Raw genomic sequence first — 53,425 nt, 5'->3', positions numbered from 1 at the left:
ACGCCCTTCTCTAGGGTGTTCTTGACATGCAATTCATTGTTAATTATATTGTAATTAAGGCATGGAGTTTTACCATGACCTCCATGCCTATAAAATAATTATCATAGAAAGCTATTTACAGAAAAACTTTCACACTCTCTCTTACTGCACTATTTTTATCTGATGATTACCTGCTCTACTCTAATACTCTCATCTTTTTTAAAGTGAGAGTAAAGAGCAGCTACATCTCTGGATAATAATTTCCCCTAAAGAATAACGACTTCTAAGGAGTAAAACTCCTTAGAAGTCTGCTAATAAGATCTAGAGTGAGTAAAAATTCTCTCTAAGGCTTAGAAATCTGTCTATGTAAAATATATTTCATTAATCTATAGAGGATGATTCATCTTTGCAAGGAGTGCTAGTTTTTTCATCTTCTTTTTCTTTTTTCATAAGGCCTTTTATAGTATCAATAATTTGTGGAATTGAATCAATTACTCTATCATAAGATCCATTTTGTTCAAGTGGAAGGAGTCTTACAGAATCACATTTAATTACTAAAAAGGCTACTGGTTTAACAGATACGCCAGCACCAGAACCTCCTCCAAATGGATACTTAGGATTATCACTGTTTAGGCAAGTATTAAATTCACTTCCGCCAGAAGCAAAACCAAATGAAACCTTAGAAATTGGAATTATTAAAGAACCATCTTTCGTTTCAACTGGATCCCCTACTATTGTGTTAACGTCTATCATATTTGTAATGTTTTCCATGGTACTTTTCATTAAATTTTCAATTGGATGATTTTCCATATATTATACCTCCTTTAGGATACACTAGTAACTTTTGATACACAGTTTTTAGAATCCTTTTTTGCCTTATGTATACTTTTAAACATAATTATAAACATATATATAGTTTTAACTAAATTTATATAAATTATACTGGTCATTTCTATATAAATTATTTTTTTATTGAATTCAGGCTGAAGATTCAGGTTCATTTCTTTTACTTTAAAGCAAGAATAAATAGAATATTGGATATAAGAATATAAATGGTTTATTAATCCATAAAGTATACCAGTAACGGCAGCATCATCTACGCCATAGGTTAATTGTATATTTATTTTTATGCTGGGTTTTAATATACTATTTTTTAAATTTATCCACATATATTTTAATTGTTTAAAAGTAAATTTTCTGTTTTTTAAACTTTTCTTTGTAAATTCTTCCCCTTTATCAATAATAATCCGTTGCTTTTTTGTTAAATCTTTAGGATTAAATTTAAAAGTTTTCCATAATATTTTAACAACAAGTTTGTCTAGATCATACATAAAATAAATTTTTATAGGAAAGGGAATTATAGAAATAAGAAGTAAAAACAATAAAATAATTATCCATATACTCATAATTTATCCTCCATATGATATTAAAGTATTATATCCATTGAGGATAATAATATGCAAAATTATATGGAAATAATTTTATGAGTAATAAGTATGTTAAAGTGAAAAAATAATTAAGTAGAAAGAGGTGATGGACTTGAAAAGATGGTCTAAAGTAATTTGTTTTATTATTACACTTACCTTAGTTATGTGTAATATACCAGGTGACTTTAACTGTGTGAATGCTAGTAATGAAAATGTAAGCAGAAGCATTGCGGAAAATTTTAATCCTAATAATATTCCTAAAAAACTAGTAGTAAATGCTAGGGCTTACATAGCTTTAGATGCTAATTCTAGAATTGTATTAGCAGAGAAAAATTCTGAGGTTATTATGCCAATGGCTAGTACTACTAAAATAATAACAGCTTTAGTTGCATTAAAATATGACACATTAGATAAAGAAGTGGAAATTTCATCTAGAGCAGCATCTATACGTGGATCTACTGTAGGGTATAGAAAAGGAGAAAAGGTAACCATAAAGGAATTGTTATATGGGCTTATGTTAAGATCTGGAAACGATGCATCTATAGCCATTGCAGAAGGAATAAGTGGTACTGTAGAGGAATTTGTCAAATTGATGAATGAATATGCTGCGGGACTAGGACTTATTGACTCCCATTTTCATACACCTCATGGATTAGATAATCCAGATCATTATTCTACTGCATACGATTTAGCAGTACTTACAGCTGAAAGCAGAAAGCATCCATTGTTTCATAAAATAGTTAGTTCTAAGGATGTAGATGGCAAGACATTAGGATTTACAAGAAGTTATCATAATATTAATAAAATATTATGGCAAATACCTGAGGCTAATGGTGTTAAAACTGGATATACAGGAGGAGCAGGGAAGTGCCTTGTAACATCTGTAAATATGTATGGTAATGATATAATTATAGTTGTGCTAAATTCTCCAGAAAGATGGAAGGAAACCATAAAAATAAATGAGTATGTAAAGAAAAATTATGTATATAAAAAGTTTTATTCTAAAGGAGAAATAGTAGGAGAAGCACCTTTAGGAAAAGATAGCATAAAGCTGGCTTGCATTAATGATATAACTTTACCTATAAAGCAGGAAAATAACTATGAAGTGGTTGTTGAAGCACCTAAAAAAATAGATAAGGATATACAAAAGGGAGATATTATAGGCAATATATATATATTTGAAGGAGATAAACTAATTTATAATAATAATTTAGTATCAAATAATAATTATAAGCTAGGGCTATTTAGAAAAAAAATAAATTTATTTGATAGTATTAGAAAAAACAATTAATATGTAACTAAGCAGAAGATATCTTCTGCATTTTTTTTAAAAATTATTATGAATTTGTATGATATACTGACTAAAAGAAGGTAAATTTAATATAATTACTATAAATATTAGCTTGTTTTATTAATTATTGGTTTAAATTGTATAAAAATAGTAGTATAATGTATGAGACAGAATTTTAGTTTTATACAAAAGGTGATAGAAATGTTAAAGATAACTGTTATTGAATTATTATTAAGAGCAATTCCCGAATGGGTATTATTAATAATTATGGCTTATGTCATATCTGATAAAAAATTTGATAAATGTAAGATAGTTTTTTCTTCATTTATTATGGCACCTATTAACTATTTTGTAAGGATGTTACCAGTTCATTTTGGTGTTCATATAATAATTGGTTTATTGATATATTTACTTTTATGCACATTTGTTAATGAAATTGATATTATGAAGTCTATATCATCAGTTTTAATATCAACTATACTCCTTCTTATATGTGAAGGAATAAATATAGGAATATTGCAATATTTATTTGGAATTAATGCTGAAAAAGCATTCATAGATCCTATTATGAAAACATTATATGGGATTCCATCCCTAACCATATTTGGGATATTCATTTTTATTATTTATGCTAAAAATAATAAAAAAAGAAAGGAAATAGATAGTGTACTTAATTAATAAAATTTGTAATACTTTGGCTAAGAAAGTTTCAAATGAATTAAATTTAAATAAAGATAATGAGGAAATAATTGCATATGGAGCATTTAACTTAATTCAAATTATATGGTCAATTTTTTTAGTGATTTTATTAGGATGCTTTTTTAATATTCTGCCAGAAGCTTTTATTGTATCAGCGACAGTAAGTTTGTTGAGAAAGTATTCAGGAGGTGTACATGCCTCTTCTCCAAATAGATGTGCTGTTATAGGAGCAGTGATTTCAGTATTACTTGCTCTTTTAGGAAAAAATATGCTATTATCTTTTAGCGCAAGGCAGATATTTGCTATAGAGGGAATTTTAATAATAATAGCTTATATTATTATATATAAGCTAGCTCCAGTAGATAGTCCAGCTAAAAGGATAAAAAATGCGGAAAAAAGAATAAAATTTAAAAAAAAATCTTTGCTATGTAATAGTATATTACTTTTTTTAGTAGTAGTTATGAATTATTTCTACTATGTATATGGTCAAGCTAAATATTTAACTTATGGTTGCAATATAATTTTAGGGGTTTTATGGCAAGTTATTACTCTAACACATGTTGGTTTTATAATATTAGACAAGTTAGATAATATAATATCCTTTAAGGGAGGTGGCAATAATGAAAAAGACATTATTGAATAAAGCTATGGCATTATTTGCTGGATTATTTACTTTTTTTGCATTAGCAACTTCAGCTTCTGCATGTGTATGGTGTTATTATCAACCTGAAGAACCAAAAGCATTAAGAGAAGAATAATATAAGGTCGGTTTATCCGACCTTATATTAATAATTTTATCCAATAGCTATCATCGGTATATTATTTCCATATGTGGAAGACAACGGCCGTTATGCTTCAGGATAAATTTTTCTAAGTTTCAGCTAAAGTATTGTATTATTTTAAACGAACTATATATGAAGCCAAGAATTACTTAATCGGATGTGATAAGATGAATAGCTTTGAAGAACATAGAAAGAAGAAAATTAGTGAGATAATAGCTATAAATAAATTGATTATAATTTTACTTTGTGGAATTATAATATTTACTAATACAAGTTGTCCAATTAATAATAATCCCAATAGTGTTAATTTACTATATATATTATGTTTAGCTTTTATTTTTTTATTAATATATTGGATATGGATAATGTTTTGCTTAAGAGAATATAATACAGAAAAAATTAAATGGATACAGTACATAGAAAATTATATTTTTGTGGCAGTTACTTTTGGAATAATAATAGCAACAGGGGCAAATAAAAGTAATTATAAATTTATTTTCTTATTTATAATTATTAATTCTACAATACAATTTGGTATGAAATATGGTATAACCTTAGCCTGTATATGTTCAGCTATTTTATTGTGCATAGATTTAGTTTATGCACGTAGTTTAATTATAAATAAATATTTTGAGAATGATTTGATATTAGTGGGACTTTTTTTATTAACTGCTTGGCCTTTAGGATACTATAGAAAGATAGAAAATGAATATATAAAAGATTTAGCATATTTGGTTAATGTAGATGGATTAACAGAGTTATATAATCATAGATTTTTTTATGATAACTTAAAAATGAATAAAGAAAAATGTGAAAATGAAAATAAGCCTTTATCTCTTATAATAATGGATATTGATTACTTTAAAAGTTATAATGATTTAAATGGACATCAAATGGGAGATGAAGTTTTAAAGATAATAGGTAGAATATTAAAAGAAAGCTTATCAGATGATGAAATTGCCTGCAGATATGGTGGTGAAGAACTTACAATTATACTGCCAAATAAAGATGAAGAATATGCCTTGAATTTAGCTGAAAATATAAGAAAAAGAATAGAAATGTATAAGTTTAAGGGAGAAGAGAGTCAACCTAATAAAAAGATAACTGTATCTATAGGAGTATCAACATTTCCGGATAAAGCTAAAAATGAAAATGAGTTAGTTAGTAGTGCAGATGATGCTCTATATAGGGCAAAATTTTTTAATAAGAACAGGGTAGAATGTTATTATTCTGTTTTAGAAGAATTGAAAAGAGATATAGAAGAAGAACATATTGATTTAATAACATCAATAAAAACGTTAATTAGTGTAATAAATGCTAAGGATAGATATACTTATGCTCATGTAGAAAGAGTGGTTATATATTCAAAACTTTTGGGTAATAAATTAAATTTATCTGAAGTAGATAAAAAAATATTAATGTATGGGGCTTATATGCATGATATAGGTAAAATAAATATATCTAAGGAAATTTTAAATAAAAGAATGCCTTTAAGTGTTGATGAATGGAATATATTGAAAATGCATCCTAAAAACGGTGCTGAAATGATTGAATCTGTGGAATCTTTAAAAAGCATAATTCCGATTATTTTATATCATCATGAAAGATATGATGGAAAAGGATATCCTGAAGGATTGAAAGGTGAAGAAATACCTTATCTTTCAAGAGTACTTACTGTAGTGGATAGTTTTGATGCAATGACATCTAATAGACCTTATAATAAAAGAAAAAGCTGTGCGGAAGGTATTATAGAGTTGAAAAGATGCAGTAGTACTCAATTTGATCCCAAGATAGCACAGGCATTTATAGAAGTAATTGAAGAAAACTACGGAAAATTTGATAATTTAGCAGTATCTAATAATATATAAGGTGTAGTTGTGATAGACTAGCCTTTTATTTTGTTAATATTATGTATATAATTGTCTACTATGGTTAAAGTTTGATATAATATAAATAGCTAAATATATATAGGAAAAATCATAAAGATAGGGAGAGATAGATTATGGAAAAGAATAATGAAGAAATTTCAATGAAAGAAATCATGGGAGAAATAGAGAAATCAATGAAAAGAATTTATGAGGGTGATATAGTAAAAGGAACAGTAATTTCAATATCACAAGATGAAGTATTAGTAAACATAGGTTATATGACTGATGGTGTTATAAATAAAAGTGAATTAAGTGATAATGAAGAAATAAATCCAGGAGATGAAATATATGTTTATATACTTAAGGTTAATGATGGGGAAGGGAATGTAGCTCTTTCAAAAAAGATGGCAGATGAAATAAAATTCTGGGATAAGTTACAGGAAGATTTTAATGCAGGAACTAAATTTATAGTAAAAATTAATGAAATTGTTAAAGGTGGGGCTGTAGCTTATATAAATGGAATAAGAGCGTTCATACCTGCTTCACATATATCTTATTCATATGTAAAGGATTTAAATACATTTTTGAATAAAGAAGTTAATGTAAAGATAATAGAATTTGATAAAAATAAAGAAAGAGTTGTATTATCAGCTAAGGAAGTAGAAAAAGAAGAGGTAGAAAGAAATAAAGAAAAGATTTGGAAGACTCTTCAAAAGGGAGAGAAGAGAATTGGAACAGTAACAAGGCTTGTTAAATTTGGTGCTTTTGTGGATTTAGGAGGATTAGAGGGATTAATACATTTAAATGATTTATCATGGAAAAGAGTTAATAATCCATCAGAAGTGGTAAGTATAGGAGATAAGGTTTCAGTATATGTATTAGATTTTGATAAGGACAAAAATAGAATATCACTAGGATTAAAAGATGTGGCAGAAGATCCTTGGAAATTAGCAGTTGCAAAGTATAAGACTGGAGAAGTAGTAGAAGGTAAAATAGTAAAATTGTTGGATTTTGGAGCATTTGTAGAACTAGAAGATGGAATAGAAGGTCTTGTTCATATTACAGAAATTAGCGAAGATAGAATATTAAAGCCATCAGATGTATTAAATGTTGGGGATAAGGTAAGAGTTAAAGTACTAGAAATCAATGAAGATGCTAAAAGAATGTCTTTAAGTATAAAAGGAGTTAATGATTCTTTATCAGAGGAAATTTCGAAATACAATGATAATGATGAAGGGGTAACTTTAGGTGATTTATTAAAGGATAAATTTAAAGATTTCAATTTTGAAAAGTAAATAATATCTAATAATAAAAAAACAAATAAATTTCATCATTTACTTAGGTAAACTGTCCCCAGTAAGGTAATGTAGCCTCTTTTCTGCGTCCATCTTAAAAGGTACAGTTTACCCTTTAAATTTTTTTATTAGTTTTTTATAGTGGCAAGTAAGAAAAAGCTTACTTATCTGTACTATATGCTTCTCTATGAGCACTGTAAAAAATCATATTAGGAACATAGCAAATATGGTAGTAACAATAAGACCAATAGCTACAGGTTTTAAATTTCTTCTAGCTAATTCAAAAGGATCTACCTTGCATATTGCTGCTACAGGTATTAAAGCCCAAGGAATTAAAGTTCCACCTCCAATCCAGATAGCAGCCAACTGACCTAAAGCTGTTAAAGTAGCTGTACCTCTTTGTAATGCTATACCAAATATTTTTGCTACAGAACCAGCGAGAGATATACCTGAAAATCCAGATCCATCTAAACCAGTGATAATACCTACAGCAGTAAGTGTAGTAGCGCTTATAGGAGCATTTATAGGTACCGCATTTGCAAGTGCTAATCCTAAATCATTTACAAGACCTGTAGAACCTTTAGGAAGTACTTCACCAAATACTTTGATAAAACCAGAATCACCTAGATAGAAAAACGCTGCAATAGGAATAACAGGACCAAACACTTTAAAACCAAATATAAAGCCCTCAACTATATATGAAATTATTAAAGAAGAGGCTTCTTTCTTTTTTATATATATTGTTATGAAAACAAGTATTACTAAAGCAGTACCACCTATCAGTGCAGTAGCATCTCCACCTTGAAGATTAAGTTTAGACATAAGGTATATATCTAAAATAAACATTATAGTTATTACTAAGGCAAAAATCTTTTTTACCTTATCAGAAAGCAAATCTTTAAACTCATGGATGTTTTCATCTTCTAATTTTAAGTCTTTATTTTCTAAAGAAAGTTTTCCTGCTTTCATATCTTTTTTTATCATAATAAAAGCAATTAATGTAGTAACTATGCCCATGACAGCTACCAAAGGTATAGAAGCAGAAACTACTTCTCCTACAGCAATTCCTGCACCATCGGCAGTAAGTTTTGGGGCTCCTTGTATAATAAAGTCTCCAGATAAAGCAATACCATGACCAAATAAATTCATTGCCACAGCAGCACCTATGGCAGGTAACCCTGCTTTAACAGCAGCAGGTACTAACATGGCTCCAATTAGTGCAACAGCAGGGGATGGCCAAAAGAAAAGTGATATTATCATCATAAATATACCAATTATCCAATAGGCTAAAGCAGGTGTTTTCATTAATTTTGTAAATGGCTTAACAATAGCTTCATTTATACCCGTTTTATTTAAAATAACGCCCATAGCAGTAATTACAGATATAATTAGAATAGTACCAAGCAACTCATTTATGGCTAATATAAAGCTATTAAATATTCCTGCAATAGCAGTAGGTATAGAGCCTGTAGCAGTAAACCCTAAAATGAAGATGCCCAGTATACAAAGAACTGTTATATCTTTTTTTAGGATCATAAATATAAATATTATAAGTATTAAAAGTAGATAAATGTAATGAAGAGAGCCTAATTGAATCGCCATAAATAACCCCCTATAATAAAACTATTAATACTAAAAAATATGATAGAAATGATGAAAATGTTACAGCGTTTGTTATTTTAGAAATATTTTATATAACTCTAGACAAATAAAGAATTATCATATTTTCCGTAATATGGTAAAATGATGTTAGAGGATAGAAAATTTACTATAACATAATTTTAAAAAGGGGGAAATATTTGTGGAAAAAATTATATATACGTTAATCATAGCAAGTATTGGTGGAGTTTTAGGAATCAAACTTAAAATACCTGCAGGGGCACTAGTAGGTTCAATGATAGCTGTAGCTATTTATAATATATATGGAGGCAAAGGAGCAATGCCTTCAAATTTTAAACTAGGAGCTCAAATTGTGGTAGGTGGTATGATAGGATTGAACTTTACTAAAGAAAGTATTTATGCATTAAAAGATATTATTTTCCCAGCTGTTATTTTAGTAATAGGTCTTACATTATTAAGTATACTTTTAGGGTTTGCTATTTATAAGCTTACAGGATTAGATTTAGTTACTGCTCTATTTAGCAGTGCGCCTGGAGGAATAACAGATATGACATTAATATCTGAGGCTTATGGAGCTGATATATCTAAAGTAGCACTATTACATTTAATGAGACTTTTGTCGGTAATAACTATACTTCCTTTTTTAATTAAAATTTTTACAAAAATCATTACAAAATAATCAAGAATAAATTATATTCCTCAGGGAAAAATAAATATGAATTTTAGTATATTAAAGAAGTATTTGTTAGGGAGGATGTATTATGAAAAGTAGAGATGAGGTACGTAGTGAAAATAGAAAAGATTTTATCAAAAAAGGTGTAAAGTCTCAAGGACAATTTTCTAAAAATTCAATAGTTCAAACTATTGAAGATGGAGCAATTAATGATAGTATAAAGGAATCAAAAGAAAACCAACATGAGTTTTGATATTGAGGCATCAGCATGTGTTTAAATATAAGACACATGCTTTTATATTTAAAATTTTATTAAAATGGTAACTTAAGTTACAGAATTTTCAAGTAAAATACAGTATATTAAAATTAATAAAAATATCAATAGGTTAAAAAGTTATAATTTTAGAGTAGGGAGGAAAAATTTATGGATAAACATTTTATAAAAAATATTGATTTTGCAGTACCTTTAAGTATGGAAGGATTAGTAGATTATCAAGAAGGAAAGGTAATAAGTAGGACTTTAGCTCAAGGAAGAAATTTAAGTTTAACTTTATTTTCTTTTGACAAAGGTGAAGAGATAAGTTCTCATTCTTCAGGAGGAGATGCCTTAGTTTATATATTAGATGGGGAAGCGGAAATAACAATAGCAGAAAATAAGTTCAATGTAAAAAAGGGAGAAACAATTGCTATGCCAGCAGGAATTCCTCATGCATTATTGGCTAGTGAAAGGTTTAAAATGCTTTTGGTTGTTGTATTTAATGCTTAGAGTGGTAGATTGTTTTTAGAAAATTATAATAAGTAAAAAAGCATGCATTTATTTTAATTAAACGCATGCTTTTTTTTATTTAAGCTTTCACAGTAGAGTTTTCATTTACATTAGATGATTTTTCTTGTATTGTGTCTACAATCATTGCTACAGCTTGGTCTCCTGAAACGTTACAAGCTGTTCCAAAGCTATCTTGAGCTATATATAGTGCAATCATTAAAGCAAGCATAGGTTTACCAAAACCTAAAATTGACTCTAATACTCCTAGTGAAGCCATAACTGCACCACCTGGAACACCAGGTGCAGCAACTATTGAAAGCCCTAACATAGCTATAAAACCAGTAAAGTTACCTAAAGTTATTGGCATGCTATTTAGCATCATAACTGCCATAGCACAAGTAGTTAAAGTAATGGTACTACCTGACATATGGGTAGTTGCGCAAAGAGGAATAACAAACTCTCTTATACCTTTTGAAGTGCCCATATTTTCTGCACATTTTAAATTAACAGGAATAGTTGCAGCTGAGGATTGAGTTCCTAAAGCAGTTAAATATCCTGGTATTTGTAACTTTAGAGATTTAAATAAGTTTCTTTTGCCTATAGAGCAGCCAATTGCAAACTGGAATAATAGTATAAGTAAATGACAACAAATAATTATTATAAATACTTTCCAGAATACTGAAAATACAGTAGAAACTTGTCCAGTATATGTCATGTTTCCAAATATACCAACTATGTGAATAGGAAGTAAAGGGATGATAATATTTTCAATTACTTTAGTTATAATTGCTTGGAAGTCTTCAGCTATCTTTCTAAGAGGTTCACTATCAATAGCAGCAATTCCTAAACCTAATAAAAAGGCTAATATAAGAGCTGTCATAACGCCCATAACAGGAGGCATGTCAACCTTAAAGAAAGGCTCCAAATCTTTAGCAGCGGAAGCTATGTTTTTAGCAGTATCAGCAGTAATTATGGATGGTAGTAATGTTTTTCCAACACCATATGCAAAAAATCCAGAAATTAATGTAAAACCATATGCTATACCTACAGTTATACCTAAAAGTTTACCAGCACCAGTACCAAGTTCTGCAATACCTGCTGTTACAAAGCCTAATATAAGAAGTGGAATAACGAAACCTAAAAAATTGCCAAAAATAGAACTGAATGTTACGAAAATTCTTATAAATCCAGTTGGACATGTTTTGCCAATTAATAAACCGATTAGGATACCGATTACAATTTTTGGGATCAATCCCAACTTAAATTTTTTACTACCCATAAATATTCCTCCCAGAATAATTTTAATTACTTAAAATATGAGTTTAGATTAATCGATTAATCAGTTGAAAGTTATAAATAATTTGTATGAATAATTTCATACAAATTTCTATTTAAATGAAGTATATCACACAGAATTTTAATTTTCAACTATAATTAAACTTAAATATAAAATTTTTACTTTTTTGTAATATGGAGTATTTAAGAGAGAGACAATTGTACGCAATATGGGTAATTTTGTAAAGAATTACATTTGGTTGTTAAAAATATGATGACAAAGTTTAAATTTGATATATAATAATGATATATGAAATTTATAATCGTATTCAAATGAAGGATAGTGTGCATAATAATATGCTTTAATTTAGTATAAGAGGAGGAGAAAGTATGAAGGAATTTGGTGTGTTTGACATAGTAGGTCCTATAATGATAGGGCCATCAAGTTCTCACACAGCTGGAGCTGCACGTTTGGCAAAGGTTGCTAGCATAATTGCAGGAGGAAAAATAAGAAAAGTAGAATTTTTACTTCATGGTTCTTTTGCTAAGACTTATAAAGGTCATGGAACAGATAAAGCATTAGTAGCTGGTATTCTTAAAATGGATCCTTGGGATGAGAACTTAAAAAACTCCTTTGAAATAGCAGCCCAAAGCGGTATAGATTTAGTATTTACGGAGATGGATTTAGGAGATGTACATCCTAATACAGTAAAGTTTATAATTACAAAAGAAGACGGACATGTATCACAAGTTTCTGGTTCATCTATAGGTGGAGGCAATATAGTTATTTTTGATATAGAGGGACAAACAGTTGAATTTACAGGAGAATATCCAACATTACTTACTCAACATAAAGATATGCCGGGGGTTATAGCAAAGATAACTTCTATTTTGTATGAGGAAAAGATGAATATAGCTAATATGAGGGTTTATAGAAATAGTAGAGGCAGACAGGCAACTATGGCATTGGAAACTGATAGTATAATATCTCGTGAAATAATTGATAAAATAAAAGTAATACCAGAAATTGAAAATGTAAAATTTATAAATCCAATTGTGGAAGGAGATATATAGTATGTTTGTTTCAAGTGGTAAAGAATTAATTGAAGTATGCGAAAAAGAAAATTTAACTATATGGGAATACACATTAAGAGAAGAAGTAGAAAAAAGCGGACTTGACAGAGAAAAAGTTATAGAAAAGATGAGACAAAATTTAAATGTTATGATAAGTTCTTCGACTTATGCACAAGAAAATAGTGTAAAGTCTGTAAGTGGACTAATAGGTGGAGATGCTGTAAAGCTTAAAGAATTTGCAGAAAGCGGAAAAACCTTAACAGGACAATTTATGGTAAAGGCTATGGCAAGGGCGATATCATCTTCAGAAGTCAATGCTGCTATGGGAAAAATAGTTGCTTGCCCAACAGCAGGTTCCTGTGGAATTTTACCAGCAGCAATTCTATCAGCAGGAGAAAAATTAGATAAGTCAGAGGATGAATTAGTTAAAGCTTTATTTACAGCAGCAGGTGTTGGAGTAATTATAGCTAGAAACGCTACTATGGCAGGAGCAGAAGGTGGATGTCAAGCTGAGTGTGGTTCAGCAGCAGCTATGGCATCAGCAGCAGTGGTTGAGATGATGGGAGGTACTGTAGAGCAATCATTAGATGCAGCAGCTATAGTTATAAAAAATATATTAGGTCTTGTTTGTGATCCAGTAGCTGGACTTGTAGAAGTACCTTGTGCTAAAAGAAATATAGCAGGAACAGTAAGTGCGCTTACTACTGCAGATATGGTAATGTGTGGTGTTAAAAGCAAAATACCATTTGATGAAGTGGTTTGGGCAATGTACAAAGTTGGAAGACAGTTACCGCCAGAGCTTAGAGAAACAGCGTTAGGAGGAATAGCTATTACTCCTACAGGATTAAGATTGAAAAAGGAAATATTTAAATAAAAGATAAAACTAGCTCTTAGTTATTTATGAGCTAGTTTTATCTTTTATTTTAGAAAGGCATATTAATGAATTTTATAAGTATAATATCATCTCTTATGCAAAATCTATATAGGGAAAAGCATATTTTTTAGTACATAAAAAATAAATATTAACCCAATAATAAACTATATGTATTGTGATTTTACATAAGGAGGTTGAATTATGAAAAAAGTAATGAAAACAATGGATGGAAATGGAGCAGCAGCCTATGCTTCTTATGCTTTTACAGAAGTTGCAGCTATATTTCCTATTACTCCATCTACTCCAATGGCAGAAGGTGTAGATGAATGGTCTGCTCATGGGAAAAAGAATATATTTGGTCAAAGGGTAAAGGTAGCAGAAATGCAGTCTGAAGCAGGAGCAGCAGGATCAGTTCATGGTTCCTTGGCAGCAGGAGCTTTAACTACCACTTATACTGCATCACAAGGACTTTTGCTTATGATACCTGATATGTATAAAATAGCAGGAGAGTTACTGCCAGGTGTTTTCCATGTAAGTGCCCGTGCTATTGCGGCTCACGCTTTATCTATTTTTGGTGACCATCAAGACGTAATGGCTTGCAGACAAACAGGATTCGCAATGCTAGCTTCTTCAAGTGTTCAAGAAGTAATGGATTTAGGATTTATTTCTCATTTATCAGCAATAAAGTCTAGAATACCATTTTTGCATTTTTTCGATGGATTTAGAACTTCTCATGAGTATCAAAAAGTAGAAGTAATTCAATATGAAGATGTGGCAAAGTTAGTTGATTATAAAGCTATAGATGAATTCAGAAAGAGATCATTGAATCCGGAACATCCTACTCTTAGGGGAACTGCTCAAAATCCAGATATATATTTCCAGGGAAGAGAAGTTTCCAACAAATTTTATGATGCAGTACCTGATATAGTAGAAGAATATATGAAAGAAATAAAAAATATAACAGGAAGAGAATATCACCCATTCGATTACTATGGAGCACAAGATGCAAAATATGTGGTAGTTGCTATGGGATCTGTATGTGATACTTTAGAAGAAACTATTGATTATATGTTAACTCAAGGAGAAAAGGTAGGATTTATAAAGGTACATCTATATAGACCTTTCTCAGAAAAATATTTCTTTAATGTATTACCAAAAACTGTAGAAAGAGTTGCAGTATTAGATAGAACAAAAGAACCAGGTTCTATAGGGGAACCATTATATTTGGATATAGCAAAATTGTTCTATGAAAAAGAAGATAAACCTATTATAGTTGGTGGAAGATATGGATTAGGATCTAAGGATACAACACCTTCAGAATTAATTGCAGTATTTAGAAATTTACAAAAGGATAATCCAAAAGATCGCTTCACTATAGGAATAACCGATGACGTAACTAACACATCTATCCCTTCGGAAGGAATAGTAAATACTGCACCAGAAGGAACTATAAGCTGTAAGTTCTGGGGACTTGGATCTGATGGAACTGTAGGAGCAAACAAAACTGCAGTTAAAATAATAGGAGACAAAACAGATTTATATGCTCAGGCGTATTTTTCATATGATAGTAAAAAATCTGGAGGTACTACAGTTTCACACTTAAGATTTGGTAAAAAGCCAATAAGATCAGCTTACTTAGTATCTAATCCAGATTATATAGCTTGTCATAATAAATCATTCTTATATAATTATGATTTATTAAAAGGTTTAAAGAAGGGCGGAATCTTTGTATTAAACTGTCCATGGAAAGAAGAAAGGGAATTAGACGAAAAGTTACCAAGTTATCTAAAAAAATATATTGCTGAAAATGATATTAACTTCTATGTAATAGATGCTATAAGTATTGCTAGAAATATTGGACTTGGTGGAAGAATAAATATGGTAATGCAATCCGCTTTCTTTAAATTAGCCAATATAATACCTATAGAAGATGCAGCAAAATATTTAAAAGATTCAATACAAACTACTTATGGTAAAAAGGGTGAAAAAATTGTTGAAATGAATAAGGCAGCAGTTGATGAAGGAATAAATGGACTTATAAAGGTAAATGTTCCTGAATCATGGAAGAATGCAGTACAAGAAAAGGTTGTAGAAAGAAATGTTCCAGACTTTGTAAAGAATATTCAAATACCTATGGCAAGACTTGAGGGTGATGAACTACCTGTAAGTGCTTTTGTTGGAATGGAAGATGGTTCATTCCCATTAGGTACTACAGCTTATGAAAAGAGAGGAATAGCGGTCCTTGTACCAGAATGGCAAATTGATAGATGTATTCAATGTAACCAATGTTCATATATTTGTCCACATGCTACTGTAAGACCATTCCTGCTTACTGAGGAGGATTTAAAGAATGCTCCTGATACATTTAAGGCTAAGCAGGCAACAGGTAAAGGACTTGAAAATTATAAATATAGAATTCAAGTTGATCCACTAGATTGTACTGGTTGTGGTAACTGTGCTGATATATGTCCAGCTCCAGGTAAGGCTTTAATTATGAAACCAGCAGAAGAAGAAATAGAAATGGAAGATGCTAATTGGGATTTTGCAGTAACTATTGAAGACCAAAAGTCTCCTATGGATGTATATACTGTTAAGGGTAGCCAATTTAAGAAACCATTGTTAGAGTTTAATGGAGCTTGTCCAGGTTGTGGAGAAACTGCTTATGTTAAACTTATAACTCAACTATATGGAGACAGAATGATGATTGCCAATGCTACAGGTTGTTCATCAATTTGGGCAGGAAGTGCTCCATCAAACCCATATACTACAAATAGTAAAGGTCAAGGACCTGCTTGGGGTAATTCATTATTTGAAGACAACGCAGAATATGGATATGGAATGTATTTAGGAACTAAGCACATTAGAGAAAGATTAGAAGAACTAATTAGAGAAGCATTAAATGAAACTAAGTATAAGGAAGAAATAAAATCAGCATTTACACAGTGGTTAGACTTAATAGATGACGGAGAAAAATCTAAATGTGCTTCAGAAAATATTATAGAAATATTGAAAAAAGAGGACTATGCTAAGGATCCAATATTAAAAGAAATAATGGATAAGAAAGACTATCTAACTAAGAAATCCATATGGATAATTGGTGGAGATGGTTGGGCTTATGATATTGATTATGGTGGATTAGACCATGTATTAGCATCAGGAGATGATGTAAATATACTTGTATTGGATACGGAAGTTTATTCTAATACTGGAGGACAGATGTCAAAGTCTACACCTACTGCAGCTGTAGCTAAATTTGCCGCAGCAGGAAAGAGAATAAGGAAGAAAGACCTAGGACTTATGGCTATGAGTTATGGATATGTATATGTAGCTCAGATAGCTATGGGAGCTAATATGAATCAAACATTAAAGGTAATAAGGGAAGCTGAAGAATATAAAGGACCATCTTTAATAATTGCTTATGCACCTTGTATAAACCATGGTATAAAATCAGGTATGGGAAGCAGTGTAGCAGAAGAAAAGAAGGCTGTAGCTGCAGGATACTGGCATTTATATAGATATAATCCAATATTAAAAGAAGAAGGTAAAAATGCATTTATTCTGGAGTCTAAAGAACCGGAAGCATCCTTCCAAGACTTTATTAGAGGAGAAATAAGATATACGTCATTAGCTAATGTATTCCCAGATATTGCAGAAGAAATGTTTAATGCAGCAGAAAAACATGCAAAAGAAAGATATGCTACCTACAAAAAAATGTCTGAAAACTTCTAAAATAATATGAAAATGAAAAGCACCTTGAAATCAAGGTGCTTTTCATTTTGGGGTATTTTAATGAATATTAATTTTATCCCATGACTACCCGCTCTAATACTCCCATTTTCTTTAAAGTGGGAGTAAAGAGCGGGTACGTCCCTGGATAACGATTGCTAAACTTCAGTAGGAGTAAAAACTCCTTCTGAAGTCAAGAACTCTGTTTATTTTTGGTTAGAATCTACCCATTCTTTAGCGTTAAAAGTTTCTGTTTCGCTAGGTACAGTAACCTGGGATTGAGGTTTTGTGCTTTCAATGTTTGCCCAGGCAGCAGTATTATGTTGCTCGATTGGAATTTTTTTAGATGTAGTGTTTACTTTTATTGTGTTGTTATCCATAGTATCTCTCCTCTGATAAAATAATTGTTCAAAATTATTATTGTACATAGAGTGAAAAGTTATACTAACTTTTTATATATAGATCTATGGTTTTAGAACTACTTTAATACAATTATCTAATTTTTCATCAAAAATTTTATAAGCGTAATCTCCTTTTCCTAATGGAAGTGTATGAGTTATGATATCTCTAGGGTCAAATTTATTTTCTTTAATTAAATTTAATATTTTAGGCACATAGGAATGAGCAGGACATTGCCCCATTTTTAAAGTTATGTTTCTTGAAAATAAGTCTCCAAATGGGAATAAATTATATTTGCTTCCATATACACCAACTATGGAGATAGTACCACCTTTTCTTACTGCTTGTGTGGCAATTTCTATAGCGGATTTTGAGCCTCCTTGCAGTTTAAGAATAGTCTCAACTTTTTCTATACCAGACATTTTTCCGTCCATACCAACGCAATCTATTACTACATCAGCACCGCCGCCAGTTATTTCTTTAATATACTCACCAGTATTATCATGATCTTCAAAATTTATTGTTTCTACTTGATTAAACTTTTTAGCATGATTCAATCTATAATTCACTCTGTCTACTGCGATTACTCTTTTTGCTCCATGAAATATGGCCCATTTTTGTGTTAATAGACCTACAGGACCACAGCCTAAAACTACTACTGTATCATTTAGCTTAACACCTCCGTTTTCAACTGCCCAGTATGATGTTGGAAGGATGTCAGTTAAAAATAACACTTGTTCATCTTCAAGTTCTTCGGGAACGATTGTTGGACCCACATTTCCGTAAGGTACTCTTAAATATTCTGCCTGACCGCCATCATAACCTCCAAAGGTATTACTATATCCAAATATGGCGCCAGTTTCACCATTAGGATTGGAATTATCACACTGACTCCAAAGATCATGTTCACAATACCAACAATGACCACAAGATATTGGAAATGGTACAATAACTCGATCACCTTTTTTTACACTAGTAACCTCAGAACCAACTTCTTCAACTATGCCCATGGTTTCATGACCAAGAATAAAGCCTTTTGGCATATTAGGGATCATACCATGAATTAAATGTAGATCAGATCCACATATAGCTGTAGAAGTAACTTTTAAAATTAAATCGTCTTTATTAATAATTGATGGATCTTTTACACTCTTTACACCAATATGTCTAATTCCCTCATAAGTTAATGCTTTCATTTAGAATGCTCCTTTCAATGTATGGTAACATATATATTTTTTTCATTAATTTGATTAGTTATTCATAATATGAATAATTAGTTTGAATTAATGTTTTATTAGTAGTTAATACTAACAATAATTATATTAAATAGATAAGGAGGCCTTTTATATATGTTTAAACATGATAAAAGTTTATTACAAGATGTAAAGGTGGAACAGCCTAATCCACATTATGCAATATTAATGCAAGAGCAATTAGGTGGGGCAAATGGGGAATTAAAAGCTGCATTACAGTATGCATCTCAAAGTTTTCGTATTAAAGATCCAGCAATAAAAGATTTATTTTTAGATATTGCGGCAGAAGAATTAAGTCACATGGAAATGGTAGCTCAAACAATAAATTTGTTAAATGGTCATGAAGTTGATATTACTAAAGCTGTAGCAGGTACTATAGAAGCACATGTATTAGGTGGATTATCTCCAATGTTAACAAATTCATCAGGAGATCCATGGACTGCTCATTATATAAATGTAACAGGAGATATAGCAGCAGATCTATTATCTAATATAGCTGCGGAACAAAGAGCTAAGGTAGTCTATGAATACTTGTATAGACAAATAAATGATAAAGAAATTAGAAGAACAATAGATTTTCTGTTAAATAGGGAGGAAGCTCATAATGCATTATTTAGAGAAGCGCTAAACAAGGTAAAAGATAGAGGATCAAATAAAGATTATGGAGTTACAGAAGATTCTAAATTATATTTTGATTTATCAACACCAGGAAGAAACTTTGCTAATCCTAATCCTACACCTCCTAGTTTTGACAATCCAAGAAGAAATTAGTATAAATGGGCTGTCGCATTAAAGAATTTACATACAATATACTGTTTGCAAGTTTAAAGTTAACACAATATATTGTATGATTTATTCTTAGTGCGACAGCCCATTTATATTAGGCTTTTGATTGTTCTATTTTTTCAGCTAGTTCATTAAGATATGCCCATCTATCCATTTTTTCTTCAAGAAGTTTTTCTAATTCATTCTTTTTTTCTAAGCATTCTTCAAGCTTTTTAAAATCAGAACTAAAATATGCTATATCTTTTTCTACTGAGGATAATTCTTCTTCTAGCTTTTCAATAATTCCTTCTATTTCTTCATATTCTAATTTTTCTTTATAAGAGAATTTTAAAGTTTTTTCCTTTTTCTTTTCTTCATTATTTTTATTTTTTATATTAATTTTTTCTGTATTTGATTTTTCTTCGTTATTTTTAAAACTTTTATCCTTTATTTTTTCCCAACATTCAGTATAGTTTCCTGTGTATTCTTTAATTACACCTAGACCTTCAAAAACGAAGATCTTATCTACAACTTTATCTAAGAAGTATCTATCATGGGAAACAGCAATTACAGCTCCATTAAAGCTTTGAAGGTAATCCTCTAATATAGTTAAAGTTTCAGTATCTAAATCATTAGTAGGCTCATCTAACAATAATACATTTGGGGATTCCATTAATACTTTTAAAAGATAAAGTCTTCTTTTTTCTCCACCAGAAAGTTTATTTATAGGGGTCCATTGTGCTTCTGGAGTAAATAAAAATTTTTCTAGCATCTGAGAAGCAGATATTTTTGTTCCATCAGATGTGGTTATAAACTCTGCAGATTCTCTAATATATTCAATAACTCTTAAATCTTCATTTATAGGTTTCCATTCTTGAGAAAAGTGACCAATTTTTACGGTTTCGCCTATATCTACAGTTCCTTCATCTGGTTTTAAATTTCCTACTAAAATATTAATAAGAGTAGATTTACCTATACCATTAGGACCTACTATTCCTATTCTATCATCAGGTAAAACAATATAGTTAAAATCCTTAATTAGTGGATTATTTGAAAAATATTTATATACGTTTTTAAGTTCTATAACTTTTTTACCAAGTCGTGTATAGGAAGTAGATATTTCTAATTTATCATTACCTATGTCTATTGTTTCCTCAGAAAGCTTATTAAATCTGTCAATTCTAGCTTTTTGTTTTGTTGTTCTAGCTTTGGCCCCTCTTTTTATCCATTCAAGTTCTCTTCTTAAAAGATTTTGACGTTTGGATTCAGAAGCTTGTTCTAATTCTTCTCTTTCTAATCTTTTTTCTAAGAATACACTATAATTTCCAGTGTAACTATAAAGAGTACCTTTACTTATTTCAAATATTTTATTAGTTACTCTATCTAAAAAATATCTATCATGAGTAATCATAAGTAATGCACCTTTTCTTTTATTTAAATATTCCTCTAACCAGCTTATAATTTCATTATCCATATGGTTAGTAGGCTCATCTAAAATTAAAAGATCACTAGGGTTTACTAAAGCACTACAAAGAGCAATTCTTTTTTTCTGTCCTCCTGATAGATTTTTAATCTTTTGAAAAAACTTTGTAATTCCAAAGGTAGTTAATATAGCTTTTGCTTCGCTTTCTATTTGCCAAAGATTTAAACTATCCATTTTTGAAGTTAGATTCATAAGTCTTTTTTGTAAAGTTTCATCATGAGGATTTAATTCTACTTCGTTTAAACATTCTTCATAATCCCTTATAGTTTTTATTAAAGGTGATGTTCCTTTAAAAACCTGTTCAATTACAGTGGCTTCTTCATCAAAAAAAGGATTTTGAGGAAGATATTCTATAACAAGATTATTTTTTTGAATAATATTACCTGTATCATAGTTTTCTATACCTGCAACTATTTTAAGTAGAGTAGATTTACCAGTTCCATTTATTCCTATAATGCCTATTTTATCTCCTTCATTTATGCCAAAATTAATACTATTAAGCAGAGTTTTTTCTCCATAACTTTTACTTAAATTTTCTACAGATATTAAGTTCATTTTATTACCGCCTTTATAATAGATTCATCCAACTATCTTTATATCATATAAAATTTAAAAGAGCAAATAATAAAGAAAGAGTTTATATCATAACATGTTAATAAGATATTTCCGTGGAAATATTTTCAAGAAGTCAGCCCTAGTTATTTTGAATTTAATAATTGCTGGAAATCTATGTTATAATTATTTATGTAAGTTTTAACATAATAGGGGGAAATAAAATATGGAAAAGATTTATAAAACAGATATAAATGCATTAGAAAAAGAATTTAATGAACTTTTGTTAAGAAGAATAAGTTCTGTAAAAGAATTAGAAAAATGGTTAGAGGATAGAAATAAAATTTATGATAAAGTAAAAGAGAATGTTGGAAGAAATTATTTCATATTTAATGGAGATAATAATAATGAAGAATCTAAAAAAGCATATGAGTATGATGAAGAGATATTAATGCCTATGGTTAAAAAATACTCAGCTGAATTAGATAAGTTTTTTTATGGGAATAAATTTAGAGATGAATTAAGTGACAAATATGATTTATTAATTAAAAAATGTGTGAATTCTATTGAATTGTTTAGAGAAGAGAACATTTCTTTAGAAATAGAAGAATCTAAATTATCAACTGAATACTATAATATAACTGGAAATATGATAGTTAATTGGGAAGGGGAGGAAAAGACTCTTCAACAAATGAACAAGTATTTAAAGAATTCAGATAGAGCTATTCGTGAAAAAGCTTGGGAATTAATTCAAGAAAGAAGACTTCAGGATAAGGAAAAGCTAGATGAAATAATGGATAAGCTTATAAAAATTAGAGATAAAAAAGCTAGTAATGCAAATTGTAAAGATTTTAGAGAATATATGTTTAAAAAATTAGAGAGATTTTCATATACTCCAGAGGACTGTTTGAATTTTCATAATTCTGTATTAAAGTATGTAGTACCAGTAGCTTCAGAAATTCGTAATAATCATAAAGAAGAACTAAATGTAGATAATTATAGACCTTGGGATTTAGAAGGAATAAAGATAGGTGAAAAGCCATTAAAGCCATATGGTGATATAGAAGATCTTGTTAATGGTGTAATCAATGTTTTTGCAGAAAAAGATAAAATTTTTGAGAATACTTTAGTTAAAATGAAAAAAGAAGGAACCCTTGATTTAGAAAGTAGAAAGGGAAAATCACCAGGAGGATTTTGTGACTATTTTCCTGTAAGTAAAGTTTCCTGTATTTTTATGAATGGAGCACAATCCCATGATGATTTAGTAACACTTGCCCATGAAGGAGGACATTCTGTACATAATACATTAACATCAGATATAAATTTATGTGAGTACAGAGATATGCCGAGTGAAACAGCAGAACTTGCCAGTATGAGTATGGAACTTATTACCATGGATAGATGGAATGTATTCTATAAAAATGAAGAAGAATTAAAAAGAGCTAAAAGAGAGCAGTTAGAGGGAATAATCACATTTTTACCTTGGGGTATATTGGTGGACAGATTCCAGCACTTTTTATATCTGAATCCGCAATGTAGTAAAGAAGAAAGAAATAATAAATTCTTAGAAATGGCTAAGGAATTTCAATTTCCTACAGTAGACTTTACTGGATTTGAGGAGGAATTAAAGCATTATTGGAAAAAGCAGCTTCATATTTATGAAGTACCATTTTATTATATAGAATATGCTATGGCTCAACTTGGAGCTTTACAGATATGGAGAAACTATAATATAGATCCTAAAAAAGCTATAGAAGATTATAAAAAAGCTCTTTCTCTTGGAAGTTCTGTAGGAATTAGAGAGGTTTATGAAGCAGCAGGAATAAAATTCGATTTTTCAGAGGAAATGATAAAAGAACTTATGAGCTTTGTTAAAGAAGAATTAAATAAATTAAGATAATAACCAGAGGCCTAGGAAGATTAATTTTCCTAGGTTTTTTATATATTAAGTTATTTTTAAATTTAAATGGAGTGTGATTTAAAAATAAAGTCATATGATTTATATAATAAAAATACTTTAAAAAAGTAACCAAATAATTAAAATTAAATAAATTAGTAGTATAGGTTTAGTAATTACCAGGAGGAGTATAAATGAACTATGAGGTGAGAGACTGTATTGATGCAGGAAGTGAATATTGTCCTTGCCATTTAGCAGAAAGCGGGGAATGTATACTTTGCTCTCAATTAAGGGATAAAGATTTTTGTGATTGTATAAATTGGAAAGGAGTATGTATTTATCAGGAATTCGTATGGAATGGAAAAAAAGCTAAGGAAGGAAGAAAAGAAATAGAGTGTGTGCTTTTAAATAAAGAATTCATATATGACGATTTAGCTCTATTTACAATATCTGTACCTCACAAATTAGCAAAAGAATTAACATCTCCGGGAAGTTTTGTATTTTTAAGAAACCCAGATAGTGATCATTTCTTTTCAACACCTATATCTGTTATGGATGTAAATGTTGAAGAAAATAGAATAGTATTAGCATTAGAAGTAAAGGGAATAAAGACTAAAAATTTAAACTTAATTAATGAAGGAGAGAAAATATTAGTAAAAGGTCCATTTTGGAATGGAATATTGGGACTTAAAAATCTTTATAAGAGTAAAGATGGTACCTCCATTGTTATTACTAGGGGGATAGGGCAGGCTCCTATTGTACCAGTACTTAAAAAGCTTTATGCTAATGGAAATAAAATATATGTAATACTTGATAAAAATCCCTACAAAGATTTATTTATAAAAAAATATTTAGATTTGTATAATTGTGAACTTGTTACTACTACGTTGATAGACGAAAAGGGAGAAATATCATCGGAGTTTAAAAGAATATTACTTTCTATATTAAAAAATGAACAGGTAAATGTGGTACACTCTTCTGCAGCAGATATTATTAACTATAATGTACTTCAGTTAATAGGAGAGACTATAGAATTTTCTTGCTGCAATAATGCAAAGATGTGTTGTGGAGAAGGAGTTTGCGGAAGCTGTAGTGTTAAAAATAAATACTTTAATATAGAAAGATCCTGTAAACTTCAAATAGATCCAAGAAATATTTTGGAGGGAAGGAGACTACTATGAAGGTTATAATTATAGGCGGTGGTTGGGCAGGCTGCGCCGCAGCAATTTCTGCCAGAAAAGCTGGAGCTCAAGTTGTTTTATATGAGAAGACTGATATGTTAATAGGATTAGGAAACGTTGGGGGAATAATGAGAAATAACGGAAGATATACTGCAGCGGAGGAACTAATAAATTTAGGGGCAGGAGATTTAATAAACATAACAGATAGAAATACAAGACACAAAAATATAGAGTTTCCAGGACATGGTCATGCTTGGCTATATGATGTTAATAAAGTAGAACCAGAGGTAAGAAAACATCTACAAAGTTTAGGTGTAGAACTACATTTTATGAATAGGGTAGTAGATGTGGAAAAGGATAAAAATAAAATAGTAGGAGTATATTTGTCAGATGGTACCTATGTAAAGGGAGATGTATTTGTAGAAACTACAGGTTCTACAGGACCTATGGGAAATTGTTTGAAGTATGGTAATGGTTGTTCCATGTGTATATTAAGATGCCCAGCCTTTGGACCAAGGGTAAGTATAAGTTCTAGAGCTGGAGTTGAAGATCTTCAAGGAGAAAGAGAAGAAGATGTATATGGAGCATTTAGTGGATCATGTAAATTATGTAAAGAGAGTATATCTGAACAGCTTTTAAGAGAAATAGAACAAAATGGTGCTGTGGTGTTAAAAGTACCACCAGAAGACATTAATATGGATAAATTGAAACTTAAGGTTTGTCAACAATATGCATTAAGAGAATTTGCAGAGAATATAGTACTTTTAGATACTGGACACATAAAATTAATGACTCCATTTTATCCTTTAGATAAATTAAGAAAAATAAAAGGATTGGAATATGCAAGATTTATTGATCCATATGCAGGTGGAAAAGCAAATTCCATAAGATATCTTTCTGTAGCTCCAAGGACTGATGATATGAAGGTTAAAGGATTGGAGAACTTGTTCTGTGCTGGAGAAAAGAGCGGACTTTTTGTAGGGCATACTGAAGCTATGTGTACAGGATCTCTAGCCGGTCATAATGCAGTAAGATATTTTTTAGGCATGCCACTTCTAATTCTTCCAAAGGCAACAGCTATAGGAGATATAATATCCTATGCAAACTTCCAAATGGCAACAAAAGAAGGAAGAAGAAAGAGATATACCTTTGCAGGAGCTGAATATTTTAAGAGAATGAAAGACACAGGACTTTACTCTACAAATAATGCAGAAATAGAAAAAAGAATTGAAAAGTTAAATTTAAAGGATGTTATGAATCAAAAATTAATTTAAACTTGCAAGTTGAAGGACTGTCTTATTTAAGACAGTTCTTTAAAATTTTGTTTTATGAGCAAATATAGCAATTTAAGCTTTATATTGAATATATTTTATTGAGAGATAATTATAAATCTTAGGGGGATGTTTATTAGAATGAAAAAAGTATCTATTATGGTTTTAGCAGCCATTATAACTTTTGGAGTATCAAACCAAGTACATGCAAAAGATGTCTATAGTATAAGTAGAATTACAGGTAGAAATAGATATGAAACTTCAGTAAATATTTCAAATAAATTTAGTAGTAGCACAGTACAAAACATAATTATAGCAAGTGGTAATAATTTTCCGGATGCATTATCAGGAAGTACGCTTTTTAAAAAATTAAATGCTCCTATTTTATTAATGAATAACACAATTTCATCAAGTTCTAGTTCAATAAATTATATAAAAAAACATTTAGCAGCTGGAGGAACAATATATGTACTAGGAGGAAATGCATCTATAAATGATAACTTTTTAGATTATTTTAAATCATTAGGCTATAATATAAAAAGATTAGGCGGAAATAATAGATTTGATACAAATAAACAAATTGTTCATTTTATGAATGTAGAAAAAGGTACGCCAGTATTTTTAGTTAATGGTTATGGATTTGCAGATGCCTTAAGTATTTCAAGTATTGCTGCATCTAAAGGATATCCAATATTAATGAGCCATAAAACAAAATTACCTAATGAAATTAAGGATACTTTAAAAGAAATTCAGCCATCTAAAATTTATATAATAGGGGGAGAAGGGTCAATAGATAGTTCAATTGAGAATGAATTAAAATTAAATAGTAGTATAGAAAGAGTTAAGGGAAATAATAGATATGAAACTTCATTAAATGTATGTAAATACTTTAATTTAAATTCAGGCTATGCAATAGTTGCAAATGGTGAAAATTTTCCAGACGCCTTATCTGGTAGTACCTTAGCAACAAAATTAAATGCACCAATTATATTAACTGATGGTAGTAATATAATAGAACAGAAAAGATATTTAGATAGTACTGGATGTTCAAATTTAATTATATTAGGTGGTAAAGGTTCTGTAAGTATAGCAGTAGAAGATATATTAAGAGGAAAAGAAAAAATGTTGTTTTTTATAAAAAAAGGATATATAAAAGATAATAAAAAATATATAGAAGGATATTTTGACAAATTTGTTACAGATTTAGATGAAGCACGACAATATGAAGCTGAAACTGGAAAACTTGTAATTGTACATGATGAAACTGGAGATTGGATTCCAGATGATGGATTTGATATGCCTATTAGTAATACAGCTACTTTAGAAGTTGATAATAACGTAAAAATAACACAATTACATTTTGATCCTAAAAATAATTACCAAACTTCATATGTGGATAAAGATTTCAATAGTATAATTGCTGGAAAATATGAAGATTGGCCATATTTTGATTTAACCCTAAAAAATGGTAGAGTAATAGAAATGTATCAAGAATATAGACCTTAAAAATTTCTTTTGTAATAGGATGATAAAAAAGCTTCTGACAAAAGATTTTAAATTTAAAGGATGCTATGAATCAAAAATCAATATAAAATTATATATGAATGGGATGCCTCACAATAGAAATATTTCTAGGTGGGACATCTCATTCATAAATTTTAAAATAGTGGTACATAATTTTTTATTAGTAACAACATGGTTTTCAAGCTCGTGAAGCATCATTGTGGAAGGTGTAAAAAGCTACCATAAAATATTAAGTATTTAGTTAGTACCAAATTTTATATTTATTTCCTATAAGATATATGATAAAATGTAATGGAAAGTTTATCCATATAAGTTATAAGGGGGATGTTGTCTTGGGTTTTTTTGATTTGAAGGCTGTTTGTGGAGTATGTGGTAAAGAAGTAGGGTGGAATAGATTCAAAATTAAAAGATCTAATGCATGGATATGTTCTGAATGTTTGAAAAAAGCAGGTGGAGCTATGTCGGTAGATGTTTCAAAAGTTACTATAGAAGATATTAAACAAATGATACCTTTAGATGAGTTGGAACAATATAGAGATCCATTATCTACAGCAGAAGGAATGTATCAGTATTGTAATGACAATAAATTTGATTCTGGATGTAATAAAAAATTTATGCTAAGACATTTTAAAATAATTGAAGACAATCTACTGGATGATGAAAAAGTATATGTAACATTTGTGGGGGTGCATAACTATGTTTCTGCAACAAAGCATGATGGTAATTATGCTTATGCAATCACTAGTAAACGTATAATAATTGTTCAGGAAGATATAGATATAATAGAGGAAGAAACACTTCAATCTATATCATTAGAAGACATTAATAATATTACATTAAAGTTAGGAATGGTACTTGGAACTATTACAGTAGATACTATTAAAGGAATTTTTAATATAACATCAGATAAAACAGCTGTAAAGTTAATTAATTCTAGAATTAATGAAGCAATTAATGAAATCAATAATGATAATAGCGATAATGATAATGAGAGATTAGGATCTGATACTGTTGTTTCAGTGGCTGATGAATTGATAAAATTTAAAGAGCTTCTTGATATGGGGGTTTTGACACAAGAAGAATTTGATGCTAAGAAAGAACAGCTATTAAATTTATAAAATTGTTATATTATTTCTATTAAAACTAAATGCCGTATTAATAAATGCAAAACAAATTTATTACATTATATTCATGTTCAGTATTTTTAGATTACAATAAATAGACAAGTTATGAGTCATTGAAATATCCTTAAATTTTAATGATTATACTTGTCTATTTTACTATTAGTTGTAATTAGATATATTCCATAATTTCCATATAAGTAAAGTTTAAGTTGCAAATGTTAAGTATCACGTAGTATGTCAAATATAGAATAAGGGAAGTAATAACCGGGAAAGGCCGGGAATATAAGGGGTTGAACGGGGTAAGGTGGGAAGAGGTGTTTTCATGAAACGTGGCGAAGAAACCTCTATTTTTTTCGATTTTTGAAGGGTTTTTCAGAAATTTTCTATTTAAGCGTTATTCGTTATAACGTGTAATTGCATAGTCGTTAGACATTGATGTTTAGGGCGTTATATGAGGTTATCCACAATATAAATATACTGTGGATAACCCTTATTTTTTATATAAACCTAAGGACACCCCTAAGGACAACCTATAAAGTTGCATAAACCATTGAAAAATCAAGGGCTTAGCAATGGTTTATAGGTGGATACCCTAAGGACAGAAAATATACCACAATTAACCTATATTTAACTAGTATTTTATCATCAAGATCATATGAAAACAATGCCAATCATAAAAGAATAACTCTACATAATAATTTAAAAATGATACGAAAACACGTCAAAAAAGCATAAAAAATACATGTAAAATTAAGCAAGCTTTTCTTTAGTAGCGGCTTCCTCGTCTCCATTCGGATAAGGATATGACATTTCTTTTTTAGTAGCTTGAGCTTCAGCAATTTTGAGCTCAAGCATTCCTTCTATTTTAGCTTTTTCATGATCATCTATTTGCCTAAGCATTTCAATAAATTTTATTTCTTTATCTGTAAGATCTCCTAAAATATGTTGAATTACTTTTTCTTGTCCAGAGAGCTGCTCTTTCTTTGGTTCTTCGCCATCAATTAACCATTCCATTGTTACTCCTAATTTTTTAGAGAGATTATACAAAATTTTAGCATCAGGAATTCTTCCATTAACATAATTTGTTATTGCGTTTTTAGATAGATTAAGATCTTCAGTAATTTTTTTTTGAGTATATCCTGCTGACTTTAAGGCAAGTTTAAGTCGTTCTCCAAATGTATTCATAATATACACCTCCAAAACCACACAAAAGTGTGGAGAAATTTTATTATAATAATATTTAGTATATTAAAAACCCCACAAAAATATGAAATTATTGTTGACACCCCACAAATATGGGGTTATAATTAAATTAAAGATACGAAATCACATCATAATTTTAACACAGTTTATTTGAAAAAAGTATCTACAGCAAAATAAATTACATATGTGTTTGGTGGTTTAAAAATGTAAAACTACACTGGGTTTTATTAATTTCCCATGTGACAAAAAATAGCTCTTTGAAAATTTAATATGGTTTTTGACAGCATAGATGAAATAAAAATTGAGCTGGAGAGCGGGAGCGTGCGAAGATCCTTTCAGGGGAGCCGGGCCATAATACATGAATGGTCACTGCCAGGACACAGACTTAATTATGAGAGCTGAATAGATCAGCTTTGATAATTGAGTATACCTCAATAACAAATCTTATAAACACATCTAAGATTTATAACCTTTCTGATGCCTAGAAATCCTACTAAGGGCATCAAGGTAAAGCGGTGTTCCCATCTAAATGACACCAAGAGAAATATAAAAATTAAAGGAGGCACTTAATATGAAGTGGAGTAAAGTAAATAAGACTAAAAAAACAAGGAATTATCCTTGGAATATAAAAGAAGTTTTTGAAACCTGCAATTATAAAGCAGCAAATCAAAAACTTCATGATGGATGGAAATTATTGCAGGTACTTAATAATTCTAATAGATGTAATTATGTACTTGCAAGATATTAGAATGGTCTCACTGGTTCAGTATTCTTATTCCAAGCTAAGGAATAAACAAGGAATTCACGAGGAATTTCCTCATCAAAGTCAACGTTTTTAGCACAATTTATCAGTATCCAACCAGCAGACAGATAAGCGTTAACTTTATAATCGCAGGAACCATCTATATTGGTTAGTTCAATTATTTCTTTTATAAGTTCATACTCCATGGACTCACCACCTCTCTGTTTAAATATGGAATCTGGACAATTTCATTTTATAACAGTTGGTGAAGTAAAACAATACAAGGGAGAGGATAATTTGAATTGTAACCTTAGCTTATATGTGGGTAGCAACCATAATAAATTATTGTAGTTTATAACCTATTACCGGGTGGTAACCGGAATCTATGTAGGGAGATGATAGTGTAGAGTAGAAAATGACACCAAGATAACAAAAATTGAAAGGAGCTTTAAGTAATGGATAATAAAGAATATTCACGTAGAGTAAGTTGTCGTGGAATAACTATAGGTGGTAAGACATATTGGGATTCAGAGTTAATAAAATATGTTGGTGAAAAAGTAACACTACAGTATATTGATGAGGATACTATTATAGTTTTTCATAAATCAAACTGTATATGCCAAGCTAAAAATAAAGAAATGATTTACAATGAATCTCTTGTTATGAAACCTTGGTGTAAAATTAATTCTCAAGAAGCAAATACAGAAATTACTTCATCGATACTCGAAAAATTGCTTGAAACTAATAAAGAATTAGTTGATTTTTGCTTTAATAATGGATTAATTGATTTTGAAAAATTCAGAACTGTAACTCAACTTAAAATTTCATGGCTCTTAATATCAAAATCAATAATTATAAAAAGTCAACTAGATGCAATTAAACAAATAGTTGACTTAAATAGCGAATTAACTAAGCTATGTTATGAAAATACAGATGAAAAGCAAGTTAGACAAGTATCAAAACGAACTTTAGATAAAATCAAATAGATGGAAGCTACTTCGAATTAAGTTTTTCTTCTAGCTCAGAGATTTGATTTTCAAGTAATTTGATTTTTTCTTCAAACTTAACAAATGTAGATCCTGTCTCATCAGCTATATTATTGCACATTTTTTCTAAAATGGTTGTAAAAGCAGCAATAGAATGTCGGTATGTAGAATGACAAACTTGTTCAACAAAATCAGAGTATGAAGGTATGATACTAACAGAGTTATTACTATTTATATCTTTTACTAACTCTGCAAAAGTTTCTTCGCTTTCACTCTTAAACTGATCTATATACTTAATAAGTATATTTGTTAAAGAAATATAGATTTCAACACCTTTTTTATTCAATATATTCACCTCGTATTTATGGAATCTGGACAATTTCATTTTATAACAGCTGGTGAAGTAAAACAATACAAGGGAGAGGATAATTTGAATTGTAACCTTAGCTTATATGTGGGTAGCAACCATAATAAATTATTGTAGCTTATAACCTATTACCGGGTGGTAACCGAAATCTATACAGGGAGATGATAATAAATGATAAAAAAAGAAAAAAGCCCCTTAATGAGGAGCAAAAAATATAAGACTATTCATAAATATTCAATAAGTATAAGAGAATTTAATCCTTGTAATTTTATGCTTAAACCATGTGATATTTACAGAAATAATGCTATCTAAATATGATGAATTTTACCAAGATTATTTTCAATTAATTCATTATATAAGAACTGTTTCATATCATCTGGAAATTCACAAGGACATTGATTTATATTATTGAGTCTTTGTATTGCTTCATAAAATCTTACAAAAAGTAGATATCTAACTTCAACCGGTTCACATGCTACTAAGTTGTGGAAATCTTCATAAGTAAAATTAGCTTCAAATTTTGTAATGATATATTCAGTTCTTGGGAGATATTTAAGAATTATATTTGGGTAATCTTTATCATTAAAAGCCTTAGCATAATTCGTAAGTTCTGTATCATTATAAATAATTGCTGAACATATTTGATTTAACACGCCAGCTTGTTTTTTAGGATCAGCAAGCATTTAGGTCACCTCCCTTCATGTTGATAGTAGATTAGACAACTATATTTTAACATGAAAGGATTAAATCTCAAACGACTATGTTATAAATATTGGAATTTATAGCTTATATGTGGGTAGCAACCATAATAAATTATTGTAGATTATAACCTATTACCGGGTGGTAACCGGAATCTATGTAGAGAGATGATAATTTAAACATAGAAATATTTAAAAGTCATTAATAAATGCTAGGAGGTCTAATAGATGAAGAATGAAGTTGAAAAAAGATTCCTTAGAGATAGGGTACTATTTATATTTAAAGTCACTGGAAAAGAACAAGAAATGAGAGACAAATTTAAAGAAGAAACATCCCTTTCAGATAAAAAGATAAAAAGATTTTTAGAAACTGGATTTACAACTGAAAGAGATGCTAGGAAAATTTTCTGTTTCTACCAAAGATATTATGGAGCTTATTTGTTTTTGAAAAAAGATTATAAAAATGGATTTTATGGTCCACTTAAACCTTGGTGTAAAAATTATAATGCTTAAAACTATTTATGTTTTTTTTCTTGGTATGAGTAACAATTGCAGAAGATAAATTTTCACATTCTTTGTCAAAGTTGGCTTGGTCATTTGATTTTGGTAGAAGCTCTAGTAAGCCATAATTAATTATTGGAGTTTTATTAGTCAGTAGAACCTTAATGAATTTTTGAATAAATGCATCAAGACCACTGACAGTTTCATTTGGGACTAAGTCACCATTAATAAAATCCATTTTAAAGTCTTTTTTATAATCATTAACATTAAGCCTTGGCTTTAATGTTGAATGAATAGAAGTTTTTGGTTTCCATTCCAAAACAATCACCCCCTTTCAAGAATATTTTACCACAGGGGGCAAGCAAAAAACAAAGGAGGTTAGGGAAAGTTTGAAGCATGGGAAAAAGCCTACCAGAAATCAAAAGATAGCAATCAAGGGTAAAAAGCTTAATCCTGATAACTGGCTAGTTGTAAAGGATAATAGTAAGGAATTAGTAATAATTCATAGGGATACAGGTACTGTTAGGAGCTTTGAAAAGGCATAGGGAGGAGCTGATATTATGAGAAGAAACAACAATACTATACCTATTTTTGGAGTGCAGGTAAAGAAAAGACTTATAGAGCTTAACATGACACAAAGGCAGCTTGCTGGAGAAATTGGAGTAAATGAAAACTACCTAACAGACATACTAAACGGAAGACGTTCAGGGAAGAAGTACAGGGATGCAATTACCAAAAGATTAGATTTAGAAGCAAAGGAAAAAAGATATCAACCAGTAAAGGGGGTGATATAGGATGACAGGAATTATTGACACTCAAGCACTTTCAATGTATAAAGAGGATTTTAAGGAAAGTATAAATTTAGCCATTGAGCCTGAGTCACCAGAGCTAAACATTCATTTTTTAGAATATCGTTATAAGATGCTTAAGGAGCAGGAAGATATTTTAAGCAGAAAAAGAGAGGAAATCAAGGCTGAGATAGAAAAAACAATGGCAAGGTTAGGGGGTGAGCTTTTTACAATTAATCAGATGCTAAGATATACCCTAAAGGAAGAGGGAGCTTGTGAGTTTAAGATTGAGGAATTAAAGGAACTGCTTAATAAGGAAGTAGCAGTAAAAACTGCGGTTAATGAGTAGGAGGCTTTACTATGAATAAAAAACTAAGATTAATAGTTGCTGAAGCTTTGCTCTACTCAAAGGGAAAAATTCTAAAAAAGAAAGACCAGTTCAATCTTACTGTTAATATCTGCAACCAAAAAGGAATTCGAGCCCCATCATATTCTACCTTTTTAAGGGTAAGGACTTCAATTCTTGAAGAATCCTTTGAGAATAATCTGGAGCTCGAATCCATAATTAAACTTTTAAAAGAACCCGAAAGCTCTGACAAATAAACTAACTTCATGATAGCATATCATGGAGAATTTTTCAAGAGCTTCAGGAAGGCAAAAAGGAGGGGATAAGTAGAATGATTGATAGTTATGTTGATGTTAAGGTTGCAGCTGAATTGACAGGAGAGAGTGAAAGATCTGTAAGAAGAAAAGCCGCAGAAAATAAATACACATCAAGAAGCATATTGGATGCAGGTGTTGGCAAAGGAGGTTTAAAGCTTCAAGTTCTTGTATCCTCCCTTCCGGCAGAAGCACAAATTAAATTTATTGAAAAGTACGGTGCAGACCAGGAAGTTTCAGCAACGGCAGTAGATGAAGTAATAGACATAGATATGGCAGCGTATAAAGAAAAGTTTGGTGAAGAAGGTATGAAGGAATTTGTTAAAAAATATGAACTGGTTCAAAAGGCTCTAGAGATAGAAGCTACAGCAAAGGGAAATAAGACAATACTTTGGGAGGAACTTGCTAAAGACAATGGAGTATCAAAGCGTAACCTTGATAGATGGATTAAAGGCTTTAAGGAGTTTGGAGCAAAGTCTTTAATGAGGAAAGTTGAACGTAGCAATAAAGGTAAAACAAGAAGCACTTGTTATGCTGCTAAGGTTATGCTATTTGAAAAGTGGCTTAATAAAGCAAAAAGAAAAAAGACAAAGGTTTTGAAAATGGTCATAGAGTATGCAGAAAGTGAAGGAGCAAAGGCTTGTGAAAACTGTATTTTTAGAGAAGGTACAGATGCCAGGATTAAAGCTGAAGATTCAGGAATGGATTTACCGATATGCAATGAACCAGTAAAAGAAGGCTTGATTGTTTCAACAAGTCCTGCAACAATAAGCAGAATCTTAGATGCAGCAATATCAGAAGAAGTATATACATACGCAGTATATGGAAGAAAAGCATGGGAAGCTAAATTCATGCATAAGGCTACAAGAGATAAGCCTAAGCTTATTAATGAAGTGTGGTTTGGAGATCATCATGTATTGGATGTATTTATTAAAGACAAGGATGAAAAGATTGTGAAGCCTTGGTTAACAGCTTGTTATGATGCAGCATCAGGCTGTATTGTTGGCTGGTGCTTAAGTACTAATCCTAATAGTCAGACCATAGCAGAAGCTCTGGTATATGGAATAAGTGATAAAAAGGATTTTCCATTCTGGGGACCACCATTAATAGTATATACCGATAATGGAAAGGATTATAGGTCACATGCTTTTGAAGGTGGCAGCATAGTAGATAAATCCTTTGGAACAGGAATGCCATTCCATGTGGATACTGTAGGGATTTTAAAAAGTTTAGGCATAGAAAATACTCATGCTAAAGCATATCATGGATGGGCAAAACCAATTGAAAGATGGTTTGGTACGTTCGCAGATCAATATGTTAGAGAGCTTCCGGGTTGGTGTGGAAATAATCCAGAAGAAAGACCAGAAGGCTTTGAGAAGGATCTTAAAAAGCTTGCACAGCAGGATAAATTGTTTACAATGGATGAACTTAGAGACTGGTTTATAAATGTTTTAAATGAATATCATAATACACCACATAGTGGATATGGAGGTAATAAACCTATTGATATTTATCTAAGTGGAGAAAAAGCGAGAACCGATAAGCCTAGTATGGCAATATTAAGTTTACTTAAGATGGAAGTTGAAGAGAGAACTATTACAACTCAAGGAATCACCTTTGATAAAAAGTTATATTGGCATAAGGAGCTTTCTGATCGCCACTTAATAAATGAAAAAGTTCAGATAAGGTATAACAAGGAAAATAAGGATACAATACTGGTTATTCATCAAGGAAAGTTTATATGTGCAGCTAACATGAAGGAAAATCTAAAAATGGTAAGAGAAGATGAAGAAAAGATTGCTGAACATGTTGGCAATCAGAAGAGACAGGAGAGGGAGGTTAAGGAAAGAATTGCAGAGCTTTTAGGAAAACCTGCTCCAAAACAACCTAAAAAATCTACTTCAAATATGATGACTGGAGATATGGTTGAAAATGATAAAGGAAATATTACCAGTATAGAACATGAAAAGGCTATGAAGGCTTATAAGGAAGCTGTAGATGGTAAGAAAAAGAAAAAATCTACTGAAGAAGCTGGAATAGTTGATAAGAAATACCTTGAAACAGGTGAAGAAATTCTTAAAAAAGTAATGAACAAATAGGAGGTTTTATAGATGGAAGCAGCAAGAATATTAGAGAGAAATGTTAATTTTAACAGGATGGGTATTGAAGAGCTTGGAGAAGAGCTTAAAAAGTTAAGAGAGAACGAAGGTATAACTTTTGAGGAAATATCAAAGCAGGTAAATGTTAGCAGAACATATATATCACAGCTTGCAAATCAGCATAAGGCGAGTACAGATGTGATGGATGCGGTAAGAAAGTTTTTATACAGCTATTATAATATACCTGAGGATGAAGATGTAAAGGAGTTTAAAAAGGATATAGAATTATTCCCAACTCAAGAATTTAAAAAGGCACTAGGCTTTATTGAAGATATTAAAAACAGAAGGAAATTAGGCTGTATTATAGGGTATCCCGGTTCAGGAAAAACAACAATTGTTAAGCAATATTCTAAGAACGTACCAGGCATTGTATATGTTGAAGCCTTTCAAGGCATGAGGGAGAAAGATTTGCTTGAAATAATAGCAGAAAATCTAGGAATAGCTCTAAAAAGAGGTTCAGCATATAAATTGGTTAAGCAAATTATTGATGAGTATGATGGCAGAGAAATATTGTTCATAATTGATGAGTCGGAGTACCTAAAAAAATGGGATGTATCAAAGTTTGATACCATAAGAAAGATATGGGATAACACAAAGATTCCTATGCTTTTAGTAGGAACTGAGGTATTAGAAGATTATTTAACACATGGTGGCAACTTTAAAGAAAATTTATCACAGCTCTATAGAAGAATTTATAAGATGAGGCTTGAAGGAATTAAGGAAAAGGAAGTCAGGGAAATATTAAGTCAATATAATATTGATAGAGAAGCTGAAAATATGTTAGTAGCTCTTGCAATTGACTATAAGCATGGAGGCATGGGTAACTTTACAGAAGTCTTAGAATTATGCCTTCAGGAAACTAATGGTGAAGTAATTACTGGAAGCATAGTAAGGAATGCTAAAAACTATAAAATGCTATACTAAAAATTTTCAAATAAGATGGCAAAAAAACATTTGGAGGGTTAACTAACCCTCCAAAATTCATCATGTAAAGGAGATTGAAGTGTATGAATGAAGAAAATGTTAGAAAAGAATTGCATGATTGTATTGATAAGTATGGCATTCAGGATATTAAAACCCTTAAAAAATCACAGGAATTAGATGAAATTATCTCAAATATCATGGCTGTGAGATATATACAGGCTAGTATAAAATAATCAGTTTTGACAACAAGGATATACCTTAAAAAGGTGTATCCTTTCTAAATATTCCACACAATAAGGGGTATTGTAGGGGTGTAGTGAGTTTTTAGGTGTTAGTTATCCTTTGACTCCTCACAGTTAGTACATTCTGGACAAACTGTATTAACTGTAGATACTGAATAAGTATTTTGCGAACATACCATAGTTCCGCATTTAGTTTGTGGTACTGGTTGAGCATCAAATTCTTTACCGCATTTTTCACATTTAACTATCATGTTTATTACCCCCTCATCAAATACGACCACCCCTACAAAGATTATTTTAACATACTTTGTATAAAAGTTATAAATTTTGTTAATAGCAGCACCGCCTTAATTTAAGGAGGAAGATAGAAAATGATTAATTTTACAAAAATAGTTCATAAGAATCAAATTATTGATGAAAAAGGCAATATTGTTCAAGAAGGTACTCCTATAAATGCTGAATTATTAAATCGATATGAATCCATAATTGAAGAGCTTGTAAACAAAGTAAACCAGTTAGAAGAAGCTAAATAAGAATATAAACTTGGCGGTGCTGTTTTATATTTAGTTGGAGGTAAGTTATGAATAACAATAATAAAAAAGGTTCTGACAATGTTGGAATTGTGGCATATATGAAGATTTTAGAAAGCAAGTTTGCATTTGAGGAGTTTAAGGCAATGGAACCAGCTTTAAAAAATTCTTTTTCAATGATTGCAAAACAATTAAGAATATTTTATGAAGCACTTTTAACAGAAGGATTTACCAGAGAAGAAGCTTTTCAAATAATAAATACTCAATCTATGGCAATGCTTAATCCTAATATTTTTGGAGGCGGTAACACTCAATCAGATAGATAGTAAAGGTGGTAATTCTATGAGATACAAAGGCATAAAAGCTTTAAAAAAATGCTGTAAGGACTGCTTTTTCAAAGAAGGTGTAAAATGTACAAGTTTCTATTCTCCAGAAATCGAAGATGGAAATACTGTTTGTATAAATTATTCTCCAGTGAATGTTGCTAAAAAGTATACTGAAATTTCACTACATCTAAGGCATAGTTTAGACTTTGAATATAGAATTACTTACTATGATCCACAAGTGAATGAAAAGCATAAAAAAGATTTAGAAAGCATTAAGAGAAGAATTGAAACATGGGAAAGTATATTTCTATAAAGAAAGGTTATGAACTGTTGGGAGTCAGATTTGGCTAAGCAAGTATTAGAAAATGAGAGCATGAAGGCATGTTGTACTATGTGTGCATTAAGAAAGGGGATGAGCTTATGAAGGCAATAGCAAAAGCTAACTTTGGATATGATATGTATCCATATACCAACTGGAAAAAAGGCAATGAATATCCATGCGAGATAAAAGACAATGGCAATAAGATCGATGTTGATGATGAAGAAGGCATCACATTTCACTTTGTAGGAAATGCGAAGAAGCATTTAAGTAAAATATTTGAGTTTGTTCAATAATTGAAGATATGAAGAACTAAAAAAATGGAGGGATTATAATGATAGATTTAAATAAAATTGTTAATGATACTTTGTCTACTCTTGAAAAGGAAAACTATGTTGAAAAGATAGTTAAAGATAGATTTGAAAAGACAATAAAAGATATTGTAGATGATGTCTTCAGAGAATACAGTGATTTTGGAAAGGCTCTAAAAAAACATATAGAAGAAAATCTTAATGTTAATTTGGATAAATTAGAGTTGTCAGGATATAACTGTTTAATATTAGCAGCACTTAAAGAAAAATTAGATGAAGTAATAACAGTACAAGGTATTGAAAAGGTAAAAGAAGCTACCGAAAAGATGCTTTCCGATGTTAAGAGAGAGTATAAATTAAGTGAAATTATAGAGAAAATCAAAGAAGGTATTGATCAAGCTGATGTAAATTATGATGATAAAATGACTTTAATAATTGAACCTACTAGTGGTGGATATTGCCATATTTATATTGATGAAGAAGAAAAAGATTACAAATACTCATGTGATTATCAAATTAATATAGATAAAGAAGGCAAGCCATACAGCATAACACTTAGAGATGAAACCCTAGATACTAGAAAAATACTTGGTGGACTATATGGAGTAGATGCATTACTATTTAAGATTTATGGAGCTGGTTCTAAAATTGTATTAGATCATGGAACAGATCCAGAAGATTATGATTTATATTTAAGTGATGAAGATTATTAATTTAGAGTTGGTGAAAAGAAGTATAGTCATATGGAACTTTATGAAAAAGTCATAGAACCAATAAGAAAGTTATAAGGGAGGGAAATGCAGTGACAAAGGAATCTAAGGAAGCTTTTCTAAAAAAGGCTAACGAGACTCCTGCGGTAATATTGACACAAATGTACATTAATCTTAAGGTTTCATTTAAATGCGAGGATGGAAAAATAACTGAAATAAGATATAAGAGTTAAGGAGGAATTTATTTATGAAATTTAAGAAAATTAATAAAGCTGGTGGGTTAACAATACCAGCAGATCTAAGAAGAGATTTAGGATTTGATTCAGGAGATGCTGTTGACTTAGTGATAGAAGGAGGAAATATTGTAGTAAAGCCTCATGTACAGAAGTGTTTATTCTGTGAAAGTGATAAAAAGGTTGTTGTCTATAAAAATAAAAGGGTATGCAGTGACTGCATAAAGGAACTTGGAGGTATGATTAATGAGTAATATTGGAGAAATAGTAGACAAGTATGCTGAATGGGATAAGCTTGTTGAGGATGGCAAAAAAGAAATCAATAAAATTAAAGCAGATCTTCAGAAAGAAGCAGTTTCACAGTTAGAAAATTCAAAGACTAAGCAAGTTAAGTTTTGGGGAAATGATAGCAATTGTGCTACAGCAACTAATACTGAATCAGTAAAACTTATAAGTATAGAATATTTAAAGCAGATGATTCCTGAAAATGTTCTAGCTGATTTTGTTAAAGAAGAGAAAGATTATAAGATGACTGATGCTTTTAAAAAGATGTTGGCACCCATCTGCTTAGGTAACTATGTAGAACAAAAAGTTGTAGATATTATTGTACAACTACCTGTAAGTGATGATGATAAAAAACTAGCCAAGAAGAAATTAAAGGGAGTATGGGAAAAGGACAAAGCTTTTCTAGTAAGCATTGGTATGACAGAAGATGATGCAGAGCATTGGGCATATTTTATAAGCGAGGCTAGTGCATGGTAAAAAGTAAGCCATTTCTTAAAGGTTTCAGGATTTAAAGAAGGTACAGAAGAGTTTAATGAGGCTCTAGAGGATCTTAAGAAGGCTGTTATAGTAGATGAAGGGATTAAAATAGGCATAGAGTATAAGGTTGATGATGAAGATGCGTAAAATATATGCCAGACAAAGAGCAAAGATATTTGCAACTGCTAAGGAGCTTGATTTAGATAATGAGCTCCTTCATGCTTTTATTGAAAATCTTGTTGGAGTTACTAGCATAGCACAGCTTACAAGTTTACAGGCAGCAATGGTTATTGATGAACTTGAATATAAGAAAACAGGAGTAAGAAAAGAACCACAATATAGAAGTAATATGGCTACAGAAGACCAAGTATATAAGATCCATGCTCTTGAAAGAGAATTAGGATGGGACAGCAATCCCAAAAGACTTAATGCCTTCATGAAAAAATACTGCAGAGTTGAAAATGAAAAGTGGCTAACCTTTGATAAGGCTTCCAACCTCATAGAAGCACTTAAAAAGGTTGCAGAAAGAGACAGATGATATTAATATTACATTTAAGGTATGACATAAATTTTCAAGTAAGATGGCAAATTTTAAAGTTCACTAGCCAATATAAGTATAATTTACCATTTTACTTTTTGAAAAAATAGATTAAAATAAAGGGGGTGGTACTTTGGAAGAATTAGATAAAGAACTACTTAATCCGGACATACTTCCAGAGCCATACGCTTATTATGCCAAGATAATCGGAATTGATAATTTATGTAAGATAGCTGAGAAGTTGGGCGGGACAACGATATATATACCAAAGTACGACACGCTTTTTAAGACAATTAGGAATGAAAAAATAAAGAAAGAATTTAATGGGTATAATTATCAGGATTTAGCTATAAAATATAACATATGTGAAAGGACAGTTAGGAACATATGTGATGGAGTTGTCCCTGTAATTGATGGGCAAGTAACATTATTTGATAGCTTATAACTTTCTTAGCAAGTTGCAAATTTCCAAGAAAATTCTAAAGGATTAAAATACCAGTATAGAGGTTAAAAAAACCTCATACTGGTATTTTTTATTTTTTGCGGGAGGGAGCTATATGAAGGTACTAAAGCATGGAGTTATGGGGAGGGTCAACTTATGGGTAGCACTTGGGTTTATCAAATAATTATAACTTGTGTCATAGGTATAATCGCCTACTTTCTAAAAGACACTAAGAAGTTATTTGAGGATAGGTTTTGCAAGCTGGACAAGGACATAAAAGAGACTTTACAAAAGAGCGAAAAGGATATAAAAGAACATACGGAAAAAATAGACCAGCTCAGAGATGATTTAAATGAGCATAAAGAAGATGTGAGCAAAGAATATGTTAGAAAATCTGATTATCTCCAGACTACTGGAGAAATAATGAAAAAGCTTGATAGAATTTTTGACATTTTACTTGATATGAAAGGAAAGTGATGAATTTGGATACTGAACAATTAAAGAAAAAAGCAATGGAACAGGTAATTGCAGCTGAGGCCAGAAGGAAAAGAGGAATCATAATAAGAACCATTGCACTTGTTTTTAAAACAAGATGGTTCAAAATTGCAGACTTGAAAGCAGCTATTTCAGGAAGGGATATTGACGATTCTGAGTTATATGATATTTTGGATTACTTTGAAGATAAAGGGATTATAAGAGCTAGAAATGAATTAACTAAAAATCCAGTGGAGGTTTTGGACGCGGATCAAGAAGATGATGAAGTTAAACTTACATCTAAAGGCACAGATGTAATTCAGTTTTCAATACCGGAACCAGGAATCGACCTATAAGGGGTGATATTTTGGGAAAGGAAAGAGAAAGGACAAGAATAAAATGCAGAATTGATGAATTCCCTGAAGAAATAAAGGAATTAATTAATCAAAGGCTTGCTGATGTAAATATAGGCTATGTTGAAATAGCTGAAGAAGTTACTGAGCTTGGGTATCCAATAAGTAAATCTTCCATAGGCAGATATGCTTTCAGGAATAATAATATTGCAAAGTCATTAAAAGAATCTGCAGAGCAGATGAAGGTTATAGTCGAGGCAGTGAAAGAAGATAAGAATCTTGATGTTATTGGGGCAGTAAATCAAATGATGGCACATGGATTAGCTCAAAGAATGGCAATAGCTCAAGAAGAAATGTTAGAGATGCCTATAGATAAAGCAATGCGTGTAGCAGTACAGCTTGAACGCTCTACTGTTTACAAAGAAAAGTTCAAGCTTGAATATAAGCGTGGAGTTAATGATGCATTATCAAAGCTTAAAGAAGAATTAAAGCAGGAGCTTAAACAACAGCCGGATTTATTCAAACGAATGTGTGAATTGGCTGATAAGGTGGCAGAAAGAATGGAGAGTGAAAACAATGAATAAATGGTACGTGCTCCATGTAAATACCACTTGCGAAGAAGACGTTAGCAGAGTTTTAAAAAGAGATGCTCTAGGAATTGATGTAAGAGTTTTCAAAAGAGAAATGCTGGAGAGAAATAAAAATATATGGCAAAGAGTTTTAAGACTATTGTATCCCGGTTATGTATTTATATATTGTGAGTTGAATGAAGATATTTATTACATTATAAAAAATACTCCTGGAGTAATAAGGATACTTGGAAGAATGGATACAGGAGGTCTTCCAATACCTATCCCAGATTGTGAAATGGAAAGAATATTACAATTTGTTGGTGATGGTGATACTGTAAAGATTTCTAAGGCTGTAATTAAAAACAACAGAATTAAAATTTTATCAGGTGCCCTTTTGGGTATGGAAAGATTTATAACAAAAGTTGATAAACGCAAAGGTAGAGTTAAAGTAAAATTTTATCTTTATGATAAACCTAAAGAAATTGAGTTTTGTATTGATTTAAAAGAACCATAAGTATAAACTAACCTGTTTCGGCGGTAGTTTAGGCTATGGGGGCATAAATTTTTTAGCTGCAGCTTAGTTTTAAAGTTGTGGATGGCGAAGCACGCCCTTTTGAAGGAGGTGGATATATTGGGCTTATTAGATGAGCTTGTTGAAAATGATAGCAGCAGCATATACAAGGTAGCCGATAATCCACTGGAGTTCTTAAAAAATAACTGGTCTGTTAAAGGAAAAATTGACAGAATGAAATACTCCTTGGATGGTCACTGGTACCAAGAAGGAATACTTAATGACACTGCAAATGAAATTGTAGTTATGAAATCTGGTCAGATGGGTATTTCGGAAATAATGTTAGGTCTTGCTACTCATTTTGCAATAACAAAAGGTAACGTGGTGTATCTGTTCCCTACTTCTACGCATATTGGTGAGTTCGTTCAAGGAAGGTTTAACCCAGTTATTGATTATTCGGATTTTCTTGCATCTATAGTAGGTAAAGGCGAAATTTCTAATCTTGATACCAAGAAAGGCAGAAAAAAGGATGCTGCAGATAAGGTTTCTATTAAAAAGATAGGAAATCATTTTATGTATTTAAGAGGTTCACAAAATGCAAGGCAGTTAAAATCTGTTGATGGTGACCTTCTGGTACTGGATGAATATGACGAAATGATTCAGGATAATATCCCACTTGCTAAATCAAGAATTGACCACTCTTATTATAAATGGATTAGAGCGTTATCTACTCCTACATATCCTGAGTATGGAATTCACTCAGCTTTTTTAGCCGGAGATCAAAGATATTATTTTTTAAAGTGTGACCATTGTGGAGAATGGCAGCCTCTTACTTGGGAAGAAAATATTAATCCGGAGATATCACTAGAACATAGGTTATGTAAAAAATGTAGAAAGCCTATTGATCACACTCAAAGAGGTGAATGGGTTCCAACATTTAGAGATAGAGACGTTCATAGTTATCATATATCTCAGCTTTATTCTTCAGTTATTTCTGTAAAGTTTCTTGTGGATTTTCAAAAGAATCCTAAGAATGAAGAAGAGTTTTATAAGTCTAAGCTTGGACTTCCCTATACTCCTAGAGGTGGAAGCCTTACTCGTGATGAAGTTTTTGCATGTATGGGTGATTATAGTACTCTTTATTCACCAGATGGAGTATGCACTATGGGAGTTGACGTTGGTAGAAAACTTCACTTTAGAATATCTAGTTTTTTTGGTAATAAGAAAAAGGTTTTAAGAGCTGATACTGTAGATGAGTTTGAAGAGTTAGATGTTCTAATGAAAAAGTATGATGTTGCTGTATGTGTTATTGATGCTAACCCGGAATATAAAAAAGCTAGAGATTTTGCCCTTAGATTTCGAGGTAGAGTTTATCTTGCTTATTATCCTAATATGAAAGAATCAGATTATTATACTATTGGTGAAGGTAAGCATGGAGAGCTTTCAGTAAATATAAATAGAACTTTATCTCTAGATTATACCTTTGACCGATTTAGAAGCAGAGAAATTATTCTTCCAAGGGATATAAAAGATGATGGCCGAGAAGGATTTATTGAGCAGGTTATGGCTCCATGTAAGGTAAAACAATTTGATAAAAAAGGAAATCAATTTTATACCTACCTTGAAGGAGCTAAGGCTGACCACTTTGCACATGCTTCAAATTATGATGAAGTTGCTTCTGCAATTCTCGGGAATAAGGAGCATAAAAAATATTCTGCTAGTGAAGATTTCAAAGGTGGTAAGGTAATGAGTAAGCTTAAAGAAATATTTGATAAATTCTAAGAGAGGTGATGTGTATGGATGATATAAGAATTATGGGACAAGTTGGTTCTCAACTTAGTACTACTTTTAAGGTCTTTGACAATGCTATTGTTAATCCTGATGCTCTTAGAATTTTAGATTATGAAAAAATGCTGGACACCGATGAAACGGTAGCACAAGGACTTGATTTTCTGACTTTAGGTGTACTTATCAAACTTGGAGAGTATGACCATGAAAATCCTAACATTAAGGATTTTATAAATAAGCAGTTTGAGAGAATGAAGGGAAGTTTGTATCAAGCTTCTGAGGAAATTTTATCAGCTATATGGGCTGGATTTTCCGTTACCGAAATTAATTATAATATGGAAGGTGGAAAGACTGTATTAGATAGCCTTACAACCTACCATCCTTTTGGTATTTATTTTAATGTAGATGATAAAGGACGACTTCTTGATGTGGGAGTAAAGCAATATTTGATTACAGGTTCACATGTAGATATTCCCACTAATAAGTGTATTATATATACTCATAATTCACGTTTTGGAAACATCTATGGCAGGAGTGCATTTAAAAGGATATATAAAGATTGGCTTTTGAAAGATCCTATTTTAAAAATGTGGGCAAGAGCTCTTGATAAGTTTGGTACACCATTAGTTGTTGCTATGGTTCCTGAAGGAGAAATAAATGATCCTGATAAACAAGGAGAAAAGGTGCAGCAGCTTGATTATGTTTTAAGAATATTAAGTGACCTCCACAGTCAAGAAGCAATTGCAATGACTAGCTCTGGTGAAAATAAAGCTGATGTTAAAACCCTTACTAATGGTGGAACAGGAGTTGGTGAGGCTTTTAATGCTGCTCTCAGTTATTTTAATAAAATGATTTACAGAGGACTTCTTCTTCCTTCATTAATTGGTGATGAAGGAGCTAAGGGGTCTTATTCTTTAGGTCAAAAGCACTTTGATACCTTTCAGGCTGTATTGGACAGTATATATGAAAATCTTACAGAGGTATTAATTGATCAATTGGTTAGAAGACTTATCGAATATAATTTTGGACCACAGGACAGCTATGGTAAGTTTCCACAAAGAAAGCTATCTGACGAAGATAAGGAAATTTTAATGAAGATATTTAAAGATGCTGTTGATACTGGTTTTATAGATGCAGAAGACCAGGCAGATATGGATTATGTAAGATCATCTCTTGATATGCCTCAAAAGGAAATTAAAAAGAATGATGCAGATATTGAAGTAATGAATAATGCATTGAAAGACTTCAAGAGATACAAAGAGGATGCAGGTGGTGTAGATGAATGATTTAGACAGTAAATTTAAAAAAGAGCTGGATGAGGAAGATATAATTTTTCTCAAAGAATATGGCAAAATCATTAAAAAGCTTTTTCAGTTTGCTTCTAGATACAAGCCCATTAGCGTTTCAGCAATGGAGGATGAATTCAATAGAATATCTAAAAAATATTCTCAGGAATTAAATAAAGTTTTCAAGAAGCATAGCTTCAATTGTTTTAACATGGGAAGGCTTCATGGAAAATATGAAGTTATAGCTTCAGGAAGAGAAGTTAAAGAGTTTAAAAAGCTTAAAGCTTTAAAATTAGCAGAGCCACTCCCTCCAGAGATTGATATAAGCTTCTGGATTTATCCTGAAAATGCTATGTCTGCTATAAGTAAAAGGCAGCTTGTTTTATCGGGCAATGTAACGCAAGACATTGTAGAAACTATTAAGAATATAATGAGGGAAAAGATTAAGGGTGCTGATGAGCTTGAAGTTGAAAAACAGATATCAAAAACTTTAAATACCTGTATGGATCGTGGTGAGCTAATAAGTATTACAGAAAGCACCTATTACTACAATAAGGGAAGAGTTACTTCATTTTATGAAGATGGTGTTGAGTATGTTCAATTTTCAGCAATTATGGATGGAAGGACAAGTGACCAATGTAGATCAAGACATGGGCTAGTAATGAGACTTGATTCTACAGAGCTTGCTATGAATACTCCCCCACTGCATGGAAGATGCAGAAGTATTCTTAAACCTTACTTTGAAAAGCCGACAGATAAGCAGCTTGATTGGTCAATGACAGCTTCTTTACCTGCTGGTTGGAGGACAACCTAATATAAATTTAAAACAATTAATTTAAAGCCTTTTTAAGGGCTTGGACTTTTAAAAAGGGTAAATATACCTACAAGGTATTTTCGTTTAATAGAAGTCCGTAATAACGCGTTATGACGTTATGTATATGCTTGTCCTATATATTTGGATTTGAAAGGAGGTGAATTTTATTAATGGGACTTTTAAAAATACCTTTTTTTAGACTTGGTGAATGGAAACATCCAAAATACGGAACCATTAAAGGTTCTCCAGAAAAGTTTAGACAATTTGTTAATAATTTTAAAGAAAATGCACTCGGAAGACCTCCTTTTATAAGGATTGGACATGATAAAAGTGATTCTTCTACTTTTGGAGATGCTGAAGCTAAGGCATGGATTAAGGACATTGTTCAAGAAGGAAATGTGCTTTATGCCCTTTGTGAACCTTGTGATGAGAATGTGGAGAATCTTATTAAATCAAAGAAATACAGGTTTGCTTCGGCGGAGTATGATGATAACTACATTGAAAAGACTTCAGGCAAGAATGTGGGAACTGTACTTTCTGCTATAGCTTTAACCAATGAACCTTTTTTGACACACCTTCCTGAAAATGTGGTGTTGTCAGATGTTAATAATAATGAATTTTATCTTGATTTTGAAGAAAGAGAGGGAAATAAAATGGATGAATTTTTAAAGAAGTTATCAGATTTTTTTACTGCACTGACTACAAAGATGAAACTTTCAGATGTGTCTCCAACCGAACCTCAAAAAGTTGAGGGGGCAGATGGAAAGGATGAAGATTCAAATGCAAAACTTTTAGCAGAGCTGGAGGCTGTAAAGAAAAAGTTATCCGATTTGGAAAATGATAATACTGGCATAAAGAAAGTCAATGAAGAAAAGGAAGTTGAGATGAAGCTTTCTGAGCTTAAGCTTAAAGGAATACCTCCTGTACTTTGTGACAAGGCTAAAGAGCTACTTCTTGCAATGCCAACTTCAAGCACTATAAAACTTGCTGATAATAGTGAAAAGAAGCTTTCAGACATGATTTATGATATGCTTGGAAGCTTGCCAGAGACTTCAAGAGTTAAGTATGTTCAGTTTGGTTCTCAATATTCACAAAAAACTGGTGAGAATGATGAAGATTATAAGAAGCTTGCAGATGAAGACATCAAAGCTCTTGGCGGCAAGATTACTGATGATGGAAAATATATTCTTTAATTTAAAGGAGGCGTAAGCTATGAGTGAAGTTATTTATGTAGATAGAGATCCCCGTTATGTGGCAGGAGAATGTTGTGTTAAAATTCCACTTACCTTTTTAAATTCTGGTGATATTGATACAGGATGTATTGTGGGAGTAAAAGAGGATGGATATGCAGAAAAAGTAAGAAGAGCTACTTTAACAGCCGATGCAGCAGTGTCTGCTACGCAACTTGTTATTGACAGTATTCCTGTTAAAATTGGTGATTCTGTTCATATTATGAAAGCAGATGGAACTGCGCTTGAAGACCTTGGAGCTGTAACTAATATAAATACTGGAACAAAAACTGTAACGGTAACAACTGGACTTACTACTGCTCATGCTGCAGGGTCTTTTTTATTTGTGAAAGATGGGTCTGAAAAGGCTGTTGGTGTGTTAGCAGAACCCGTTATTGATGATGGAAGCGAATTTGTTGCTAGTGTCTATATAAAGGGAGTTTTTGATACTAATTATGTAACTGGAATTGATAGTATATCTCTTAAGGATTTATACGGAAGAGTTGTTAATAATATTTTAGTTTTATAAAGGAAGGATGATGAATTATGACTATGTTATTTCCTACTACCCGAGAGATTACTCATGTTGTCAGAAATAGAGCAGTTGATCCTACAAGATTTATAGGGAGAAGTTTTTGTCCTATAAGAGAGGTGTATTCTGCAGAAATTGAATTTGATGTTATAGAAGCCAGCTCTGGAATGACTCCAGCCCATAATCTTGGTTCAGATCCTAAGCTTGCTAAACTTGCAGGCATGAGAACAAAGAAAGTTGGTACTGGATATTGGAAGGAAACCAAGAGAATTGATGAAAAGGAACTATTATATGCAAGAGCTGCAGGAAGCTACAATGAGAGAGCTGGTAGAATGCTTGTGCTTGAAAAATCATTGCAGCTTGATGATAGGTTGGAAACAAGAATTGAATGGCTTACATGGCAGCCACTTGTTAATGGTAAAGTTCAAATTGATGAAAATGGAGTTAAATATACTGTTCCTTATGATATTCCAAGTAAGAATGCTCCAACACCAACTAAGAAATGGAATGATCCTACTGCGGATATACTTGGCGACTTAAACAAATATATTTTGTTGTTTAGAGGTACAGGAGCAAAGCCAACTAAAGCTTATTTTAATTATACAGTAGCTGGATATTTGGCAGCTAATAATGGAATAAAGGAACTTTTAAAGAACACTACTTATTCAGCATTTTTATCAGCAACCAATATATCGTCAGCAATGAAACTTTTCTATCCTGATATCGACTTTGTAATTTATGATGAGGGATATGTGGATGCAAGTGGAAACTTTAATTCATTTATTCCAGATACAAAGTTTATACTTGTAGGTCAAGGACAACCAGGAGAAGATATGATGGACTTTGGTACTACTATAAGTCTTCATAATGGCGGTCTTGACAAACCACAGCCAGGAAAGTTTTCTATTGTTGAAGATAAGTCAGAGGCAGAGAAAAATCCTTTTGTTGATATTACTGTTGGTATATATGGACTTCCAAGGCTTTATCATCCTAACTGGGTTGTTTCTGCTAATGTTGGTTAAGGGTGAGAGTTATGTATATTACGGAGGTTGATGTAAGAGGTCTTTGCAATAAGATTGGAACGAATCAGATAAGTTCCGAGGAAGTAGCAAAATTTATAACTAAGGCGGAGGCAAGGATTGATGCAGTACTAGCTACAAGATATGTACTTCCCCTTCCCTCCCCTACTCCCCCACTGGTTATAAGTATTGCTTCTGATTTTGCAGCATCTTTTATTATTGATAAATATTATGCTGATATTGCAAGAAGCAAGGAACAAACCCCACTTGCTGAAGTTTATTTCAAAAGAGCAGAAGCAGATCTTAAAAACATTGTTGTAAATGGCTTGCTTGACAGATATCCAGGAATTATTGAAATTAATAAGCCTCAGAACCTTCAGACACCATGTATGAAAAGGACAAGAAAAAGAAGCGATATGGAGGAGGCTCTTTCAAGATGGTAAAGCCAATTGATGTTAAAATTGAGGCTCAGGGCTTAAAACCAGTTATTAATGTACTTAGTAATTTGGCTTCAAGAGGGCAAAATTTAAGACCTGTTTTTAGAAAAATTGGTGAAATAATGGTTGGTGGAATTACTGAAAATTTTGAAGAAGAAGGTAGACCAAATAAATGGCAAAAAAGAAGTAGTTTTACTAATGAATCTTATGGAAATAAAGCTTACGATAATTTTACTAATACAAAAAGAGGTAAGCAACTTATGTATAACTCTTTATTTGGAGAAAATAAACGAAGCTCTAATGCTTTAGATAAAAAGAAAAGTTCGATATTTGACAGTGTTTCATCAAATAAGATTCTTCAAAATTCAGGTAGATTAAAGCAAAGTATAAATTTTGAAGCTAATGCTAATTCTGTTGCAGTAGGTTCTACTCTCATTTATGCAAGAATTCACCAGTTCGGTGGAGTTATAAAACCTAAAAATGGCAACTGTCTTTGTATACCTGTTGGTGGAGGCAAGATAATAAAAGTTAAGAGTGTTAAAATACCTGCTAGACCTTATCTTGTAATTACAGATAAGGAAAATAGACAGATTGTTTCAACTGTTAAAGATTTCTATAAGGAGGTCTTAAGCAATGGTAATAGATGATGTATTAGATAAAATAATAGATACATTCAAAGTTAATCAAAGCCTTGAAGAAGTTTGTAATTATCATAAGATAAATGGTATTTTGCCGGATATTGGTACAAGTATAAGTGCTTCCTGCCAAAAAGTTACATATGAACTCTATGACAATGAGACTGATGAGGCAGAAGCACTTATATTAATTTATGTTTATACTCAAGAAGCAGATCCTGAAGAAGGCGAAAGAAAAATTAGAGAGCTTTCAGAAATAATGCGCAGGATTCTTAATAAAGATGTTACTCTTGAAGGAACTATTTCATCAGGAGAAATTAAAGAAATTGAATATATTTATGCAGACAGCTCTGACACTGTGATTTGGCATGCTGCTATGCTTGAATATCATGCTACATTCTATTCTGAAAGACAGAAGGATGAAATTAGTTTCTTTAGTGATGATATTGATATAGAAATGGAAGGGATGTGATTTTATTGTCAGTTGATTATATTGAACCTCGTATTGAGATTATTGAAGATGAAGGTACTCCACCAGTGCAGCTTGTAAGCTCAGATGTTATAGGAGTAGTTGGTACCTTTGAAAAAGGGCCTTTGAATGAAAAAAAGATTATTACATCTTTTGATTCACTGACTAAGATATTCGGAAAGGATAAAACAGGTCTTACAGGGTGTAAATCTATATGGCCTGCTATGGCTCAAGGAGCTAAGAATTTTGTGGTAGTTAGAATTGCTGGAGCAGGAATTAAAGAAGCTTCATTTACTCTTAAGGACAGTACTTCAAATGATTCTGTAACTGTAAAGGCTTTAACTCCCGGTACATGGGGAAATGAAATTCTTGTGGCTGTAGCTGCAGGAACTAATGCTAATACATTTAAGCTTGTTGTTATTTATGGAGGTAAAACTGAAACCTTTGACAATCTAACTCTTGATAGTATTGGAGCTGTAAACTCAGAATTTGTTACGTTGACACTTGCAGCAGGAGCTTCAGCTATTCCAAAGGCTCTTTCAGCTGTACCACTTACAGGTGGAAATGATGGAGCGACAGCAACGGATTCTGATTATATTGGAACAATAGTTGATGGCAAGAGGACAGGTCTTAAGCTGCTTGAAACTGAAAATGTTAATGTTATAATTTGTGCTCAGCAGTATTCAGATGTTGTAAGAAATGCACTTATAACACATGCAATGAACCTTTCTGTAAGGGATGGCTTAAGAACTGCAGTTTTAAATCCTCCCCCATCTTTGGATATTGATGCTGTTTGTGCTTTAACTCAAAACTTAGATTCTATGAGAGCTGAGTTTAGTTATCCTTGGAATGAATACACTGATATAGCAGGACAGTATATTGCTCCTGATGGCTTTTATGCTGGTGTTCTAGTAAGTGGTGGAGCACATGAATCTCCATCAAATAGGATTGTAAATGGTATTGTATCACAGGAAATTGAACTTACCAGTGGTGATATTAAAGCACTTACAAAGGCAAGAATTTCACCTATCGCTCCTGATTCAGGATATAGAGTTATGAATGGTGTA

At 31.2% G+C, this 53,425-nt stretch carries 65 protein-coding genes (1 of these 65 running past the window's edge); 52 read left to right on the top strand and 13 right to left on the bottom strand.

Annotated elements, in window-relative coordinates:
- Positions 1–360: 360 nt before the first annotated feature.
- Positions 361–789 (bottom strand): GerW family sporulation protein, encoded by a 429-nt coding sequence (gene ytfJ / locus T514_RS0115345; protein WP_027625580.1) that lies wholly within the window; start codon positions 787–789, stop codon positions 361–363.
- 14 nt (positions 790–803) lie between these two features.
- On the bottom strand, positions 804–1,385 hold the full coding sequence (locus tag T514_RS25810) for a DUF2953 domain-containing protein (RefSeq protein WP_051542067.1): 582 nt from the start codon (positions 1,383–1,385) through the stop codon (positions 804–806).
- A 127-nt stretch (positions 1,386–1,512) separates the two neighbouring features.
- On the opposite strand from T514_RS25810, the gene T514_RS0115335 reads away from it, so the two are divergent.
- The 6 genes from T514_RS0115335 (at position 1,513) to rpsA (ending at position 7,341) form a co-directional block, all read left to right on the top strand.
- Complete coding sequence (locus tag T514_RS0115335; RefSeq protein WP_027625579.1) at positions 1,513–2,697, top strand: D-alanyl-D-alanine carboxypeptidase family protein; 1,185 nt, start codon at positions 1,513–1,515, stop codon at positions 2,695–2,697.
- 162 nt (positions 2,698–2,859) lie between these two features.
- Positions 2,860–3,375: a hypothetical protein gene (locus T514_RS0115330; RefSeq protein ID WP_156939957.1), complete on the top strand. Its 516-nt coding sequence runs from the start codon at positions 2,860–2,862 to the stop codon at positions 3,373–3,375.
- Positions 3,376–3,391: 16 nt separating this feature from the next.
- Positions 3,392–4,039 (top strand): accessory gene regulator ArgB-like protein, encoded by a 648-nt coding sequence (locus T514_RS0115325; RefSeq protein WP_169735825.1) that lies wholly within the window; start codon positions 3,392–3,394, stop codon positions 4,037–4,039.
- Positions 4,017–4,154, top strand: coding sequence for a cyclic lactone autoinducer peptide (locus T514_RS26195; RefSeq protein WP_084284614.1), 138 nt, complete (start codon positions 4,017–4,019; stop codon positions 4,152–4,154). Before T514_RS0115325 ends, T514_RS26195 begins: the two co-directional genes overlap by 23 nt.
- Positions 4,155–4,345: 191 nt before the next feature.
- Positions 4,346–6,046 (top strand): bifunctional diguanylate cyclase/phosphohydrolase, encoded by a 1,701-nt coding sequence (locus tag T514_RS0115315; RefSeq protein WP_027625576.1) that lies wholly within the window; start codon positions 4,346–4,348, stop codon positions 6,044–6,046.
- A 134-nt stretch (positions 6,047–6,180) separates the two neighbouring features.
- Positions 6,181–7,341, top strand: a complete 1,161-nt coding sequence (gene rpsA, locus T514_RS0115310; protein WP_027625575.1) for a 30S ribosomal protein S1 — start codon at positions 6,181–6,183, stop codon at positions 7,339–7,341.
- Between the two features lie 204 nt (positions 7,342–7,545).
- Here the strand turns inward: rpsA and T514_RS0115305 are convergent, their stop codons facing one another.
- Positions 7,546–8,943, bottom strand: a complete 1,398-nt coding sequence (locus T514_RS0115305) for a membrane protein (RefSeq protein WP_027625574.1) — start codon at positions 8,941–8,943, stop codon at positions 7,546–7,548.
- 199 nt (positions 8,944–9,142) lie between these two features.
- Between T514_RS0115305 and T514_RS0115300 the strand changes: the two genes are divergently transcribed.
- The 3 genes from T514_RS0115300 to T514_RS0115290 all read left to right on the top strand — a co-directional run bounded on the left by T514_RS0115300 (position 9,143) and on the right by T514_RS0115290 (position 10,400).
- On the top strand, positions 9,143–9,640 hold the full coding sequence (locus T514_RS0115300) for an AbrB family transcriptional regulator (RefSeq protein WP_051542066.1): 498 nt from the start codon (positions 9,143–9,145) through the stop codon (positions 9,638–9,640).
- A gap of 82 nt (positions 9,641–9,722) precedes the next feature.
- Complete coding sequence (locus T514_RS26690) at positions 9,723–9,887, top strand: hypothetical protein (protein ID WP_156939955.1); 165 nt, start codon at positions 9,723–9,725, stop codon at positions 9,885–9,887.
- A 171-nt stretch (positions 9,888–10,058) separates the two neighbouring features.
- Complete coding sequence (locus T514_RS0115290; RefSeq protein ID WP_027625572.1) at positions 10,059–10,400, top strand: cupin domain-containing protein; 342 nt, start codon at positions 10,059–10,061, stop codon at positions 10,398–10,400.
- A 79-nt stretch (positions 10,401–10,479) separates the two neighbouring features.
- On the opposite strand, the gene T514_RS0115285 is transcribed toward T514_RS0115290, so the two are convergent.
- On the bottom strand, positions 10,480–11,679 hold the full coding sequence (locus T514_RS0115285) for a dicarboxylate/amino acid:cation symporter (RefSeq protein ID WP_027625571.1): 1,200 nt from the start codon (positions 11,677–11,679) through the stop codon (positions 10,480–10,482).
- Between the two features lie 386 nt (positions 11,680–12,065).
- Between T514_RS0115285 and sdaAB the strand changes: the two genes are divergently transcribed.
- From sdaAB to nifJ, 3 genes are all read left to right on the top strand, one after another.
- Complete coding sequence (gene sdaAB / locus T514_RS0115280; RefSeq protein ID WP_027625570.1) at positions 12,066–12,749, top strand: L-serine ammonia-lyase, iron-sulfur-dependent subunit beta; 684 nt, start codon at positions 12,066–12,068, stop codon at positions 12,747–12,749.
- A 1-nt stretch (position 12,750) separates the two neighbouring features.
- Positions 12,751–13,623: an L-serine ammonia-lyase, iron-sulfur-dependent, subunit alpha gene (sdaAA, locus tag T514_RS0115275; protein WP_027625569.1), complete on the top strand. Its 873-nt coding sequence runs from the start codon at positions 12,751–12,753 to the stop codon at positions 13,621–13,623.
- 201 nt (positions 13,624–13,824) lie between these two features.
- Positions 13,825–17,352, top strand: coding sequence for a pyruvate:ferredoxin (flavodoxin) oxidoreductase (gene nifJ, locus T514_RS0115270; RefSeq protein ID WP_027625568.1), 3,528 nt, complete (start codon positions 13,825–13,827; stop codon positions 17,350–17,352).
- Between the two features lie 203 nt (positions 17,353–17,555).
- Here nifJ and T514_RS26190 read toward each other — a convergent pair whose 3' ends face one another.
- Both T514_RS26190 and T514_RS0115260 read right to left on the bottom strand, forming a co-directional pair.
- Positions 17,556–17,729, bottom strand: a complete 174-nt coding sequence (locus T514_RS26190) for a CDIF630_02480 family spore surface protein (protein WP_084284611.1) — start codon at positions 17,727–17,729, stop codon at positions 17,556–17,558.
- Positions 17,730–17,813: 84 nt separating this feature from the next.
- Complete coding sequence (locus tag T514_RS0115260; RefSeq protein ID WP_027625567.1) at positions 17,814–18,944, bottom strand: zinc-dependent alcohol dehydrogenase; 1,131 nt, start codon at positions 18,942–18,944, stop codon at positions 17,814–17,816.
- 153 nt (positions 18,945–19,097) lie between these two features.
- Between T514_RS0115260 and T514_RS0115255 the strand changes: the two genes are divergently transcribed.
- Positions 19,098–19,772, top strand: coding sequence for a manganese catalase family protein (locus T514_RS0115255; protein WP_027625566.1), 675 nt, complete (start codon positions 19,098–19,100; stop codon positions 19,770–19,772).
- A gap of 109 nt (positions 19,773–19,881) precedes the next feature.
- Here the strand turns inward: T514_RS0115255 and T514_RS0115250 are convergent, their stop codons facing one another.
- Positions 19,882–21,804 (bottom strand): ABC-F family ATP-binding cassette domain-containing protein, encoded by a 1,923-nt coding sequence (locus tag T514_RS0115250; protein ID WP_027625565.1) that lies wholly within the window; start codon positions 21,802–21,804, stop codon positions 19,882–19,884.
- Positions 21,805–22,027: 223 nt separating this feature from the next.
- Here T514_RS0115250 and T514_RS0115245 point away from each other — a divergent pair, with 223 nt between their 5' ends.
- The 5 genes from T514_RS0115245 to T514_RS0115225 all read left to right on the top strand — a co-directional run bounded on the left by T514_RS0115245 (position 22,028) and on the right by T514_RS0115225 (position 28,792).
- Positions 22,028–23,701, top strand: a complete 1,674-nt coding sequence (locus T514_RS0115245) for a M3 family oligoendopeptidase (RefSeq protein ID WP_027625564.1) — start codon at positions 22,028–22,030, stop codon at positions 23,699–23,701.
- Positions 23,702–23,892: 191 nt separating this feature from the next.
- The gene (locus T514_RS0115240; RefSeq protein ID WP_027625563.1) at positions 23,893–24,879 is read left to right on the top strand and encodes a sulfide/dihydroorotate dehydrogenase-like FAD/NAD-binding protein; all 987 of its coding nucleotides are present in this window, start codon (positions 23,893–23,895) and stop codon (positions 24,877–24,879) included.
- The gene (locus tag T514_RS0115235; RefSeq protein WP_027625562.1) at positions 24,876–26,153 is read left to right on the top strand and encodes an FAD-dependent oxidoreductase; all 1,278 of its coding nucleotides are present in this window, start codon (positions 24,876–24,878) and stop codon (positions 26,151–26,153) included. Before T514_RS0115240 ends, T514_RS0115235 begins: the two co-directional genes overlap by 4 nt.
- Positions 26,154–26,291: 138 nt before the next feature.
- Positions 26,292–27,656: a cell wall-binding repeat-containing protein gene (locus tag T514_RS24690; RefSeq protein WP_051542065.1), complete on the top strand. Its 1,365-nt coding sequence runs from the start codon at positions 26,292–26,294 to the stop codon at positions 27,654–27,656.
- Between the two features lie 350 nt (positions 27,657–28,006).
- Positions 28,007–28,792 carry an SHOCT domain-containing protein gene (locus T514_RS0115225; RefSeq protein WP_027625561.1) on the top strand — a complete coding sequence of 262 codons (786 nt, stop codon included), beginning with the start codon at positions 28,007–28,009 and terminating at the stop codon, positions 28,790–28,792.
- A 756-nt stretch (positions 28,793–29,548) separates the two neighbouring features.
- Here T514_RS0115225 and T514_RS0115220 read toward each other — a convergent pair.
- Positions 29,549–29,983 (bottom strand): helix-turn-helix domain-containing protein, encoded by a 435-nt coding sequence (locus T514_RS0115220; protein ID WP_027625560.1) that lies wholly within the window; start codon positions 29,981–29,983, stop codon positions 29,549–29,551.
- Between the two features lie 589 nt (positions 29,984–30,572).
- Here T514_RS0115220 and T514_RS26685 point away from each other — a divergent pair.
- Entirely contained in the window at positions 30,573–30,749 is a 177-nt protein-coding gene (locus T514_RS26685) for a hypothetical protein (protein WP_156939953.1), read from the top strand.
- Here T514_RS26685 and T514_RS0115210 read toward each other — a convergent pair.
- A complete protein-coding gene (locus T514_RS0115210; protein WP_027625559.1) occupies positions 30,746–30,949 on the bottom strand; it encodes a hypothetical protein in 204 nt (67 codons plus the stop codon). The genes T514_RS26685 and T514_RS0115210 overlap by 4 nt on opposite strands.
- A gap of 249 nt (positions 30,950–31,198) precedes the next feature.
- On the opposite strand from T514_RS0115210, the gene T514_RS0115205 reads away from it, so the two are divergent.
- Positions 31,199–31,729 carry a Mu transposase C-terminal domain-containing protein gene (locus T514_RS0115205; RefSeq protein ID WP_027625558.1) on the top strand — a complete coding sequence of 177 codons (531 nt, stop codon included), beginning with the start codon at positions 31,199–31,201 and terminating at the stop codon, positions 31,727–31,729.
- A 7-nt stretch (positions 31,730–31,736) separates the two neighbouring features.
- Here T514_RS0115205 and T514_RS0115200 read toward each other — a convergent pair whose 3' ends face one another.
- Both T514_RS0115200 and T514_RS0115190 read right to left on the bottom strand, forming a co-directional pair.
- Positions 31,737–32,114, bottom strand: a complete 378-nt coding sequence (locus T514_RS0115200) for a hypothetical protein (protein ID WP_156939951.1) — start codon at positions 32,112–32,114, stop codon at positions 31,737–31,739.
- A 290-nt stretch (positions 32,115–32,404) separates the two neighbouring features.
- Complete coding sequence (locus T514_RS0115190) at positions 32,405–32,779, bottom strand: hypothetical protein (protein ID WP_027625556.1); 375 nt, start codon at positions 32,777–32,779, stop codon at positions 32,405–32,407.
- 243 nt (positions 32,780–33,022) lie between these two features.
- Here T514_RS0115190 and T514_RS0115185 point away from each other — a divergent pair, with 243 nt between their 5' ends.
- Positions 33,023–33,307, top strand: coding sequence for a hypothetical protein (locus T514_RS0115185; protein WP_027625555.1), 285 nt, complete (start codon positions 33,023–33,025; stop codon positions 33,305–33,307).
- Here the strand turns inward: T514_RS0115185 and T514_RS0115180 are convergent.
- The gene (locus tag T514_RS0115180; protein ID WP_027625554.1) at positions 33,276–33,614 is read right to left on the bottom strand and encodes a hypothetical protein; all 339 of its coding nucleotides are present in this window, start codon (positions 33,612–33,614) and stop codon (positions 33,276–33,278) included. The genes T514_RS0115185 and T514_RS0115180 overlap by 32 nt on opposite strands.
- A gap of 70 nt (positions 33,615–33,684) precedes the next feature.
- Here T514_RS0115180 and T514_RS26995 point away from each other — a divergent pair, with 70 nt between their 5' ends.
- From T514_RS26995 to T514_RS26185, 7 genes are all read left to right on the top strand, one after another.
- Entirely contained in the window at positions 33,685–33,840 is a 156-nt protein-coding gene (locus T514_RS26995) for a DUF6906 family protein (RefSeq protein ID WP_169735824.1), read from the top strand.
- 15 nt (positions 33,841–33,855) lie between these two features.
- A complete protein-coding gene (locus tag T514_RS0115170) occupies positions 33,856–34,089 on the top strand; it encodes a helix-turn-helix domain-containing protein (RefSeq protein WP_027625553.1) in 234 nt (77 codons plus the stop codon).
- Between the two features lies 1 nt (position 34,090).
- Positions 34,091–34,432 (top strand): hypothetical protein, encoded by a 342-nt coding sequence (locus tag T514_RS0115165; RefSeq protein WP_027625552.1) that lies wholly within the window; start codon positions 34,091–34,093, stop codon positions 34,430–34,432.
- 11 nt (positions 34,433–34,443) lie between these two features.
- A complete protein-coding gene (locus T514_RS0115160; protein WP_027625551.1) occupies positions 34,444–34,686 on the top strand; it encodes a hypothetical protein in 243 nt (80 codons plus the stop codon).
- A 74-nt stretch (positions 34,687–34,760) separates the two neighbouring features.
- Positions 34,761–36,842 (top strand): Mu transposase C-terminal domain-containing protein, encoded by a 2,082-nt coding sequence (locus T514_RS0115155; protein ID WP_027625550.1) that lies wholly within the window; start codon positions 34,761–34,763, stop codon positions 36,840–36,842.
- A gap of 12 nt (positions 36,843–36,854) precedes the next feature.
- Complete coding sequence (locus tag T514_RS25805; protein ID WP_027625549.1) at positions 36,855–37,826, top strand: AAA family ATPase; 972 nt, start codon at positions 36,855–36,857, stop codon at positions 37,824–37,826.
- Between the two features lie 83 nt (positions 37,827–37,909).
- Positions 37,910–38,059 (top strand): aspartyl-phosphate phosphatase Spo0E family protein, encoded by a 150-nt coding sequence (locus T514_RS26185; protein ID WP_084284604.1) that lies wholly within the window; start codon positions 37,910–37,912, stop codon positions 38,057–38,059.
- A 98-nt stretch (positions 38,060–38,157) separates the two neighbouring features.
- Here the strand turns inward: T514_RS26185 and T514_RS26680 are convergent, their stop codons facing one another.
- The gene (locus T514_RS26680) at positions 38,158–38,319 is read right to left on the bottom strand and encodes a hypothetical protein (protein ID WP_156939949.1); all 162 of its coding nucleotides are present in this window, start codon (positions 38,317–38,319) and stop codon (positions 38,158–38,160) included.
- A gap of 120 nt (positions 38,320–38,439) precedes the next feature.
- Here T514_RS26680 and T514_RS26675 point away from each other — a divergent pair, with 120 nt between their 5' ends.
- The 24 genes from T514_RS26675 to T514_RS0115015 form a co-directional block, all read left to right on the top strand.
- Positions 38,440–38,601: a hypothetical protein gene (locus T514_RS26675; RefSeq protein WP_156939947.1), complete on the top strand. Its 162-nt coding sequence runs from the start codon at positions 38,440–38,442 to the stop codon at positions 38,599–38,601.
- 47 nt (positions 38,602–38,648) lie between these two features.
- Complete coding sequence (locus T514_RS0115130) at positions 38,649–38,924, top strand: hypothetical protein (RefSeq protein WP_027625548.1); 276 nt, start codon at positions 38,649–38,651, stop codon at positions 38,922–38,924.
- A 16-nt stretch (positions 38,925–38,940) separates the two neighbouring features.
- Positions 38,941–39,237, top strand: a complete 297-nt coding sequence (locus T514_RS0115125; RefSeq protein ID WP_027625547.1) for a hypothetical protein — start codon at positions 38,941–38,943, stop codon at positions 39,235–39,237.
- Between the two features lie 107 nt (positions 39,238–39,344).
- On the top strand, positions 39,345–39,539 hold the full coding sequence (locus tag T514_RS0115115) for a hypothetical protein (RefSeq protein WP_027625546.1): 195 nt from the start codon (positions 39,345–39,347) through the stop codon (positions 39,537–39,539).
- Between the two features lie 38 nt (positions 39,540–39,577).
- Entirely contained in the window at positions 39,578–40,267 is a 690-nt protein-coding gene (locus T514_RS0115110) for a hypothetical protein (protein ID WP_027625545.1), read from the top strand.
- 89 nt (positions 40,268–40,356) lie between these two features.
- Positions 40,357–40,497, top strand: coding sequence for a hypothetical protein (locus tag T514_RS26670; RefSeq protein ID WP_156939945.1), 141 nt, complete (start codon positions 40,357–40,359; stop codon positions 40,495–40,497).
- Between the two features lie 14 nt (positions 40,498–40,511).
- Positions 40,512–40,751, top strand: coding sequence for an AbrB/MazE/SpoVT family DNA-binding domain-containing protein (locus T514_RS0115100; RefSeq protein ID WP_027625544.1), 240 nt, complete (start codon positions 40,512–40,514; stop codon positions 40,749–40,751).
- Entirely contained in the window at positions 40,744–41,259 is a 516-nt protein-coding gene (locus T514_RS0115095; protein WP_027625543.1) for a hypothetical protein, read from the top strand. The genes T514_RS0115100 and T514_RS0115095 overlap by 8 nt, the downstream gene beginning before the upstream one ends.
- A gap of 130 nt (positions 41,260–41,389) precedes the next feature.
- Positions 41,390–41,797, top strand: coding sequence for a regulatory protein GemA (locus tag T514_RS0115090; RefSeq protein WP_027625542.1), 408 nt, complete (start codon positions 41,390–41,392; stop codon positions 41,795–41,797).
- Positions 41,798–41,930: 133 nt separating this feature from the next.
- Positions 41,931–42,242: a Mor transcription activator family protein gene (locus tag T514_RS0115085; RefSeq protein ID WP_027625541.1), complete on the top strand. Its 312-nt coding sequence runs from the start codon at positions 41,931–41,933 to the stop codon at positions 42,240–42,242.
- 153 nt (positions 42,243–42,395) lie between these two features.
- Positions 42,396–42,716, top strand: coding sequence for a hypothetical protein (locus T514_RS0115080; RefSeq protein ID WP_027625540.1), 321 nt, complete (start codon positions 42,396–42,398; stop codon positions 42,714–42,716).
- A gap of 5 nt (positions 42,717–42,721) precedes the next feature.
- Complete coding sequence (locus tag T514_RS0115075) at positions 42,722–43,069, top strand: hypothetical protein (protein ID WP_156939944.1); 348 nt, start codon at positions 42,722–42,724, stop codon at positions 43,067–43,069.
- Between the two features lie 11 nt (positions 43,070–43,080).
- Complete coding sequence (locus T514_RS0115070) at positions 43,081–43,650, top strand: phage protein Gp27 family protein (RefSeq protein WP_027625538.1); 570 nt, start codon at positions 43,081–43,083, stop codon at positions 43,648–43,650.
- Complete coding sequence (gene loaP, locus T514_RS0115065) at positions 43,643–44,152, top strand: antiterminator LoaP (protein ID WP_027625537.1); 510 nt, start codon at positions 43,643–43,645, stop codon at positions 44,150–44,152. The genes T514_RS0115070 and loaP overlap by 8 nt, the downstream gene beginning before the upstream one ends.
- A gap of 117 nt (positions 44,153–44,269) precedes the next feature.
- A complete protein-coding gene (locus T514_RS0115060; protein WP_027625536.1) occupies positions 44,270–45,931 on the top strand; it encodes a phage terminase large subunit family protein in 1,662 nt (553 codons plus the stop codon).
- Positions 45,932–45,945: 14 nt separating this feature from the next.
- On the top strand, positions 45,946–47,223 hold the full coding sequence (locus T514_RS0115055) for a phage portal protein family protein (protein WP_034869283.1): 1,278 nt from the start codon (positions 45,946–45,948) through the stop codon (positions 47,221–47,223).
- Positions 47,216–48,037: a minor capsid protein gene (locus tag T514_RS25800; RefSeq protein ID WP_051542063.1), complete on the top strand. Its 822-nt coding sequence runs from the start codon at positions 47,216–47,218 to the stop codon at positions 48,035–48,037. The genes T514_RS0115055 and T514_RS25800 overlap by 8 nt, the downstream gene beginning before the upstream one ends.
- Before the next feature lie 170 nt (positions 48,038–48,207).
- Positions 48,208–49,230: a phage protease gene (locus tag T514_RS24675; RefSeq protein WP_051542062.1), complete on the top strand. Its 1,023-nt coding sequence runs from the start codon at positions 48,208–48,210 to the stop codon at positions 49,228–49,230.
- 19 nt (positions 49,231–49,249) lie between these two features.
- Positions 49,250–49,795, top strand: a complete 546-nt coding sequence (locus tag T514_RS0115040; protein ID WP_027625534.1) for a hypothetical protein — start codon at positions 49,250–49,252, stop codon at positions 49,793–49,795.
- A gap of 17 nt (positions 49,796–49,812) precedes the next feature.
- Positions 49,813–50,820 (top strand): major capsid protein, encoded by a 1,008-nt coding sequence (locus T514_RS0115035; RefSeq protein WP_027625533.1) that lies wholly within the window; start codon positions 49,813–49,815, stop codon positions 50,818–50,820.
- Between the two features lie 11 nt (positions 50,821–50,831).
- The gene (locus T514_RS0115030) at positions 50,832–51,260 is read left to right on the top strand and encodes a phage protein Gp36 family protein (RefSeq protein ID WP_027625532.1); all 429 of its coding nucleotides are present in this window, start codon (positions 50,832–50,834) and stop codon (positions 51,258–51,260) included.
- A complete protein-coding gene (locus tag T514_RS25795) occupies positions 51,254–51,901 on the top strand; it encodes a phage virion morphogenesis protein (protein ID WP_051542061.1) in 648 nt (215 codons plus the stop codon). The genes T514_RS0115030 and T514_RS25795 overlap by 7 nt, the downstream gene beginning before the upstream one ends.
- Complete coding sequence (locus T514_RS0115020) at positions 51,888–52,361, top strand: hypothetical protein (protein ID WP_027625531.1); 474 nt, start codon at positions 51,888–51,890, stop codon at positions 52,359–52,361. The genes T514_RS25795 and T514_RS0115020 overlap by 14 nt, the downstream gene beginning before the upstream one ends.
- A 5-nt stretch (positions 52,362–52,366) precedes the next feature.
- Positions 52,367–53,425, top strand: partial view of a phage tail sheath C-terminal domain-containing protein gene (locus T514_RS0115015; RefSeq protein ID WP_027625530.1) — the 5' portion only. Its footprint extends 330 nt past the window's final position; the window shows 1,059 of its 1,389 coding nt (coding positions 1–1,059); the start codon lies at positions 52,367–52,369; the stop codon falls past the right edge of the window.

This window comes from Clostridium lundense DSM 17049 (genome assembly GCF_000619945.1).
In the GTDB taxonomy this organism is placed as follows: Bacteria; Bacillota; Clostridia; order Clostridiales; family Clostridiaceae; genus Clostridium_AO; species Clostridium_AO lundense.
The sequence above is the reverse complement of the archived record's forward strand: the minus strand, read 5'-3'. Positions and strand labels throughout refer to the sequence as shown.

Coding starts and splice junctions, on each gene's coding strand:
- ytfJ (WP_027625580.1), bottom strand. CDS start 789: ATGGAAAATCATCCAATTGAAAATTTAATGAAAAGTACCATGGAAAAC.
- T514_RS25810 (WP_051542067.1), bottom strand. CDS start 1,385: ATGAGTATATGGATAATTATTTTATTGTTTTTACTTCTTATTTCTATA.
- T514_RS0115335 (WP_027625579.1), top strand. CDS start 1,513: ATGGACTTGAAAAGATGGTCTAAAGTAATTTGTTTTATTATTACACTT.
- T514_RS0115330 (WP_156939957.1), top strand. CDS start 2,860: ATGAGACAGAATTTTAGTTTTATACAAAAGGTGATAGAAATGTTAAAG.
- T514_RS26195 (WP_084284614.1), top strand. CDS start 4,017: ATGAAAAAGACATTATTGAATAAAGCTATGGCATTATTTGCTGGATTA.
- T514_RS0115315 (WP_027625576.1), top strand. CDS start 4,346: ATGAATAGCTTTGAAGAACATAGAAAGAAGAAAATTAGTGAGATAATA.
- rpsA (WP_027625575.1), top strand. CDS start 6,181: ATGGAAAAGAATAATGAAGAAATTTCAATGAAAGAAATCATGGGAGAA.
- T514_RS0115305 (WP_027625574.1), bottom strand. CDS start 8,943: ATGGCGATTCAATTAGGCTCTCTTCATTACATTTATCTACTTTTAATA.
- T514_RS26690 (WP_156939955.1), top strand. CDS start 9,723: ATGAAAAGTAGAGATGAGGTACGTAGTGAAAATAGAAAAGATTTTATC.
- T514_RS0115290 (WP_027625572.1), top strand. CDS start 10,059: ATGGATAAACATTTTATAAAAAATATTGATTTTGCAGTACCTTTAAGT.
- T514_RS0115285 (WP_027625571.1), bottom strand. CDS start 11,679: ATGGGTAGTAAAAAATTTAAGTTGGGATTGATCCCAAAAATTGTAATC.
- sdaAB (WP_027625570.1), top strand. CDS start 12,066: ATGAAGGAATTTGGTGTGTTTGACATAGTAGGTCCTATAATGATAGGG.
- sdaAA (WP_027625569.1), top strand. CDS start 12,751: ATGTTTGTTTCAAGTGGTAAAGAATTAATTGAAGTATGCGAAAAAGAA.
- nifJ (WP_027625568.1), top strand. CDS start 13,825: ATGAAAAAAGTAATGAAAACAATGGATGGAAATGGAGCAGCAGCCTAT.
- T514_RS26190 (WP_084284611.1), bottom strand. CDS start 17,729: ATGGATAACAACACAATAAAAGTAAACACTACATCTAAAAAAATTCCA.
- T514_RS0115260 (WP_027625567.1), bottom strand. CDS start 18,944: ATGAAAGCATTAACTTATGAGGGAATTAGACATATTGGTGTAAAGAGT.
- T514_RS0115255 (WP_027625566.1), top strand. CDS start 19,098: ATGTTTAAACATGATAAAAGTTTATTACAAGATGTAAAGGTGGAACAG.
- T514_RS0115250 (WP_027625565.1), bottom strand. CDS start 21,804: ATGAACTTAATATCTGTAGAAAATTTAAGTAAAAGTTATGGAGAAAAA.
- T514_RS0115245 (WP_027625564.1), top strand. CDS start 22,028: ATGGAAAAGATTTATAAAACAGATATAAATGCATTAGAAAAAGAATTT.
- T514_RS0115240 (WP_027625563.1), top strand. CDS start 23,893: ATGAACTATGAGGTGAGAGACTGTATTGATGCAGGAAGTGAATATTGT.
- T514_RS0115235 (WP_027625562.1), top strand. CDS start 24,876: ATGAAGGTTATAATTATAGGCGGTGGTTGGGCAGGCTGCGCCGCAGCA.
- T514_RS24690 (WP_051542065.1), top strand. CDS start 26,292: ATGAAAAAAGTATCTATTATGGTTTTAGCAGCCATTATAACTTTTGGA.
- T514_RS0115220 (WP_027625560.1), bottom strand. CDS start 29,983: ATGAATACATTTGGAGAACGACTTAAACTTGCCTTAAAGTCAGCAGGA.
- T514_RS26685 (WP_156939953.1), top strand. CDS start 30,573: ATGAAGTGGAGTAAAGTAAATAAGACTAAAAAAACAAGGAATTATCCT.
- T514_RS0115210 (WP_027625559.1), bottom strand. CDS start 30,949: ATGGAGTATGAACTTATAAAAGAAATAATTGAACTAACCAATATAGAT.
- T514_RS0115205 (WP_027625558.1), top strand. CDS start 31,199: ATGGATAATAAAGAATATTCACGTAGAGTAAGTTGTCGTGGAATAACT.
- T514_RS0115200 (WP_156939951.1), bottom strand. CDS start 32,114: ATGAAATTGTCCAGATTCCATAAATACGAGGTGAATATATTGAATAAA.
- T514_RS0115190 (WP_027625556.1), bottom strand. CDS start 32,779: ATGCTTGCTGATCCTAAAAAACAAGCTGGCGTGTTAAATCAAATATGT.
- T514_RS0115185 (WP_027625555.1), top strand. CDS start 33,023: ATGAAGAATGAAGTTGAAAAAAGATTCCTTAGAGATAGGGTACTATTT.
- T514_RS0115170 (WP_027625553.1), top strand. CDS start 33,856: ATGAGAAGAAACAACAATACTATACCTATTTTTGGAGTGCAGGTAAAG.
- T514_RS0115165 (WP_027625552.1), top strand. CDS start 34,091: ATGACAGGAATTATTGACACTCAAGCACTTTCAATGTATAAAGAGGAT.
- T514_RS0115160 (WP_027625551.1), top strand. CDS start 34,444: ATGAATAAAAAACTAAGATTAATAGTTGCTGAAGCTTTGCTCTACTCA.
- T514_RS0115155 (WP_027625550.1), top strand. CDS start 34,761: ATGATTGATAGTTATGTTGATGTTAAGGTTGCAGCTGAATTGACAGGA.
- T514_RS25805 (WP_027625549.1), top strand. CDS start 36,855: ATGGAAGCAGCAAGAATATTAGAGAGAAATGTTAATTTTAACAGGATG.
- T514_RS26185 (WP_084284604.1), top strand. CDS start 37,910: ATGAATGAAGAAAATGTTAGAAAAGAATTGCATGATTGTATTGATAAG.
- T514_RS26680 (WP_156939949.1), bottom strand. CDS start 38,319: ATGATAGTTAAATGTGAAAAATGCGGTAAAGAATTTGATGCTCAACCA.
- T514_RS26675 (WP_156939947.1), top strand. CDS start 38,440: ATGATTAATTTTACAAAAATAGTTCATAAGAATCAAATTATTGATGAA.
- T514_RS0115130 (WP_027625548.1), top strand. CDS start 38,649: ATGAATAACAATAATAAAAAAGGTTCTGACAATGTTGGAATTGTGGCA.
- T514_RS0115125 (WP_027625547.1), top strand. CDS start 38,941: ATGAGATACAAAGGCATAAAAGCTTTAAAAAAATGCTGTAAGGACTGC.
- T514_RS0115115 (WP_027625546.1), top strand. CDS start 39,345: ATGAAGGCAATAGCAAAAGCTAACTTTGGATATGATATGTATCCATAT.
- T514_RS0115110 (WP_027625545.1), top strand. CDS start 39,578: ATGATAGATTTAAATAAAATTGTTAATGATACTTTGTCTACTCTTGAA.
- T514_RS0115100 (WP_027625544.1), top strand. CDS start 40,512: ATGAAATTTAAGAAAATTAATAAAGCTGGTGGGTTAACAATACCAGCA.
- T514_RS0115095 (WP_027625543.1), top strand. CDS start 40,744: ATGAGTAATATTGGAGAAATAGTAGACAAGTATGCTGAATGGGATAAG.
- T514_RS0115090 (WP_027625542.1), top strand. CDS start 41,390: ATGATGAAGATGCGTAAAATATATGCCAGACAAAGAGCAAAGATATTT.
- T514_RS0115080 (WP_027625540.1), top strand. CDS start 42,396: ATGGGTAGCACTTGGGTTTATCAAATAATTATAACTTGTGTCATAGGT.
- loaP (WP_027625537.1), top strand. CDS start 43,643: ATGAATAAATGGTACGTGCTCCATGTAAATACCACTTGCGAAGAAGAC.
- T514_RS0115055 (WP_034869283.1), top strand. CDS start 45,946: ATGGATGATATAAGAATTATGGGACAAGTTGGTTCTCAACTTAGTACT.
- T514_RS25800 (WP_051542063.1), top strand. CDS start 47,216: ATGAATGATTTAGACAGTAAATTTAAAAAAGAGCTGGATGAGGAAGAT.
- T514_RS24675 (WP_051542062.1), top strand. CDS start 48,208: ATGGGACTTTTAAAAATACCTTTTTTTAGACTTGGTGAATGGAAACAT.
- T514_RS0115040 (WP_027625534.1), top strand. CDS start 49,250: ATGAGTGAAGTTATTTATGTAGATAGAGATCCCCGTTATGTGGCAGGA.
- T514_RS0115035 (WP_027625533.1), top strand. CDS start 49,813: ATGACTATGTTATTTCCTACTACCCGAGAGATTACTCATGTTGTCAGA.
- T514_RS0115030 (WP_027625532.1), top strand. CDS start 50,832: ATGTATATTACGGAGGTTGATGTAAGAGGTCTTTGCAATAAGATTGGA.
- T514_RS25795 (WP_051542061.1), top strand. CDS start 51,254: ATGGTAAAGCCAATTGATGTTAAAATTGAGGCTCAGGGCTTAAAACCA.
- T514_RS0115020 (WP_027625531.1), top strand. CDS start 51,888: ATGGTAATAGATGATGTATTAGATAAAATAATAGATACATTCAAAGTT.